At 41.6% G+C, this 57,671-nt stretch carries 52 protein-coding genes (2 of these 52 running past the window's edge); 30 read left to right on the top strand and 22 right to left on the bottom strand.

Translation table 11 applies throughout. From position 1 onward, the window contains the following. The 7 genes from AC59JO_RS26285 to AC59JO_RS26255 all read left to right on the top strand — a co-directional run. Nucleotides 1-604 carry the 3' portion of a phosphoenolpyruvate carboxylase gene (locus AC59JO_RS26285; protein WP_413668573.1) on the top strand. Its footprint begins 1,973 nt before the window's first position, so 604 of the gene's 2,577 nt are visible here — the last part of the coding sequence; the start codon falls outside the window, past its left edge; the stop codon is at nt 602-604. A 716-nt stretch (nt 605-1,320) separates the two neighbouring features. Then, nucleotides 1,321-3,465, top strand: coding sequence for a S9 family peptidase (locus AC59JO_RS26280; protein ID WP_497309195.1), 2,145 nt, complete (start codon nt 1,321-1,323; stop codon nt 3,463-3,465). Nucleotides 3,466-3,708: 243 nt separating this feature from the next. Next, nucleotides 3,709-5,511, top strand: coding sequence for a M61 family metallopeptidase (locus tag AC59JO_RS26275; RefSeq protein WP_497309193.1), 1,803 nt, complete (start codon nt 3,709-3,711; stop codon nt 5,509-5,511). Between the two features lie 119 nt (nt 5,512-5,630). Beyond that, nucleotides 5,631-7,865 carry a S41 family peptidase gene (locus tag AC59JO_RS26270; RefSeq protein WP_497309191.1) on the top strand — a complete coding sequence of 745 codons (2,235 nt, stop codon included), beginning with the start codon at nt 5,631-5,633 and terminating at the stop codon, nt 7,863-7,865. Nucleotides 7,866-8,313: 448 nt separating this feature from the next. Further along, nucleotides 8,314-8,592, top strand: a complete 279-nt coding sequence (gene rpsO / locus AC59JO_RS26265) for a 30S ribosomal protein S15 (RefSeq protein WP_090524765.1) — start codon at nt 8,314-8,316, stop codon at nt 8,590-8,592. A 127-nt stretch (nt 8,593-8,719) separates the two neighbouring features. Further along, nucleotides 8,720-10,852 carry a polyribonucleotide nucleotidyltransferase gene (pnp, locus tag AC59JO_RS26260; protein WP_497309189.1) on the top strand — a complete coding sequence of 711 codons (2,133 nt, stop codon included), beginning with the start codon at nt 8,720-8,722 and terminating at the stop codon, nt 10,850-10,852. Nucleotides 10,853-11,008: 156 nt separating this feature from the next. Then, nucleotides 11,009-11,284 carry a hypothetical protein gene (locus tag AC59JO_RS26255; protein ID WP_091210495.1) on the top strand — a complete coding sequence of 92 codons (276 nt, stop codon included), beginning with the start codon at nt 11,009-11,011 and terminating at the stop codon, nt 11,282-11,284. Between the two features lie 126 nt (nt 11,285-11,410). Here the strand turns inward: AC59JO_RS26255 and AC59JO_RS26250 are convergent, their stop codons facing one another. After that, a complete protein-coding gene (locus AC59JO_RS26250; RefSeq protein WP_091210494.1) occupies nt 11,411-12,577 on the bottom strand; it encodes a putative sensor domain DACNV-containing protein in 1,167 nt (388 codons plus the stop codon). A 237-nt stretch (nt 12,578-12,814) separates the two neighbouring features. Here AC59JO_RS26250 and AC59JO_RS26245 point away from each other — a divergent pair, with 237 nt between their 5' ends. From AC59JO_RS26245 to AC59JO_RS26200, 10 genes are all read left to right on the top strand, one after another. After that, nucleotides 12,815-12,985: a hypothetical protein gene (locus AC59JO_RS26245; RefSeq protein ID WP_158604066.1), complete on the top strand. Its 171-nt coding sequence runs from the start codon at nt 12,815-12,817 to the stop codon at nt 12,983-12,985. 58 nt (nt 12,986-13,043) lie between these two features. Continuing rightward, nucleotides 13,044-14,204: an MFS transporter gene (locus AC59JO_RS26240; protein ID WP_497309186.1), complete on the top strand. Its 1,161-nt coding sequence runs from the start codon at nt 13,044-13,046 to the stop codon at nt 14,202-14,204. Between the two features lie 94 nt (nt 14,205-14,298). Continuing rightward, nucleotides 14,299-14,814, top strand: coding sequence for a DinB family protein (locus AC59JO_RS26235; RefSeq protein ID WP_497309184.1), 516 nt, complete (start codon nt 14,299-14,301; stop codon nt 14,812-14,814). A 141-nt stretch (nt 14,815-14,955) separates the two neighbouring features. After that, nucleotides 14,956-15,570 carry a TetR/AcrR family transcriptional regulator gene (locus tag AC59JO_RS26230; RefSeq protein ID WP_121227285.1) on the top strand — a complete coding sequence of 205 codons (615 nt, stop codon included), beginning with the start codon at nt 14,956-14,958 and terminating at the stop codon, nt 15,568-15,570. A 406-nt stretch (nt 15,571-15,976) separates the two neighbouring features. After that, nucleotides 15,977-17,122: an efflux RND transporter periplasmic adaptor subunit gene (locus tag AC59JO_RS26225; protein ID WP_413668567.1), complete on the top strand. Its 1,146-nt coding sequence runs from the start codon at nt 15,977-15,979 to the stop codon at nt 17,120-17,122. Between the two features lie 24 nt (nt 17,123-17,146). Continuing rightward, a complete protein-coding gene (locus AC59JO_RS26220; protein WP_497309181.1) occupies nt 17,147-20,347 on the top strand; it encodes an efflux RND transporter permease subunit in 3,201 nt (1,066 codons plus the stop codon). Between the two features lie 67 nt (nt 20,348-20,414). Further along, on the top strand, nt 20,415-21,827 hold the full coding sequence (locus AC59JO_RS26215) for an efflux transporter outer membrane subunit (protein WP_413668565.1): 1,413 nt from the start codon (nt 20,415-20,417) through the stop codon (nt 21,825-21,827). A 201-nt stretch (nt 21,828-22,028) separates the two neighbouring features. Further along, nucleotides 22,029-23,834: a beta-N-acetylhexosaminidase gene (locus AC59JO_RS26210; RefSeq protein WP_413668564.1), complete on the top strand. Its 1,806-nt coding sequence runs from the start codon at nt 22,029-22,031 to the stop codon at nt 23,832-23,834. Between the two features lie 248 nt (nt 23,835-24,082). Next, nucleotides 24,083-25,771 carry a glycoside hydrolase family 9 protein gene (locus AC59JO_RS26205; RefSeq protein WP_497309178.1) on the top strand — a complete coding sequence of 563 codons (1,689 nt, stop codon included), beginning with the start codon at nt 24,083-24,085 and terminating at the stop codon, nt 25,769-25,771. A 97-nt stretch (nt 25,772-25,868) separates the two neighbouring features. After that, a complete protein-coding gene (locus tag AC59JO_RS26200) occupies nt 25,869-26,654 on the top strand; it encodes an alpha/beta fold hydrolase (RefSeq protein ID WP_497309176.1) in 786 nt (261 codons plus the stop codon). Here the strand turns inward: AC59JO_RS26200 and AC59JO_RS26195 are convergent. The 4 genes from AC59JO_RS26195 to AC59JO_RS26180 form a co-directional block, all read right to left on the bottom strand. Next, entirely contained in the window at nt 26,651-27,688 is a 1,038-nt protein-coding gene (locus AC59JO_RS26195) for an LLM class flavin-dependent oxidoreductase (RefSeq protein WP_497309174.1), read from the bottom strand. The genes AC59JO_RS26200 and AC59JO_RS26195 overlap by 4 nt on opposite strands. A 3-nt stretch (nt 27,689-27,691) precedes the next feature. Next, a complete protein-coding gene (locus AC59JO_RS26190; RefSeq protein WP_497309172.1) occupies nt 27,692-30,019 on the bottom strand; it encodes a family 20 glycosylhydrolase in 2,328 nt (775 codons plus the stop codon). A gap of 89 nt (nt 30,020-30,108) precedes the next feature. Beyond that, a complete protein-coding gene (locus AC59JO_RS26185) occupies nt 30,109-32,019 on the bottom strand; it encodes an AAA domain-containing protein (RefSeq protein WP_497309170.1) in 1,911 nt (636 codons plus the stop codon). Between the two features lie 103 nt (nt 32,020-32,122). Further along, entirely contained in the window at nt 32,123-32,761 is a 639-nt protein-coding gene (locus AC59JO_RS26180; RefSeq protein WP_413668558.1) for a response regulator, read from the bottom strand. Between the two features lie 425 nt (nt 32,762-33,186). Here AC59JO_RS26180 and AC59JO_RS26175 point away from each other — a divergent pair, with 425 nt between their 5' ends. Then, on the top strand, nt 33,187-33,720 hold the full coding sequence (locus AC59JO_RS26175) for a DUF4142 domain-containing protein (RefSeq protein ID WP_413668557.1): 534 nt from the start codon (nt 33,187-33,189) through the stop codon (nt 33,718-33,720). Here the strand turns inward: AC59JO_RS26175 and AC59JO_RS26170 are convergent. Beyond that, nucleotides 33,712-34,914, bottom strand: coding sequence for a DUF763 domain-containing protein (locus AC59JO_RS26170; protein WP_497309167.1), 1,203 nt, complete (start codon nt 34,912-34,914; stop codon nt 33,712-33,714). The genes AC59JO_RS26175 and AC59JO_RS26170 overlap by 9 nt on opposite strands. A 164-nt stretch (nt 34,915-35,078) precedes the next feature. After that, nucleotides 35,079-36,989: an AMP-dependent synthetase/ligase gene (locus AC59JO_RS26165; RefSeq protein ID WP_413668555.1), complete on the bottom strand. Its 1,911-nt coding sequence runs from the start codon at nt 36,987-36,989 to the stop codon at nt 35,079-35,081. Nucleotides 36,990-37,136: 147 nt separating this feature from the next. Here AC59JO_RS26165 and AC59JO_RS26160 point away from each other — a divergent pair, with 147 nt between their 5' ends. Next, nucleotides 37,137-37,733, top strand: a complete 597-nt coding sequence (locus AC59JO_RS26160; protein ID WP_413668554.1) for a short chain dehydrogenase — start codon at nt 37,137-37,139, stop codon at nt 37,731-37,733. A 222-nt stretch (nt 37,734-37,955) separates the two neighbouring features. Continuing rightward, nucleotides 37,956-38,786 (top strand): nuclear transport factor 2 family protein, encoded by an 831-nt coding sequence (locus tag AC59JO_RS26155; RefSeq protein WP_497309164.1) that lies wholly within the window; start codon nt 37,956-37,958, stop codon nt 38,784-38,786. Between the two features lie 514 nt (nt 38,787-39,300). On the opposite strand, the gene AC59JO_RS26150 is transcribed toward AC59JO_RS26155, so the two are convergent. The 3 genes from AC59JO_RS26150 to AC59JO_RS26140 all read right to left on the bottom strand — a co-directional run bounded on the left by AC59JO_RS26150 (nt 39,301) and on the right by AC59JO_RS26140 (nt 41,577). Next, nucleotides 39,301-39,627, bottom strand: a complete 327-nt coding sequence (locus AC59JO_RS26150; protein WP_413668552.1) for a HesB/IscA family protein — start codon at nt 39,625-39,627, stop codon at nt 39,301-39,303. A gap of 171 nt (nt 39,628-39,798) precedes the next feature. Then, nucleotides 39,799-40,212: a Fe-S cluster assembly scaffold IscU gene (iscU, locus tag AC59JO_RS26145; protein ID WP_076378185.1), complete on the bottom strand. Its 414-nt coding sequence runs from the start codon at nt 40,210-40,212 to the stop codon at nt 39,799-39,801. Between the two features lie 153 nt (nt 40,213-40,365). Next, nucleotides 40,366-41,577 (bottom strand): IscS subfamily cysteine desulfurase, encoded by a 1,212-nt coding sequence (locus tag AC59JO_RS26140; protein WP_413668551.1) that lies wholly within the window; start codon nt 41,575-41,577, stop codon nt 40,366-40,368. Between the two features lie 110 nt (nt 41,578-41,687). Between AC59JO_RS26140 and mce the strand changes: the two genes are divergently transcribed. The 6 genes from mce to prmA all read left to right on the top strand — a co-directional run bounded on the left by mce (nt 41,688) and on the right by prmA (nt 46,374). Beyond that, nucleotides 41,688-42,092 carry a methylmalonyl-CoA epimerase gene (gene mce, locus AC59JO_RS26135; RefSeq protein ID WP_413668550.1) on the top strand — a complete coding sequence of 135 codons (405 nt, stop codon included), beginning with the start codon at nt 41,688-41,690 and terminating at the stop codon, nt 42,090-42,092. 276 nt (nt 42,093-42,368) lie between these two features. Beyond that, the gene (locus AC59JO_RS26130; protein ID WP_090524811.1) at nt 42,369-42,617 is read left to right on the top strand and encodes a type B 50S ribosomal protein L31; all 249 of its coding nucleotides are present in this window, start codon (nt 42,369-42,371) and stop codon (nt 42,615-42,617) included. 65 nt (nt 42,618-42,682) lie between these two features. Beyond that, the gene (locus tag AC59JO_RS26125) at nt 42,683-43,867 is read left to right on the top strand and encodes a GlmU family protein (protein ID WP_497309160.1); all 1,185 of its coding nucleotides are present in this window, start codon (nt 42,683-42,685) and stop codon (nt 43,865-43,867) included. A 121-nt stretch (nt 43,868-43,988) separates the two neighbouring features. After that, a complete protein-coding gene (gene tpiA / locus AC59JO_RS26120) occupies nt 43,989-44,753 on the top strand; it encodes a triose-phosphate isomerase (protein WP_413668548.1) in 765 nt (254 codons plus the stop codon). A 258-nt stretch (nt 44,754-45,011) separates the two neighbouring features. Continuing rightward, nucleotides 45,012-45,482, top strand: coding sequence for a hypothetical protein (locus tag AC59JO_RS26115; protein WP_413668547.1), 471 nt, complete (start codon nt 45,012-45,014; stop codon nt 45,480-45,482). 55 nt (nt 45,483-45,537) lie between these two features. Next, a complete protein-coding gene (gene prmA, locus AC59JO_RS26110) occupies nt 45,538-46,374 on the top strand; it encodes a 50S ribosomal protein L11 methyltransferase (protein WP_413668546.1) in 837 nt (278 codons plus the stop codon). Between the two features lie 77 nt (nt 46,375-46,451). Here the strand turns inward: prmA and AC59JO_RS26105 are convergent, their stop codons facing one another. Together AC59JO_RS26105 and AC59JO_RS26100 are read right to left on the bottom strand one after the other, a co-directional pair. Further along, complete coding sequence (locus AC59JO_RS26105; RefSeq protein ID WP_413668545.1) at nt 46,452-47,093, bottom strand: NAD(P)-dependent oxidoreductase; 642 nt, start codon at nt 47,091-47,093, stop codon at nt 46,452-46,454. A gap of 55 nt (nt 47,094-47,148) precedes the next feature. Next, nucleotides 47,149-47,556 (bottom strand): Rrf2 family transcriptional regulator, encoded by a 408-nt coding sequence (locus AC59JO_RS26100; protein ID WP_121227240.1) that lies wholly within the window; start codon nt 47,554-47,556, stop codon nt 47,149-47,151. A gap of 310 nt (nt 47,557-47,866) precedes the next feature. On the opposite strand from AC59JO_RS26100, the gene AC59JO_RS26095 reads away from it, so the two are divergent. Beyond that, nucleotides 47,867-48,208, top strand: a complete 342-nt coding sequence (locus tag AC59JO_RS26095) for a helix-turn-helix domain-containing protein (RefSeq protein ID WP_090524822.1) — start codon at nt 47,867-47,869, stop codon at nt 48,206-48,208. Nucleotides 48,209-48,233: 25 nt separating this feature from the next. Here AC59JO_RS26095 and AC59JO_RS26090 read toward each other — a convergent pair whose 3' ends face one another. The 7 genes from AC59JO_RS26090 to AC59JO_RS26060 all read right to left on the bottom strand — a co-directional run bounded on the left by AC59JO_RS26090 (nt 48,234) and on the right by AC59JO_RS26060 (nt 54,042). Next, a complete protein-coding gene (locus AC59JO_RS26090) occupies nt 48,234-49,355 on the bottom strand; it encodes a GNAT family N-acetyltransferase (protein WP_497309156.1) in 1,122 nt (373 codons plus the stop codon). An 81-nt stretch (nt 49,356-49,436) separates the two neighbouring features. Continuing rightward, nucleotides 49,437-49,628, bottom strand: a complete 192-nt coding sequence (locus AC59JO_RS26085; RefSeq protein WP_413668543.1) for a hypothetical protein — start codon at nt 49,626-49,628, stop codon at nt 49,437-49,439. A 142-nt stretch (nt 49,629-49,770) separates the two neighbouring features. Continuing rightward, a complete protein-coding gene (scpB, locus tag AC59JO_RS26080; RefSeq protein WP_413668542.1) occupies nt 49,771-50,322 on the bottom strand; it encodes an SMC-Scp complex subunit ScpB in 552 nt (183 codons plus the stop codon). A 73-nt stretch (nt 50,323-50,395) separates the two neighbouring features. Next, a complete protein-coding gene (gene mqnC, locus AC59JO_RS26075) occupies nt 50,396-51,520 on the bottom strand; it encodes a cyclic dehypoxanthinyl futalosine synthase (RefSeq protein ID WP_497309153.1) in 1,125 nt (374 codons plus the stop codon). Between the two features lie 124 nt (nt 51,521-51,644). Next, complete coding sequence (locus tag AC59JO_RS26070) at nt 51,645-53,147, bottom strand: ATP-binding cassette domain-containing protein (RefSeq protein ID WP_497309151.1); 1,503 nt, start codon at nt 53,145-53,147, stop codon at nt 51,645-51,647. A gap of 91 nt (nt 53,148-53,238) precedes the next feature. Further along, nucleotides 53,239-53,463, bottom strand: a complete 225-nt coding sequence (locus AC59JO_RS26065; protein ID WP_497309149.1) for a hypothetical protein — start codon at nt 53,461-53,463, stop codon at nt 53,239-53,241. 450 nt (nt 53,464-53,913) lie between these two features. Beyond that, nucleotides 53,914-54,042 carry a hypothetical protein gene (locus tag AC59JO_RS26060; protein ID WP_413668538.1) on the bottom strand — a complete coding sequence of 43 codons (129 nt, stop codon included), beginning with the start codon at nt 54,040-54,042 and terminating at the stop codon, nt 53,914-53,916. Nucleotides 54,043-54,118: 76 nt separating this feature from the next. On the opposite strand from AC59JO_RS26060, the gene AC59JO_RS26055 reads away from it, so the two are divergent. After that, nucleotides 54,119-54,574, top strand: a complete 456-nt coding sequence (locus tag AC59JO_RS26055) for a PA2169 family four-helix-bundle protein (protein WP_413668537.1) — start codon at nt 54,119-54,121, stop codon at nt 54,572-54,574. Nucleotides 54,575-54,650: 76 nt separating this feature from the next. Here AC59JO_RS26055 and AC59JO_RS26050 read toward each other — a convergent pair whose 3' ends face one another. From AC59JO_RS26050 to AC59JO_RS26040, 3 genes are all read right to left on the bottom strand, one after another. After that, entirely contained in the window at nt 54,651-55,100 is a 450-nt protein-coding gene (locus AC59JO_RS26050) for a hypothetical protein (RefSeq protein WP_413668536.1), read from the bottom strand. A 109-nt stretch (nt 55,101-55,209) separates the two neighbouring features. Then, nucleotides 55,210-55,416, bottom strand: coding sequence for a hypothetical protein (locus AC59JO_RS26045; protein WP_413668535.1), 207 nt, complete (start codon nt 55,414-55,416; stop codon nt 55,210-55,212). A gap of 178 nt (nt 55,417-55,594) precedes the next feature. Then, on the bottom strand, nt 55,595-55,801 hold the full coding sequence (locus AC59JO_RS26040; RefSeq protein WP_413668534.1) for a hypothetical protein: 207 nt from the start codon (nt 55,799-55,801) through the stop codon (nt 55,595-55,597). A 333-nt stretch (nt 55,802-56,134) separates the two neighbouring features. Between AC59JO_RS26040 and AC59JO_RS26035 the strand changes: the two genes are divergently transcribed. Beyond that, nucleotides 56,135-56,704: an RNA polymerase sigma factor gene (locus tag AC59JO_RS26035; protein ID WP_413668533.1), complete on the top strand. Its 570-nt coding sequence runs from the start codon at nt 56,135-56,137 to the stop codon at nt 56,702-56,704. Between the two features lie 12 nt (nt 56,705-56,716). Then, nucleotides 56,717-57,671, top strand: partial view of a S1C family serine protease gene (locus AC59JO_RS26030; RefSeq protein ID WP_413668532.1) — the 5' portion only. 146 nt of this gene lie beyond the right edge of the window; only the first 955 of its 1,101 coding nucleotides appear in the window; the start codon lies at nt 56,717-56,719; the stop codon falls past the right edge of the window.

Raw genomic sequence — 57,671 nt, 5'->3', positions numbered from 1 at the left:
ATATCTCGAAAAATTCAGTCCGCTGAAATTACTGTCGAGGATCAATATCAGCAGTCGCCCAACCAAACGTAATGCGGGTGCTCAATTGAAGCTTGAGGATTTAAGAGCTATCAGCTTCGTAACCTCATGGAGTCAGCTGAAACAAAGTATTCCTGGTTTTTATGGCGTAGGTACAGCACTTAAGCAGGTTAAAGAAAGCGGCGGCTGGGACGAGATCAAAGAGCTTTATCAAACATCGGGTTTCTTTAAAACTATGCTTGATAATTGTATGATGTCCATGTCTAAATCTGACTTCCGCGTTACTGCTTATCTTGAAAAAGATGAAAAATTTGGCGCCTTCTGGAAAATGCTGAAGGATGAATTTGTACTTACCCGCGAAATGCTGCTTGAACTAACCGGCAGTACCGTATTGATGGAAGAATACCCGGTTGAACGCCGTTCTATAGCTATCCGCGAAAAAATCGTATTACCGCTGGTGATCATTCAGCATTATGCGTTACAATGTATTAACTATGAAAAGGATACCGAGCTTAACGATGTATATAATAAGCTGGTGATCCGTACGGTTTACGGTATTGTAAATGCCGGCCGTAATTTGGCTTAGTAGTTTATTGTTTTAATTTATATCCCTATCCATCTGTTAGCAATAGCAGGTGGATTTTTTGTTGTAGGGATGAGGTGAGTGGTTGATTGGGTTGATTAGGTGAATGGTTTGGTGTTAATCTTTTTTTTTTAAGTTATTGATTGTTATTTGTTTGTGTTGAGTATATCCGGAATTTTGTTAACCCTGTTAACCCCTCCTGCCGCTTTCCTCCCGCAGTTTTAAACGTGGAGCCATAGCCGTTAACTTAAGGAAAAAGCGCAGGCTTGTGCGATTCCCCTCTTGAGAGGGGTGGAGGGGTGTGTTTGTGCTTTGACAAACCTACCGCAGAAACACACCCCTGCTACCGCTCATTCCTACGCGCCCCTCTCAAGACTATCGTGTGGACACATCTTTAAAAAATTGTCATTTCGATAGAGCAGCGGCGGATTGAGTGATGGAGCGAAAGAGAAATCTTCTACATCCGGCTCCACAACCATATCTGTAAAAGCAGGGCGTAGAAGATTTCTCCTCGCCTCTGGCGCACAAACCCCACCCTTGGCTCGTCGAAATGACATTTTTTCTATCAATGATAATATTAAAAAGATGTGTCCACATGATAGCTCTCAAGAGGGATTTTAAAGGGGAAATAAATATGCAGCTTGATTTTTACACCCTATTGCCTTTCCCATTTCTTAAGCCTAACTTTAAAAGGTTCAGTACTTTAAACCATTTATCCGATGAAAAAAATCATTATTCCGGTAAGTTTGCTGATTATTGCATCTTCATGTAAACAAAATACTCAAGGTACTATGTATAAATGGCCCGATGTAAAACCGCCCGTTGCCGAAGTTAAACCGCATATCCGCGCCATCCATAATGATACCGTTGCCGATAATTATTACTGGATGATCGACTACTTTAAGAAAGGTCCCGACAGTACCAAAGCTGTAGACTATCTGAAAGCCGAAAACGCTTACCAGGATACCATGATGAGCGGTACTAAAAACTTTCAGAAGGTATTGTTTGATGAAATGAAGGCCAGGATCAAGGAGAAAGATGAATCGGTGCCGGTGTTTAAAAACGGGTACTATTATTACTCCCGTACGGACGAGGGAAAGGAATATTACAAATACTGCCGTAAAAAAGGTAGTCTTGATGCTAAGGAAGAAGTGCTGCTTGATGTGGATGAAATGGCCAAGGGACATAGTTACTATTCGGCAACTGGTTTTAATATCAGCCCGGATAATAAACTGCTGGCTTACGGTATTGATATGGTTTCGCGGAGGCAGTATACCATCCATATCAAAAATCTGGAAACTGGAGAGATCTATACCGATGCAATAGTTAACACCAGCGGCGGATCTGTTTGGGCTAAGGATAATAAAACATTGTTTTACACGGCCAAGAACCCCGAGACACTGCTTACAGAAAAGATTAAACGCCATACCTTAGGCTCAAAAGAAGCTGATGTGGTTGTTTACGAAGAAAAAGATAAATCAAATTACATTGATGTAGATAGGTCAAAATCAGGCGATTATATTTTTATCCAGTCTCGGGCTACTTTATCATCCGAGTTCAGGTACCTGGATGCAGGCAAGCCAAATGAAGCATTTAAGGTTTTTCAGCCACGCATTAAAGATGTATTATATAGTGTAACAGCCCTTGCCGATAAGTTTTTGATAGTAACCAATCAAAATGCCATCAATTTTAAGCTGATGGAATGTCCGCTTGATAAAACCGAGAGCAGTAATTGGAAAGAAGTACTTCCTCACCGCAAGGATGTATTGCTGGAAGGTGTTGAAGAGTTTAAAGATTACATTGTGATCACTGAACGTAAAAATGGCTTGAATCAGTTCAGGGTACGTAACCTTGCATCAAACCAGGAGCATTATGTTGACTTTAAGGAAGCTGCCTATACTATTTATGTAGGTGCTAATCCCGATTATAGCAGTAAGGTATTAAGGTATGGTTATACTTCGCTCACCACGCCATCATCAACCTTTGATTATAATATGGATACCAAAGAATCCAAACTGATGAAGCAGCAGGAGGTTTTGGGTGGCTACAAAGCTGATGATTATGTAACCGAGCGCCTTTATGCAACCGCAACAGATGGTACCAAAGTGCCGATATCATTAGTTTACAAAAAAGGCTTTGAAAAGAATGGCAAGGCTCCTTTACTGCTTTATGGTTACGGTTCATATGGCTACACCAATGATGTATATTTTTCGAGTGCCCGATTGAGTTTGCTTGACAGGGGATTTGTTTTTGCGATGGCCGGCATCAGGGGCGGGCAGGAGATGGGCCGTCAATGGTACCTGGATGGCAAACTGATGAAAAAGAAAAATACCTTTACCGATTTTATCGATTGCGGCAAATACCTTGTTGATCAAAAATATACCAGTAAAGAACACCTGTATGCCGAAGGGGGGAGCGCCGGCGGTTTGCTGATGGGTGCGGTTGCCAATATGGCCCCGGATCTGTGGCATGGTATTATAGCCGAGGTGCCGTTTGTTGATGTGGTGAATACCATGCTTGATGAAAGTATCCCGCTAACTACCAACGAATTTGATGAATGGGGGAATCCTAAAAATGAGGAGGCTTATAAATACATGAAAAGCTATTCGCCTTATGAAAACGTGGAGAAGAAAGCCTATCCAAACATGCTGGTGATAACCGGATTACATGACAGTCAGGTGCAGTATTTTGAGCCTGCCAAATGGGTGGCTAAGCTACGTGCCAATAAAACGGATAACAATGTGCTCATGCTGCATACCAATATGGGTTATGGCCACGGCGGCGCATCGGGCAGGTTTGATTATTTAAAGGAAGAAGCTTTGAATTATGCGTTTTTGTTTGCGCTGGAGAGGATAGAAAAGTAGTGAGTGGTTGATTGGGTTGGTTGGTGAGTGGTTAGTTTTGTAGAAAATATCCCCATATGTCATAGCTACATTCCTACCCATGACAAGTCGTAGAATCCCAGACTTACGAAGTTTTCAAAACTTCGTAAGTCTTCAGGTAATTATCTCCCCGAAATAGATCCCCACATCTTTCAGGCTAATTTCCGATAAGTGGCCGGATAAATAAATCCCCGTTTATTATATTGGGCAAAATCCTCTGCGGTAATGAAATTAGTATCTAAGTTAACCCTATCATTTAACTTGTTTTTTTGCGCGGGCGCTTTGGCTCAGCAGCCTGTTAATATGCACTATTCGGTGTCGATGGAAAAGGCCGCCGATCATTTGTATCATGTTGAGCTCAGCAACAAAACCCACCTCAAAACGCTCGATTTTAAAATGTGCGTTTGGACGCCCGGGTATTACCAATTGATCAACTTTGCGGGCGCGGTTCAAAATTTTACTGTTACTGATGCCAAGGGCAATACGCTGAAATTTGAGAAGCCGACTAAAGATATCTGGAAGGTTAGCAACCCTTCGGCTGGTGACGTCAGGATCTCGTATGATGTAAAAGCCGTTGTTCCCTTTGTAGGCAACGTTTATTTGGATGAAACGCGTGGTTATATCACCCCCGGTGGTTTATTCATGTACCTTGAGCAGGAGTTACGTCACCCGGTTACCATCAAAATGAAGCCTTACAGCAAATGGAAAGATTTGGTGGCTACCGGTTTGGATACGCTTAAAGGGCAATACCATGTTTACAAAGCAGCCGATTTTGATGTGCTTTATGACAGTCCGTTTTTAATGGGCGAACTGGAAGTTTTACCACCTTTCAGCGTGCAAAACAAACCACATAACTTTATCGGTTATCAGCTGCCCGCTTTCGACAGGCAGGGATTTATGGACGATCTGAAAAAGATTGTAGTAACCGGCAGTAATATCATTGGCGAAATACCTTATACGCACTATACTTTTCTGTCGATAGGTGCAGGTGGCGGCGGTATTGAGCACTTGAACTCAACTTCATTAAGTTTTAGTGGCGGCGAAGGGTTTAACACGCCCGAAGCTCGTAAAAAGCTTTACAATTTTATAGCTCACGAATATTTTCACCATTACAATGTAAAACGCATCAGGCCGGTTGAGCTTGGTCCGTTTGATTACTCGAAGGAGAACCATACCAATATGCTTTGGGTATCTGAAGGGTTTACAGTTTATTATGAATACATGATAACCAGGCACGCCGGTTTAATGAATAACGAAGATATGTTCGGCGATTTTCAGAGCAATCTGCGTAACTACGAAAACCAGCCGGGGCATTTATATCAATCGGCAACGCAGGCGAGTTACAATACCTGGGACGACGGACCTAACGGCAGGCAGGGCGATGACTTTAATAAAACCATCTCTTACTATGATAAAGGACCGATTTTGGGTTTGATGCTCGATTTTAGCATTCGCCACGCTACGCAAAATAAAAAAACGCTTGATGATGTAATGCGTTTGCTTTACTATAAATATTACAAAAAGTTAAACCGTGGTTTTACAGAGCGGGAGTTCAGGAACGAATGTGAAAAAATGGCCGGTGTGCCTTTAACAGAGGTATTTGAATATGCATCGACTGTTAAACCACCGGATTATCCAAAGTATTTTGCCTATGGCGGTTTAGCTGTAGATACGGCAACAACCACAGTTTCAAACGCCTGGGCCGGGTTAAACATGCGCCAGGTGCGTGATACCATGCGCGTCACCACAGTGGCTTACCAATCACCCGCCTGGAATGCCGGTATTCGCGGTCGCAGCGTTGTTTTAAAAATTGATGGGGAGGCGGCTAATCCGGAAGCCTTGGGTAAGGCACTCGATAACCGTAAAGAAGGCGATGTGGTGAAGTTTACCATTCTGAAAAATGGCGAAACAAAAGATATAAACGTAACGCTCGGCAAAAAGCGTGAAAAATCATTCAGGATAACTCCCTTGCCAAACCCTGATCAGCTGCAGGCTGTCATTTTTAAAAGCTGGACAGAAGGGAAGTAGCCGGTTTCCCCGGCTTTTTTTGTAAGAATAGGTACACGCTATTTTTTATGATTTACTGTATATTAAATCATAAAAAAATAGCGTTTGGGTTTCATTATAAACTTAACCTATCCAAATCAATGAAAAACTTCCTGGTGCTTTTATGCCTCTTAATGTGCTTTTTTAGCTGCAATAAATCAAATGGCCAAAATCAACAAGATTTATTAAATGGCGATTTTGAAAAAATAAATCATAAAAGTAAATATCCCGAGGGTTGGAACCATACCGACGGCCGTGATTATAAACATGCAATAGACAGCGTTGTTGTGCAGCATGGTAAATATGCGCTGTCAATTGCTTCGGCGGTGGATAGTGCCGGATATAGTATTGTTAGCTTCGCCATTCCAAAGAGATTTGAAGGAAATGAGATTGAACTAAAAGGATACTTGAAACTTGAAGGTGTTGGCTCTGGTTTTGCAGGATTGTGGCTTGGGGTGGGCGGTACTTCCGCTTTTGACAATATGCAGCGCCGAAATATCCGCGGTACAAGCGACTGGAAACAATATAGCATCAAATTACCATACAATAGCCAAAAGGCAATTAATGTAATTGGTGGTGCGCTTTTGGCAGGTAAAGGAAAAATTTGGGTTGATAATTTACAATTGTTTATTGATGGTAAGCCCATCGAAAATGTACCGTCGAAAGAGATAGTCCGGGCAAAAGCTGAGTTGGATACGGCTTTCACAAATGGTTCGGGAATTAATACCATTACACTTAATCAGCAGGCAACTACCAATTTGAGACTACTTGCTCAGGTTTGGGGCTTTTTAAAATATCATCATCCTGCTGTAGCTAAAGGAGATTATAATATGGATGCCGAGCTCTTTAGGGTGATGCCGGCTGTTATAAAAGCCCGCAATAATAACGAGTTGAGCCAAGCGCTTGAGCAGTGGGCAGATAAGTTTGGTAAAGTGAATGTTTGTGACGATTGTAAAACTGATATTGATAGAGCGGTTAAGCCCACGCCCGATTATGGAAATCTGTTTGATCATTCGGTACTTAGTAAATCATTTACTGATAAACTCCGCTTTATTTTGAATAATCATAAAATCAGCGAAAGTTATTATGTAAGCATGGCTGAGGGTGTAGGTAATCCCTTGTTTGATCATGAAAATGGATATTATAGAATGAAATATCCTGACGCAGGCTACCGCTTGCTTTGCTTGTTTAGATATTGGAATATGGTGCAGTACTTTTTTCCTTACAAACATTTGATAGGAAAAGATTGGAACCAAACCTTGCCCGAGTTTATTCCTCAGTTTATTGGCAATAAAAATTCAACAGAATATATACTCACCACGCTTAAGCTTATCAGTAGCATCCACGATACGCATGCTAATATCTGGAGTGGCAATGCCGAGTTAGAAGACTATCGAGGTAAATACCGCCCATCATTTAAGGCCCGGTTTGTGGAGAATAAACTGGTGATAACCGGCTTTGAGTCTGATTCGCTTGCTGTTAAAGAAAAGTTAAGGATAGGGGATGTGATAACTGCTATTAATGGTATTACGGTTGATGAACTGATCAGAAAATATCTGCCCATAACTGCTGCCTCCAATTACGCAACACAGTTAAGAGATATGCCGGGCAACTATTTACTACGCACCAATAACCCGCATTTTGAATTTACAATACAACGCGATGGAAATACAATAAATGCGGCAAATGAGGGCGTACTTGTTTCCAAGGCTAGGTTAATGGATTATAGCAACAAAAGTGTTAAGGACCCGGGTTATTATTTGGTTAACGAGCAGATAGGCTACCTGTATCCGGCAAAATATCACAATGCAAACCTACCTGCTATCAGGGAGATGTTTAAGAACACGAAGGGTATTATTATAGATATGCGTTGTTATCCTTCGGAGTTTATGCCCTTTACCTTTGGCGCGTACATAAAATCGGGCGCTGCGCCATTTGTTAAGTTTACAAACGGAAGTATTAATCGGCCAGGGATATTTGTAGAAACAGCGCCGCTCAACATACAGCCGGATAATCCTTATCAAGGTAAAGTTATAGTAATTGTAAATGAGCAATCACAAAGCCAGGCCGAGTATACCACGATGGCTTTTCAGAGCTCGCCCAATGTTAGGGTTATAGGGAGCACAACGGCTGGAGCAGATGGTAATATATCGCAAATTACTTTGCCGGGCGGCATAAGTTCCCTGTTTTCGGGAATAGGGATTTTATATCCGGATGGAACGCAAACGCAGCGCAAGGGCGTAAAAATTGACGTTGTAGTAAAACCTACCATTAAAGGAATTAAAGCAGGAATTGATGAGCCGCTTGAAAAGGCAAAAGCTTTGATCATGGAGTAGGTTGATGGGCTGAGTGGTTGGTTTAATTTTTAAATAAAACTGCGTTAGCGATAGGAGCGGATACCGGCCTGTGCGTAAAGCTTGCAGGCGTATGAGCGTATAGCGCGGGCCGGAGGTAACGCCATTATTAATTTCAGAGTTGGGATTTTTGATTTCGGATTTATTTATGTCTGAACCGGAATTAAACAAATTAAAGATTTTATCGAATGTGCCTGAAATTCTGTCAATTCTTTAATTCCAGAAATTCGAGTTCAGACAATAATAAGCACTTACTTAATCAGCCAGCAACCATTAACTCTATAAAAACAGCCACTCAACTAATCCAACCCAGTCAACCATTCATTAACCATCAAAAACAAATCTGCCCACCCCTTGCTTTTGCATAATTAATCACTATCTTTGCACCCACAATTAATAAAATAGTTAACGCTTTAATATTATTCAAGTAATGTATTTAGGTAAAGAAGCAAAGGCAGAGATCTTTGCAAAACATGGTAAATCAGCAGCTGACACAGGTTCAGCCGAAGGTCAGGTAGCTTTATTTACTACTCGTATTGCTCACTTAACAGGGCATTTGAAAAAAAACAAAAAGGATTTTTCAACTCAATTATCGCTACAAAAATTAGTAGGTAAACGCCGTGCATTACTTGCTTACCTGTATAATAAAGACATTGAAAGGTACCGTGCTATCATCAAAGCTTTACAGCTAAGGGATATCATTAAGTAATTCTCTCCTTTTTTATTTAAAAGCCATCCCCATTTTAGGATGGCTTTTTTACTTTTGAAACATATATTTACACACATATAATCCGATGCGCTCCCGAAGATGAAAAGTGCATCACAAACAAAAAAAGATGAGTTTAAACGTAATTAAAAAAGTTATTGATCTGGGCGACGGACGCACCATTGAGATCGAAACAGGTAAGTTGGCCAAACAAGCTGATGGCTCGGTAGTGGTAAAAATGGGTGATACCATGTTACTGGCTACTGTTGTATCATCGCCTGAAGCTAAAGAAGGTGTTGACTTTTTGCCATTATCTGTTGACTACCAGGAAAAATACGCTGCAACAGGCCGTATCCCGGGTGGTTTTTTACGCCGCGAGGCCCGTTTATCAGACTATGAGGTTTTGATCTCACGTTTGGTTGACCGTGCTTTGCGTCCATTATTCCCGGAAGATTATCACGCTGATACACAAGTGATGATTTCATTAATATCTGCCGACAAAGATATCATGCCTGATGCTCTTGCCGGCTTAGCTGCTTCTGCTGCTTTAGCTGTTTCTGATATTCCTTTCAATGGCCCAATATCTGAAGTACGTGTTGCTAAGATCGACGGCAAATTGGTTATTAACCCAACCCTGAGCGCGCTTGAAAACGCAACTTTAGAATTTATTGTTGCAGGTAGCGAGCACGATATCAACATGGTTGAAGGTGAATCGAAAGAGATTCAGGAAGATGAATTGGTTGAGGCTATCAAATTTGCTCATGCTGCTATCAAAGTACAATGTTTGGCTCAAAAAGAACTAACCATTGAAGTTGGTAAAACCGAAAAACGCGTTTACAGCCATGAGCACAGCAATGAGGATTTGAAAAAAGCCATCTACGCTGCTACTTATGACAAGGTATATGCTGTTGCTTCTTCAGCCTCTGCAAAAGATGAGCGCGCTGTGAAATTCAAACAAGTTCGTGACGAGTATATCGAAACTCTTGGCGAGATTGATGATATCACCAAAACACTTGCTAAAAAATATTACCACGATGTTGAGTATGATGCTATCCGTAACCTTGTATTAGACGAAGGCAAACGTTTAGACGGTCGTACTACTACTCAGATCCGCCCGATATGGAGCGAAGTTGGTTATTTGCCATCTGCTCACGGTTCGGCTGTATTTACCCGTGGCGAAACTCAATCATTAACTTCCGTAACCTTAGGTGCTAAGGATGACGAGCAAATGATTGACGGTGCTTTCATCAACGGTTACCAGAAATTCATGTTACACTACAACTTCCCTGGTTTTTCAACCGGCGAGGTTAGGCCTAACAGGGGTGCCGGTCGTCGTGAAATTGGTCACGGTAACCTGGCTCAGCGTTCATTGAAACAAGTATTACCTTCTGAAGATGAAAACCCATACACTATCCGTGTAGTTTCTGATATTTTGGAATCAAACGGTTCGTCATCAATGGCTACAGTATGCGCGGGTACATTGGCTTTGATGGATGCTGGTGTTAAAATTAAAGAGCCTGTATCAGGTATTGCAATGGGCTTGATCACCAATGAAATGGGTACCAAATATGCTATCCTTTCTGATATCCTTGGTGATGAAGACCACTTGGGCGATATGGACTTTAAAGTAACCGGTACCAAAAACGGTATCGTTGCTGTTCAGATGGACCTGAAGATCAATGGTCTTTCGTACGAGGTGTTAGCCAATGCGTTAAACCAGGCTAAAGACGGTCGTTTACATATCCTTGGCGAAATGGCTAAAACCATTACCGAGGCACGTGCCGACTACAAACCGCACGCTCCACGTATTGTTACCATTAAAATTGATAAAGAATTTATTGGTGCAGTTATCGGGCCAGGTGGTAAAATTATCCAGGAAATGCAGCGTGAAACAGGCGCAACCATTTCTATCGAGGAAAAAGACAACCAGGGTATCGTTCAGATCTTTGCAGATAACAAAGCTTCTATTGATGCAGCTTTAGGCCGTATCCGCGCTATCGCTTCAAAACCAGAAGTAGGCGAAATTTACGAAGGCAAAGTGAAATCGATCATGCCTTTCGGTGCGTTTGTTGAGATCATGCCTGGTAAAGATGGTTTGCTGCATATATCTGAAATTGATCACCGCCGTATTGAAACTATGGATGGTATCTTCCAGATAGGTGACGAGGTAAGGGTAAAACTGCTTGACGTTGATAAGCAAGGTAAACTGAAACTATCGCGCAAAGTTTTATTGCCGAAACCGGAGCCAAAACAGAATAACTAAGCAATTTTTTATAATAACAAAACCCTCTTTATGAGGGTTTTGTTATTTAGTTTTAATTTTTTTTAATTTTTTTAAAACAAAAAGCGGATGTTTAAACTTATTAACTGTTAAGATATAGTTAGTAAAACCATAATTCCGATCCTGTTTGATAAAAAAATGACCCCTGCTACTAATAATGATCCTTTAGATTTCCTGAATAAAAATTCGGCTGGAATGCAGGCGGGTACTCAGACTGATTTGGTTCAGCAGTTGCTGTATGAAATAATCAGGGTTAAAGAAATTATTGTTTATTACGACTCCATCCCAAATGGGGGCGGTCAGCTGGGTTCATCTATCCTTAATGAACTTGTTTCAGAAGCCTATCAGTCGCTGGTTAATTATGATACCGTGCTGATGAGAAAATATTACGATTTGTTGTTGAATTGCGATTAAGGCTGAAGCAAAATTTTTGTCTGAACTCGAATTAAACGAATTTTGTGAATTTATCGAATTTTGTCTCCGCTGTCCTTCTTCTATTCTGTTGATTCGAATAATCCATTTAATTCGAGTTCTGATGATCTACAGTAACAATATATCTATCTGATGTGCGTGAACCATGCCTACAACCGGCGACCATGCAAATACCGTAAACCGGCCATCCTGAGAGGCAACCAGTGCTAAGGCATCCTTTTGGTCGAAAACAAACTGTGCGGCTGCCAAATGCCTTGTACCGCCATTTTGAGCAGGATGGATCACCCGGGTTGAGCAGCCAACAATAGGTTCTGTTACCACAATCTCTTCGATAGGCGAACTTTTTTCTGAGCGGCCTATTTTGGCACCGAAAGCCAGCAACTCGTGTTTATCATTTATTAGGGTAGCGCCGTCTATCGAAGTTAATCCGCCTATGGTATCAACCGCACGGCGCATTTTTTCCTGCCATGAGGTGTGGTAACGGTCGATGCCTTCGTGAATCATCAGATCGGTAAGCCCTGAAAAGGGAGGATCAACAGGGTAGGAGATCGGGGTAATAATAGATTTGCGCCATTCTTCGCTTTCGGAGGGTACAACTAATAATATGCCACCACGTTTGTGGGCTTGCATAGAAGTAGCCAGTTGAACTAATACGTTTACCGGATCATTCCACAGGGATGGCAAAGTAAAATCAAGCATGGCCGAAAGTACATTAGGACAATCAGAAATGCTGGAGCCGTGCTCGTCAACTACTTTAATGTCATCGCCTTTTAATATGGCTATATTTACAAATTTGCCAAAACCCTCGATACGGCGATGTTTGATCACCAGCAATCCGGGTTCAATTACTTCCAGTACAAAACAGTAAGCCGGAATAGCCAGGGTGGTTCCCCAGATGTATAGTTCATCATCTTCTATCCAGATGCCTAAATGAATGCCCGGCTGTTGTACTGCCGAAGCAAATTTGGTCAGGATATTAGGTGCGAGTTTAATTTTGCCGCCAAACAACAACGGCTGACCGGCGGCTTCGGGCGGCAAAAAAGCCAGGGTGAATTTTGGTGAAAATCCTTCTTCCCGGCGCAAACTTGCCCAAAATGAGATATCGATAAGTGATTCGATAGTGGTGCAGCTGGGAGTAGGCGCAAGGTCTATCTCGTTGTTATCGGCAAGCGCTTTGGCATGAAAATGCCTGAAATGCCTTTCGATAATGGTTGCCACTTTACCGGCTGCTTTATATGTAGGTCCTGAACTCAAAGTTTTGGTGGTGTCTTTCATTTAAATACTTATCTCAAAAGTAAAGCTAAATAAACAGGCTTACAAACAAACGCCTCAATATTGCAATTGGCGGATAATTGGTTTAAATGGCTAAATTTTAAACATATTTAAACACTACATTGTCAGCTGTTTATCATACTTGCATGCAATTATCTGCCTAACGTCAGTTGTTAATGTACGTTAAATTTTTTTCAGATTTATTGTAGCAATTTTGCACCCGGAAACGATAATATAATCATGAAACTGCTATCGCACATCATATCACTTACGCTGCCTGATACTACACCATTGCAGGTTTCAGCGCTTTTAAACTTAGGTTTAACTTATGTACAACAGGGCTTCAACAAGGTTTTTCATAAAGAGCAAAAAAATGAAAATCCTTGTGCACAATTGCAACCTTGTATGTAAGCAGCATTAAATTAAAGTAACAGGGTCTATACATGCAATTTATCTATAAATTTGCGGCATGGATCAGCTATCGGCTGCGGGTAAATCAAAAATGCGGATTGCCAACAGTGTATTCTTCTTTGTTTCGGGCTTCGGTTATTCTTCGTGGGCCTCGCGTATTCCATCTATAAAACATCAGCTTAATTTAAATGAAGCCCAGTTAGGGGTTGTGCTGTTTGCTATGCCTGTCGGCCTGATACTTACCATGCCTTTAACTGCCAAAATGATCAAGCATTTCAGCAGTCGTGTAATGATGCTGATAGGAGCATTGGCATTTAGCCTGGTGCTTTGTTTGCCCGGCTTTGCGGCGTATATGTGGCAGTTAATTGTTGTTTTATTTTTTATAGGTTCTACACGTAATATATTGGGTTTGTCCATGAATTCACAGGCCGTTGGGATCCAGGCTTTGTATGATAAATCCATTATGGTAACGTTTCACGGCATCTGGAGCCTGGCCGGCTTCGGCGGGGCTGCAGTAGGTTATGTAATGGTGTTGTTTAACGTGGCCCCGTCATATCATTTATTGTTTGTGGGAGTAGCGATGCTGGTTCTCTCAGTAATATTTTATCCGTCGACATATGATTACCAGCCAGCCGAAACACCCAACAAATCGGTATTTTCTATGCCTGATAAACATTTGCTTAAATTTTCGTTGATCTGTTTTGCTTCAATGGCCTGCGAAAACACTTTGTACGACTGGAGCGGCGTTTATTTTGAAAAGGTTGTACATGCTACCAAATCATTCGCTGAAGCCGGTTTTGTAGTTTACATGGTTACCATGACCATCGGCCGGTTTGCAGGCGATAGGGTAGTATCTGCCATTGGCATTAAAAAGGTTTTAACTTACAGCAGCGCATTGGTTCTGTCGGGGCTGCTGGTATCTGTGTTTTTGCCATATACATTAACTGTTTATTTGGGCTACGCTATGATAGGTATGGGCGTATCGTGTATAGTGCCACTGGTATTTAGCATGGCCGGTAAATCCAAAACAATGAACAGCAGCCAGGCATTGGCGGCTATATCTACGGTGGGATATCTTGGCTTTGTTATCATACCGCCAATAGTTGGCTTTATTGCCCAGATAGCCAACCTGCAGATTGCTTTCTTCGTTGTTGCCGCTTTTGCCGCCATGATGATATGGATGGTAAGGAAAATTGAAGACGAGCCTGCGGTATCATAGTTTTGTCAAATAAGTTCATCCATATAACTTCGATTCTGTTTTAGCTTATAATTGTAATATCAAATCAGCCGGTTTGATATTACATCTGCAAAAAATGAGCACAAACATTACCGAAACCAACGTACAACCGTCAACCGAATTGTTTATCAAGATGGTAGTTTCCAATTGGGAACTACAAAACAGTCGCTTAAATGGTTTACTCGATAAACTGACTGACGAAGCCATCGCTGCTGAAACGGCCCCCGGCCGAAACAGCGGTGTTTACCTGTTGGGGCACCTTACTGCTGTTAGTGATGGAATGTTTAGCTATTTAGGCCTGGGTGAGAGGCTTTATCCTCAGCTCGATCAAATATTTGTGAAAAGTCCTGAAAATTCAGGTTTGGAGAAACTTTCATTGGCCGAACTGAAACAATATTGGGCTAAAGTAAATGAGGTTTTAACTGAAAGGATGAATGCCATGCAGCCCGAAGATTGGTTTAAGCCGCATAGCGCTATTTCTGCGGATGATTTTGTAAAAGAGCCGCACCGTAACAGATTGAATATCCTGATTAATCGTACTATACACCAGGGCTATCATATTGGGCAATTGGTTTACCTGGTAAAAAAATAAGCGTTTGCCGACTGGATTTGCCCAAAAAGGTTTAATCCATGACAATTGGATGAAACGTTTTTTACAAAGGGATGGTAAATAATCTCTAAAACCGTTATACTTTTGCTTAACACTGTTAAATGATTTAATAGTGTAATCGAAATGGCAAGTAAAGAACGAATTCAGCGCTTAAAAGAGGAAACCAGGGTCAATATTCTGGATGCCGCGCTCCACATAGTTAAGCATGAAGGCTGGCAAGCCTTAAGCATGCGTAAAATTGCTGACGTAATTGAATATACCGCCCCTATTATATATGAATACTTTGCAAATAAAGATGCCATACTAATGGAACTTACCCGCAAAGGTTATTTGATATTAGCCAAAGATATGGAGGTAGCAAAAGAAAACTATCTGCGTCCTGAAGAGCAACTGGAGGCTATGTGGCTTGCATACTGGAATTTTGCTTTTGATAATAAGGAACTTTACCAGGTTATGTTTGGCGTACAGATGAACTGCTGCTGCGAGATGGTAAAAGCAATGCCCGAAGCGCAGCGTTTCACTACCATGATCAGCGAGGCTATTATGCAGGTTATGCATATAAAGGATATCAACGACGAAATGATTTGTACCAAATACTACACTTTTTGGTCGGTTGTACATGGATTGGTATCTATAAACTTACTAAGCAGAGGTTTCTCTGACGAAGTTAACCGACAGGTTTTGAAAGATACCATAGGCGGTATTATCAGGTCGATGAAAGATGCTGTTCTTTTGTGACCTGGAAACAACACTGTTAAATTATCTTACAGTGTTAAGTAACTGTTAAGCACTTTTTAAAACAAACTCTTAATACAATGGAAAAGCTCACTCACAACCCACAAAATCTATTTAACAGTGTTAAACGATTTAACGGTGTTGTAACATCTAATTTATGCAACTGCTGTAATTAGCACACATCGTTTCGGTATATCGTCATGAAAAATCGTGAAAATAACGATATAAGGCATTGGAAATCAAATAGTATAAATATAAACAATTGATAGTCAATTAAGTATGTAGCTGGCATCTCAATTGAAAAATGATCGGCAATAATAAAACAATGAAAACAATCAAATCATCATATATCACAAGCCCAACGGCTTATTCTAACCCTATCCATTCACCACTCTTAAAATCATCACTCATGAAAACACTCCTTTTAGCAGCAGTTGCAGCTTTAACATTATATGGATGTTCATCTGCACCGCAGGCTCCAACAGCACCACCGCCGCCGGCATTACCGGTTGCTACAATTGCGTCAGGTACCGAAACTACTTTCCAGGAATATCCTGCTTCAATTGAAGGTACTGTTAACGTAGAGATCAGACCACAGGTAAGCGGCACTTTAGATAAAGTATTTGTTGACGAAGGCGCATTCGTATCTGCTGGCCAGCCAATATTTAAAATTAATGAGCAACCATACCGCGCAGCTTTAAATAATGCATTAGCAAGCTTACACGCGGCTGAAGCAGCACAGGTAAACGCACAACTGGAAGTTGAAAAATTAACTCCGCTTGTTGCCAACAAAGTAGTATCTGACTACCAGTTAAAAACAGCTAAAGCTGCTGCTGATGTAGCCAAAGCCAATATCGAATCGGCTAAAGCTAATGTAGCTACCGCGCAGATCAATTTAGGTTATACCTTAATAAAAGCGCCTGTTAGCGGCTATATCGGCCTGCTTGCTAAGAAACAAGGTAGCCTTGTTGCTCCCGCAGATGTTGCTCCATTAACTCAACTATCAGACGTACATGACGTACACGTTTACTTTTCATTGGGCGAAAAGGATTTCGTAGCTTTTAAAGAACAATATCCGGGTGCCAGCCTGAAAGATAAATTGAAAAATGTTCCTTCAGTATCATTATTGCTTGCTGATAACACCGAATACGCTAAACAAGGTAAAATTGATATCGTTGACGGCCAGTTTGATAAAAACACCGGTGCTATCACCTTAAGGGCAAATTTCTCAAATCCTGATGGTCTTTTACGTTCGGGCAATACCGGTAAGATCCGTTTGAGCCTGAGCCATAAAGATGCTTTGATCGTGCCGGAATCGGCAACTGTTGAAATGCAGGACAAAGTATTCGTATTTATCGTGGGTGATAGCAGCAAAGTTAAAAAGCAAGCTATCGACATCGTTGGTAAATCGGGCGATCACTACCTGGTTAAAGATAAAGAGGCTATTAAAGCCGGCGACCAGATCGTGTTAGAGGGCATCGATAAACTACAGGAAGGCATGGTGATCCAGCCTCAAAAGGCTTCAGATAAAGTTGCCGCTGTAGTTAAGAAATAATACATACACTTAAACTTTAAAGTCATGTTTCAGAAATTTATAGAAAGACCGGTACTCTCAACTGTTATCTCCATATTGCTGGTGATAGTGGGTGTGCTTGGTTTAACAAAATTGCCCTTAGAGCGGTTTCCTAATATTGCCCCTCCATCGGTATTAGTATCTGCTGTGTATCCGGGTGCCAATGCGGAAACTATTTTGCGTTCCGTTACCCCTTCGTTAGAAGAAGCCATTAACGGTGTGGAAAATATGACCTATATGACTTCCACCGCCAGTAATGACGGTACATTAGGTATCACCGTTTACTTTAAACAAGGCACCAACCCCGATCAGGCAGCGGTGAACGTTCAAAACCGTGTTTCTCAGGCTTCAAGCCAGTTACCTGCCGAGGTTTTGCAATATGGTATTACAACCACCAAACAGCAAAACAGTTTTATTGGTGCTATGGCGATCTACTCTGAAGATCCTAAAAAATACGATCAAACCTTTGTAGCCAACTATGCACAGATCAATATCGTTCCGGAAATTAAACGTATTCCGGGTGTAGGTTCTGCCAGCATTTTTGGCGGTATTAAGGATTACTCCATGCGTGTTTGGTTAAACCCAACCCAAATGGCAGCTTACAATGTTACACCTGCCGAAGTAACCGCCGCTATACAGGATAAAAACCTTGAAGCAGCACCAGGTAAATTTGGTGAACGCAGCAACGAAGCATTTGAATATGTAATTAAATATAAAGGTAAACTTACCAAACCAGAGGAATATCAGAATATTGCTATCCGCGCTAACGCAGATGGTTCTGTATTGCGTTTGAAAGACGTAGCGCGCGTTGAACTGGGCGCTTATTCATATAATAGTGTAAGTAACCTGAATGGCCACGACGGTATTATTATTGGTATTATCCAGTTATCAGGTTCAAATGCTAATGAAATTCAGATTGCGATTGATAACCTGATGGTGAAATTATCAAAAGATTTCCCTGTTGGTATCAAATACAACCAGTTCTATCGTACCAAAACAGACCTTGATGAATCAATTAACCAGGTTGAGCATACATTGGTAGAGGCTTTTATATTGGTGTTCCTGGTAGTATTTGTGTTCCTGCAGGATTTCAGATCAACGTTGATCCCCGCGATAGCGGTTCCGGTTGCTATCATCGGTACGTTCTTCTTCATGAACTTATTTGGTTTCTCGATTAACCTTTTAACGCTGTTTGCACTGGTGCTGGCCATAGGTATTGTTGTGGATGACGCCATCGTGGTGGTGGAGGCGGTGCATGCCAAAATGGAGCATGATCCAAGCCTTACCCCTAAAGCTGCGACTACCGAAGCGATGCACGAGATTACCGGTGCGATCATATCTATTACGCTGGTTATGGCGGCGGTATTTTTACCGGTGAGTTTCATGACTGGCTCTACAGGTATCTTTTATCGCCAGTTTGCGTTGACCATGGCTATATCTATCATTATATCAGCTGTTAACGCTTTAACTTTAAGTCCTGCTCTTGCTGCTTTATTCTTAAAGAATAAACACAGTGAAAATGGTCATGACGCCCCTAAGCAAAGTTTTGTAGATAAATTTTACGCAGGCTTTAACGGTGGCTTTAATTATATGACCAACAGGTATGTTGGGGGCTTGAAAGTTCTGATCCGTAATAAATGGATCAGTATGGCTGGCCTTGCCTTAGTAGTTGTTGCCACGGTTTATATGGTAAACAAAACCAAGACAGGCTTCATCCCAACAGAGGATCAGGGCTTTGTGGCCATCGCTGTTAATACACCATCAGGTACTTCATTAGCGGGAACTAATAAAACATTTAAACAAGCTGAAGATCAGTTGAAAACACTGCCGTCTGCACGATTTGTTACCGCGTTGTCTGGTTTTAACTTCTTAACCCAATCCAGCAGTCCATCAGCCGGTGTAATCTTCTTGCTGTTAAAACCCACTGAAGAAAGGGGTGAGGTTAAAAATATCGATGCGATACAAAATATAGTTAGAGGTAGATTAGCAGGTATACCGGGTGGTACTTTCTTCGTGTTCAGTTTTCCAACTGTTCCGGGATTTAGTAACGTGGAAGCTTTGGATGTGATGCTGCAGGATAAAACCAACGGCAGGCTTGATAAATTTAGCGGTGTTGCTAATAACTTTATCGGCAAGCTAATGGCGAAACCCGCAATTGCTTACGCCTTTACTTCTTATAAAGCCGATTACCCTCAATTACAATTAGAAGTTGATGATGAAAAAGCCAACCAGTTAGGTGTAAGTGTGAAAGATATCCTTTCAACTATGCAGGCTTACTTTGGTACTGCACAGGCATCGGACTTTAACCGCTTCGGTAAATACTATCGTGTGGTTGTTCAGGCTGATATTGCCGACAGGACTGATCCTTCAGCAATTGACCGTGTGTTTGTTAAAAACAAATCAGGCGAAAATGTGCCGATCAATACCCTGGTTAAATTAACCCGTGTGTATGGTTCAGAAACTGCTTCACGTTACAACCTGTTTAACTCTATCGAGATCAATGCCATTCCTAAACCAGGTTACAGCTCTGGTGATGCCATCAAAGCGATAGAGGAAACTGCCAAAGAGCAGTTACCACAAGGCTTTGCTTATGAGTTCACCGGTCAAACCCGTGAGGAGATCGCTTCAGGCGGTCAGTCAACAGTGATCTTCCTGTTGTGTTTGGTGTTCGTATACTTCCTGTTATCAGCACAGTATGAAAGTTATATCCTGCCATTGGCGGTAATACTTTCAATACCTACAGGTTTATTCGGTGTGTTCATTGTATTGGGCTTAACCGGTATCGAAAACAACATCTATGTACAGGTAGCGCTGATCATGCTTATCGGTTTGTTAGCGAAGAACGCCATCCTGATCGTAGAGTTCGCGGTACAACGGCGAAGGGCAGGGCACGGGCTGGTTCAGTCGGCTATTGAAGCTGCTCAACTCCGTATCCGTCCAATCATCATGACCTCAATGGCATTCGTATTCGGTTTGTTCCCGATGAGTATTGCTACCGGTCCATCTGCACAGGGTAATCACTCTATCAGTATTGGTGCAGCAGGCGGAATGGTTTCAGGCGTATTGTTAGGTTTGTTCATCATACCTGTACTATACGTGATATTCCAGGGTTTGCAGGAACGCATCAGTGGTAAACCTAAACCGCTTGCCGCCGCCGGCGACCATGGTAAGGATGTGGCCGTGCTTGAAAATGAATATTCAGCTTAATCAATCAAACATCAACTAAAACTATCACAGGGTTTCAAACCTGTGATAGTTTAAAAAAGATATAACAATGAAAAATATAATAGGCAGTTTGGCTTTAGCATTGGTGGTGCTGGCCGGCTGTAAAGTTTCAAAAGATGTTGCTACGCCAAAGGACGCGCAACCTGAAACCTTCAGGAACGCGGTTACCACTGGTGATACCAGCAGCATTGCCGACTTACAATGGAAAAACTTTTTTACCGATGCCGCTCTTCAAAAGTTGATTGACAGTGCTATTGTTAGAAATTACGATATGCAGGTGGCGGTTAAAAACATTGAAGCCTCCGAGTTGCAATTTAAACAGGTTAAATGGAACTACGCACCTACTTTAGGTTTAAACGTTACCGCAAGTACAAACCGTCCGTCGGACAATAGCATCAATGGTTTAAGCATTAAGCAATATGGCATCGGTACTAAACATATCGAAGATTATAATGCAAATTTAGCCCTTTCATGGGAGGCCGATATCTGGGGCAAAATCCGCAGTCAAAACCGCGAAGCTTTAGCACAGTACCTGCAAACTAATGAGGCTAAAAGGGCTATCCAAACCAATATCGTGTCAAGTGTATCTCAAGGTTATTATAACCTCCTGATGCTTGATGAGCAGCTGAATATTGCAAAGAAAAACGTAAAACTGAATGATAGTACTTTACGCATCATCAAATTGCAGTACGATGCCGGCCAGGTAACCCTTTTAGGTGTTCAGCAGGCCCAGGCTCAGTTGGAAGCGGCTGCGCAGCTGGTTCCTCAGTTTGAACGGGATATCAATGTTCAGGAAAACGGTTTAAGCATATTAGCAGGCAGGTTACCTAACGCAATTGAACGCAACGTTACGCTTAATGACATTAGCTTTCCTGAAACCCTTTCAACAGGTGTGCCATCGGCTATGGTTAGCCGCAGGCCTGATGTAAGGAGCTCTGAACTGGCTTTGAACATTGCTAACGCGAGGGTTGGTATTGCCAAAGCTCAGCTTTATCCTTCATTAACTATTACAGGTCAGGGTGGTTTAAACTCATTTAAATCAAGTAACTGGTTTAACATCCCTGCTTCATTGTTCGGTACAGTTGCTGGGGGGATTGCCCAACCTTTGTTACAGCACAAGCAGTTGCGTACCCAATATGAAGTTGCCAAAGTTGACCGCGAAAAAACAGTGATCCAATTCCGCCAGTCTGTATTAAATGCAGTTGGCGAAGTATCTGACGCTTTGGTTAGGCTTCAAAAATTAAAAGAACAACAGGCTATTGCTGCAAACCGTGTTAAAACATTGCAACAGGCTACCTCTAATGCCAGCATGTTGTTTAAAAATGGTCTCGCTACTTATCTTGAAGTGATTACCGCTCAAGGTAACGTACTGCAAGGTGAACTTGAATTAGCATCTATTAAAATGGCTCAACTTAGCGCCAATGCCGAGCTTTACCGCTCATTGGGCGGCGGCTGGAAATAATCTTTATCTACCCCTATGAAAACGGAAAGCGGCCCTGAATACTCGGGGCCGCTTTTGTTTTATAATGTATACTACTTGCGTGTTTTTGAGGTAAAAAGATTCTTGTTATATCATTTAAACACTTTGTTACAAACAAATTACCCTGTTTTTGAAAGAAAATTCATATCATAGCAGCCCCAAACTATTTGAGTTGTTTTTTAAATGAAGCTTAAGATCGTACTTGTATTTCTTCTGTTTTGCGGTTCCGTTCGGGCGCAAAATGTCAATATAATCCCTCAGCCTAAGTCTGTTGTTAGCGGTACAGGGCAGTTTACTTTTAACAATCATAGTACTGTTGGTGTAAATGATGCTTCGTTATTGCCGATAGCCCGATATTTTCAAAAGCAGGTAAACCAATTAGCCGGTTTTACGCTTGCTGTTGATAATAAAGATGCAGGCAGCGTTATTCATTTGCTTTTAACCAATGGCGACCCTACTGCCGGGGCCTATTCTTTAAAAATTGTTGCTAACGAAATCACTATATCCTCAAGCAATCGCGACGGGGTTTTTTATGGCGTGGTTTCTTTACTGCAGATGATCAAAGATCAGCCACGTGGCGAAAGTATCAACTTAGCATCTTTAACCATTTTCGATACCCCACGTTATCAATGGCGTGGATTGATGCTCGACGAATCGCGCCATTTTTTTGGGGCCGAAAAGGTGAAGCAAATCCTTGATTGGATGGCGTATTATAAGCTCAACAAATTTCACTGGCACTTAACCGATGCGCAAGGCTGGCGTTTAGAGATTAAAAAATACCCTAAGTTAACGCTGATTGGTGGAATTGGGAATTACAGCGATTCAGTAGCAGACCCTCAATATTATACTCAGGCCCAAATCAAAGATATCATTGCTTATGCTGCCGAAAGGTTTATAACTGTGATCCCTGAAATTGATATGCCAGGCCATGCTACTGCCGCCAACAAAGCATATCCGCAGTTTAGTGGTGGCAGTGTTGAAGGCTATCCTAATTTTACGTTTAACCCCGCAATCGATAGCACTTACCAGTTTCTTGGTAATATCATTAAGGAAACCAGTGCATTATTTCCTTCTAAAATGATCCATTTAGGTGGCGATGAGGTTGCTTTGGGTGTTAAGGCCTGGTCGCTTAATCCTTCAATTGCCAACTTTATGCAGAAGAATAATTTTGCTGATGTGGGTGAATTGGAACGTTATTTCTTTAAACGCGTAGCTGATACCGCTATCAATGCGGGTGATAAAGTATTGGCATGGGACGAAGCAACAGGTACAAACCTGCCTGCTGATAAAACCATTATTTTTTGGTGGAGACAGAATTTGCCGGGACAGCTGCATTTGGCGGTTCAAAAAGGTTACCAGGTGGTACTTTGCCCACGTTTACCAATGTACTTTGATTTTGTGCAGGATGCCGATCATATCTCCGGCCGGAGGTGGAAAGGGGTATATAATACGGTGGGTAGCGTTTATGGTTTCCCTGAAAAACAACTACAAAACAACGAGGACTTACAGTCAAAACAGATCATAGGTGTACAGGCCAACATCTGGACAGAAATGATAGGGTCTGAAAAACGTCTTGATTTTATGCTATTCCCGCGTATTGCCGGTTTAGCAGAAGCCGGTTGGACAGCACCCGAATTAAAAGACGAGGAAGCATTTAACAACCGCTTAAAAGCAAGTATCAAGATTTACGATGCGGCCAATATCTATTATTTCAATCCATTCGATAAATTTTTCCATGACGAAGCCATTGACTTTGGCCCTAAGATCAGGAGGATGCCTAAGCCTGAGAATGTAGATTATGGTGACGAAGACAGGCCGACACGCAGGCACAGACATGGCCGTTCGTCTAAAAAAGAACATTCTTCCAAACATTCGTCCAGGCATTCATCATCTTCGTCAAAACATTCATCTTCGAAGAAATCGTCATCTTCTAAAAAGTCGTCATCATCTGGCAGCAGCCATAAATCATCGCACAAAAAGAAGAAGTAGTAATACCGAATAGCATTAATTACAAAGCCCTGCATATGTCAAGTAAGCAGGGCTTTGTTTTTGTAGTGGTAAATTAGGGGCAGGTTTTTGCTGCGTAAGCGATACCGGGTGCATAAATGCTGTAAATTGCAGGCATTCCATTTTGCCAATTAATCTGCATTTACATGAACCTGTTTAACCGCCAAATTATCCTTTCAATTTTCTTTACGCTGCTTTGTTACTTATGCAAAGCCGACCCTGTTTTTTACATGAATCAGGTGGCATACGACGCGCGTGGAGCAAAGACCATCGTTGTACGTAACGATGCTAAATTTACCGCGGGTACAACATTTCAATTGCAAAATACGGCGGGCAAAATAACTTTTACCGGAAAATTGAGCAAGCATTTACAGGTAGATGAGTGGGCAAAGGGCGCATACTTTTATCAGGCCGATTTTTCAGGATTTAAAACCGAAGGTAAATACCGGCTTATGATAGGCAAAAATAAAGGGGCGGTATCCGATTGGTTCGAGATCAAAGATAATGCATTGGCGATGGCTACCATCCCTTCAATATTAAGTTACTATAACAGGCAACGGGCCAACACGCCAACCGAACTACAGGCCGACTCCGTTGTTCAGCTTTACGGTAGCGATAAAACCGTTGATCTGCGCGGCGGCTGGTGCGATGCATCGGGTGATGTGAGCAAGTACTTTTCGCATTTAGCTTATGCCAATTTCGTGTCGCCCCAGCAAATTCCCCTGGTAACGTGGTCGATGATCAACACGGTGCAAACAGCTCCGGGTTTATTAAATAAACTAAACGTTTATGATGGCATGGTAAACGAAGCGCTTTGGGGGGCCGACTATATGATGCGTGCCTTATCGAAAGACGATTATTTTTATATGATCGTGTTCAGTTACTTTAATAAAGACCCTAAAGCAAGGCGAGTTGTAGGGTTAAAGGCAAACAGCGTTACTACCGATGAATACCAGGCCGCGTTTCGTGAGGGCGGTGGAATGGCTATAGCATCATTGGCAAGGATCTCTCAATTGAAAAAAGACGGTGATTTTAAATCGGCCGAATATCTTGCTGCCGCTAAGCGGGCCTTTGCTCATCTGCTGATAAACAATACTAAATATGATGACGATGGTAAGGAAAACATCATTGACGATTATTGTGCCCTGATGGCGGCTACCGAATTGTGGATAGCGACGGATAGCACCCTCTACCGGGACGAAGCCCGCAAGCGTGCCGAAAACCTGAATAAGCGAATGAGCCCCGCAGGTTATTTTATTGCCGATGATGGTGACAGGCCCTTTTGGCATGCAGCAGATGCGGGAATGCCTGTTGTTGCATTATGCAGATATCTCGACAAAGAAAAGGATGCAGATGAACGTACCGCAGCCTTATCTACCATAAAAAAGGCTTTAGATTATAATCTTAAAGTTACTGCTAATGTCGACAATCCGTTTGGGTACGCCCGGCAGTCGTTTAAATTCAGGGGTACAGTAAAAGATGGTTTTTTTATTCCGCATGAAAATGAAACCGGCTGGTGGTGGCAGGGCGAAAACGCCCGCCTCGGCTCGCTGGCTACTGCGGCACTAATAGGAGGAAGGTTAATTTATCCTGAGAAAGGTGGCTGGGGCGTAAAAAAAGAACTGGCCGAATATGCCTCGCACCAAATAGCCTGGATATTGGGTTGCAACCCTTACCAAATGTGTTTTATGTACCAGTTTGGTAAAAGCAATGTGCCTTACATGAGTTCGAACTTTGGGCATGGCTCCGGCAAAGGTGGAATCTCCAATGGTATCACTGGTAAAAAGGAAAATCCTGACGGAAGTGGTATCGATTTTAAAATGAAGGATAATGGCAACGAATGGCGCTGGACAGAGCAATGGTTGCCTCATGCCGCATGGTATCTGCAGGCTGTGACGGCAATGGCTATACAGCAATAATTTGAGCTGTCATTTTTTATACCTCAAATTGTCATATTTACTACCCGGTTCCCTATCTTCAAACAACTAAGTTTGTATTGAATTAAAACCTATGCATATGACAAAAACAAATATTGCCGGTAACTATGCCGTTGTTAATGGCCTGAAAATGTATTACGAAATTCATGGTGAGGGTTTCCCGTTGGTGCTGGTTCACGGCGGAGGTTCAGATATCTATGTTACTTTTGGTCGTGTGTTGTCAACTTTTGCAAAAAAACACAAGGTAATAGGGGTAGATCTACAGGCGCACGGGCGTACGCCAGATAGGGGCGTGCCCACTTCATTTGAACAGGATGCTGATGACATTGCGGCTTTACTTAAACATTTGGATATAAAACAGGCTGATATCATGGGCTTTAGCAACGGTGGTAACACCGCAATGCAGTTGGCGATCAGGCATCCAGAATTAGTACATAAAATCATCATAGCTTCCTCGTTTTATAAACGCAGCGGTTTCGACTCCTGGTTTTGGGATTTTATGAAAAACGCTACCCTGGATAGTATGCCCAAGCCTTTGCAGGAGGCGTTTCTCGCTATAAACAATGATCATGCTGCTTTAGAAATAATGCATAAGCGGGACCTTAGTCGTATGCAAGCTTTTCAAGACTGGGGCGATGACGCTATTCGTTCTATTACAATGCCGGCGTTGGTGATTGCCGGGGATAAAGACGTAATCAGGCCAGAACACACCCTGGAATTATACCGTATGTTACCTGATGCTGAGCTTTGCATCCTGCCTGGTGGCCATGGCGACTATATAGGTGAGATAGCCGAAGTACGTGAAGACGGAAATTATCCTGCTGTAACCATTATAGAAGAGTTTTTAACCAAGGCAAAAGCTTAAGCTTTTACCTTGGTTTCTTTACGTACTATAGGGGCTACCTTTGTGCCGTAAATTTCAATGGCTTTTAAAATATCCTTGTGTTTGGTAAAGCCGGTAACCAGTTGGGCTACAAAGCGGGTATTGCCAAAAAGCTCGTATTGCTGCATGATTTTGTCGATAGCCTGCTGCGGATCGCCAACAACCAGTGGCCCAAAATCGCGAAGGTATTCAAATTGCTCCCTTGTCATGGGCGACCAGCCCCTGTCTTTGCCAACACGGGTCATGAGGGCCTCATAGCTTGGGTAAAATTCATCCGCTGCCTGTTGCGAGTTTTCGGCCACGTAAAATTGTGAACTGATAGCCAGTTGCAGTTTGCTTACATCATGTCCGGCTTTAGCTGCCGATTCGCGGTAAAGTTCCACAAAAGACACAAAATGTTTTGGCGCGCTACCCAATATGGCAATGATCATGGGCAGGTTTAATGCTCCCGCTCGTTTAGCAGAGGCTGGGGTGCCGCCAACGCCTATCCAAACTGGTATCTCTGATTGCAATGGACGAGGGTATACACCCTGGTTTCTGACCGACGCCCGGAAGTTGCCTTTCCATGAAATAATTTCCTGTTTATTGATCTGCAAAAACATTTCGAGTTTTTCAGTAAACAATGCATCATAATCATTCAGGTCGAAACCAAACAAAGGAAACGATTCAATGAATGAACCCCTGCCCGCTATCATTTCAACCCGGCCACCCGAAACAAGATCGGCAGTAGCAAAATTTTGAAATGTGCGCACCGGATCGGCCGAGCTCAATACGGTAACAGAACTTGATAAACGAATATTTTTAGTGATAGCTGCTGCCGCAGAGATTAATATTTCAGGTGCTGAGATCACAAAGTCGGGCCGGTGATGCTCGCCGAAGGCAAAAACATCCAGGCCAACCTCATCAGCCAGTTTTACTTCTTCCAATAATTCCTGAACCCGCTTGTGGGCATTTAAAGCATTGCCGCTCTTGCCATCGGGATGTACCTCGCCAAAGGTGCTTATACCTAATTCCATGTATCAAAAATAAAGATTGGCTGCGTTAAGCTCCTTCTTTTCAAAACTTCCGGGAGCTGTAACATATACTTTAAGCGGAGCTACACGGGGCCTGTACCTGCCTGTTGGCGGTGGTGGCGCATTGTATATGTACTTTACCTTTATCTGATGAAAACCTTTTGCCAGTGGCAGCGCATATTCAGCTTCTGTTAGTTGCACGCCATCAATGAACAATTGGCTGGCCGCATAATTTGCAAGCGTAAAGTTATAAGTACCATCGGCCAAAATATTCACGTAACCGTCATAAACCACACCAAAATTAGGGTTGTCTTTTTTCAAAGGTTCGGCATCCAGTTTATTGCTGATAGCCGAATCTTGTGGTGCAGCATAGCTAAGCTGATCGGGAGAGGTAAATGTGTTTTTTGCCCATTTGTATTTAATCCCCTGTTTGTTGGCCGTGTAGTTTACTGGAGGTAATGGCGCTTTATTGTACATTAGAGTGCGGGTAGCAATACTCCTGCGACCGGATGGTGTGATCACCCTTGTCCGCAATTCCCTCTTCTCATTTTGCGGTATGGAGAAAGTGATTGGCCCGTCATACTGAAGGTCAGTATCCAATGGGTCGCGGCCGTTGAGTGTATAATAGATTTTAGCACCCGGTACAACCGATTTTAAGGTATATACGAAATGAGGACCTACAACCATGGTATCGATAGTGGTTAACGCGGTTGGTACCCGGTAGTTGTAGCTAATGGCATCTAATCTTGCAAAATGTTTAGCCAACCGTACTTCTGAAAAATTGGTGTAGTCTTTATTGACAGGTTGGGTCCATGCCACTTCCGATAAGGCGAAAACTCTCGGCATGATTTGGTATTGAAGCTTGGCCACGGTAGGTACGTACTCTGTCCAAAGGTTACCCTGGGTGCCTATTATATATTTCTGTTCGTCGGGAGTTAATTGCTTTGAAACCGGATCATAATTATAAGTTTCTTCCAAAGTGGCGTAACGGCCAAAAGATACCGGCTCCTGTGGTGAGCTGCTTTGGTAATGATCAAAGTAGTTACCTGTAGTTTGCGGTGTCATAATCACATTATGCTTTTGATGGGTAGCATTAATACCACCCTCCTCACCCTGCCAGCTCATTACTGTGGCGTTAGGGGCAAGGCCACCCTCCAGTATCTCATCCCAACCTATAATACTGCGGCCTTTGGAGTTGATGAATTTCTCAATACGCTGAATAAAATAGCTTTGCAATTCCTTTTCATCTTTCAGGCCTTTTTCCTTCATCAAAGCCTGGCAAAAGGCCGATTGTTTCCAGGGTTCCTTACCTGCTTCATCACCGCCAATGTGAATGTACTTGCTTGGGAACAGCGCCATCACTTCAGTAAGCACATCCTGTAAAAAGGTAAAAGTCTGCTCGGTAGGGCAGTACAGGTTATTGATATCGCGCGGGGCTTTTTGGCCGGCAACGGTATCGCATCTAAATTCGGGATAGGCACGCAATGCAGCTTCGGAATGGGCAGGCATTTCAATTTCTGGGACCACGTTAATATATCGGTCGGCCGCAAATTTAACCACATCTTTAATTTGTTCCTGGGTGTAAAAACCGCCGTAACTAAGCGAATCGGGCCAGTCGCGGTTACTGCCAAACATGGTTTGCTGGCGAAATGCACCCACTTCGGTAAGTTTGGGGTATTTTTTAATCTCGATACGCCATCCCTGGCCATCAACCAAATGCCAGTGAAAGGTATTCAATTTATAAGATGCAATAAGCTCGATTACCTTTTTAACCTGCGGAATGGTAAAGAAATGACGGGATACATCCAGCATCATCCCACGGTACCCAAAACGGGGCGAATCCTCAATTACCGCGCAAGGCAATTTATAGGAGGCTGCGTTTTCAACCGGGAAAAGCTGCAACAAAGTTTGAATGCCATAAAACAGGCCTGCATCCTTGCCAACGATAATAATATTGAGTGGTGTGATGCTAAGTTTATACCCTTCATTTGGCAATTTATTAGCTCCTTTTGAGGTCAGGATCAGGCCTTTGCTTTTGGTTGCTTTAATTTTTGAGTTGTATTTGGCTATTTTGATATTCAGGTGCCGGTTCTCCTGCAGGTAATCTTTCAGCCATAAAACAGCTTTGTCTTTTGGGTTGTCGGCTTTGATTGATGTGAGCGGGGTAAAAATAAATGTACCATCGCTTTTGGTGATTGAAGCAGGAGCGGGAATGATGCCCAAATGCGGATCGTCGGTATTGGTTTGGGCCGATACTTTACCGGTTTGGGTCAAAGAAATAAAGAAGCTTATAAAAGCAGCAAGTTTGAACAGGTTATACAGTTTAAAATTCATAGCAGCGCCGGTTATGAGGCTAAAGGATAAATTTAACCAATATCCCAAGCTGTAGCAGTATTAAAGCTTATGTAACAAACAATTGACGTTTAATCGTAGCCTGCGTAATCCCAGGCGCTTTGATAGCCATTTAGCTGTTCCGCATAGCTGATCATATCTCCATAAAAAGGAGCATACGCAAGTGTTGAGCTATCACCGATCATTACCAGTTTTTTGCGCGCACGGGTCATGGCCACATTCATGCGGCGAATATCGCTCAGGAAGCCTATCTCTCCGTTGGCATTGCTGCGGGTGAGACTGATGTAAACTACATCTCGTTCCTGCCCCTGGAAACTATCAATGGTGTTGATGGCAATTTTGTCAGCATAAATCATCAGTTCTGTCGAATCCTGTAATAATTGGTTTAAAATCCTGATCTGTTCTTTGTATGGGGAAATAACTGCAATAGTTGGGAAGTTTTCTGCCGGATAATACCCGGTGAGTTCGCCAACCAGCTTATGAAGATGTTTGAATAGGAACGCAGCCTCTTCGGGATTTGCCGTGCTGGTTCCTTCCTGTTTTTCATCAAAACCACAACCTGCGGTATCAACAAAACTAAGCGGAACATCCCCCGGAAACAGTAACAGGTTTGCTACCGATTCATGAGCTTTTAACCTATTGTTATAAAACTCTTTTGATGAAAAGCCCATAATGGCTTCATTCATCCGGTATTGTTCTTCAAGTAATACAACGGCCTCGGGATAAAGCGCAGTGCATTTTTCGAGCAGGGTGGTACTCAATCCTTCATTAGCGGCCTGCTGTGATTTAATAGTAGGAGGGAGCTGTAAATGATCGCCGGCGAAGATCACTTTTTGAGCCTTTGATATAGGGATCCAGCAAGCCGGTTCAAGGGCCTGCCCGGCTTCATCAATAACTATGGTATGAAACCTTAAATCCCGTATAGTGTAATGATTGGCGCCAACAAGTGTTGCGGTAATGATCTGCGCTTTGCTGATCAGGTCTTCGGCAATAAATTGTTCGGTTTTATCCACTTCCCTGATGAGTTGATGGGCTGCATCAAAAAGCGCCTTGCGCTGGTCGCGCTCGGCCTTGCCAAAATTGCGCTTGTATTTGTGCGCCATGTTTTTGTATTCGGAAGCCTGCTTTTTAAGCTTTTTGACCTCCTTCATATCATCATGTGCACTTATCCGGCTATCTAAAGTTAAAGCCATTAATTTTTCAGACACCCTTGCCGGATTGCCGATGCGCAGTACGTTTAAACCTTCATTGCTCAGCTTTTCACTAAGCAGGTCAACAGCAGTATTGCTTGGCGCCACTACCAGGATCTGTTGCTTATTTTGCTTTATAAGTGCTTTAATGGCCTGCACAAGTGTAGTTGTTTTGCCCGTACCCGGAGGCCCGTGAACTATAGCGAGCTCCTGCGCTTCTACTATTTTTTGGACAGCTTGCCGTTGTGAATCATTTAAGTCTTGAAGCGGATAATGAATTGTTTCGGGAATGAATGTTGGAGTGCTTTGCCCGGTTAATACACGGGTAAGGTGGCCATCTTTATTATCGTTGATAAGTTTAGCAGCCTGTTTGAGTGCCTTCTGCATTTCATCGTAGCTATTATCATCAAACAGCAGATCGATGCCGAGTTTTCCATTCCGGCTCCAGTCGGGTAATTCTTCGGTGTTCAGGGTTAATTTTAGCCGGTTACCACCCTGATAGGATACTGTGCCATTTACCCGGCTGGTTTTAGGATCATGATTTGAAAACAATGCTGCCGAAGCTCCAAACCTGAACTGGTGGCTGAGGTCCTGGTGCGAAGGACGTTCAACCTCAACGGTTAGATAATCGCCCCTGCCTATTTCGGTACCTTTAATGGCTATAGGGTACCAGGTAAGTCCTGCTGCACGGCGATCGGTCGCTGAGGATGTTTCGGTGAGTTTTAGGTATGCCTGGCGGTCTTCGTCCTGCTCAGTTTGTAACAGGTTGAGCAGTTTTTTAAAATAGTCCATTTGGCAAAGGTAAAGTTTAGCCCCGGCTTTTTTAAAACCAGATAAAACACAAAAAGGAAACCTGGGGCTCCCTTTTTGTATTCCTGATTAATAAATTTAGTGGCTACCAGTTAGATGCCGGTTTAAGTTCAAGACCAGCAGCGTTTTTTGAAACCTCCTCATTGATTTTACCTAAAAAGTGCCTGGTTAAGGGTTTTGAAATAAAGCTTTTAACAAAAGGGTATGCTTTCATCCGTTTCTGGTCGGAAGGATCAACGGAATTTGAGATAATATAAATAGAAACCAGCTTTGCAAGCGAGCGATGGATGTTATTGAACAGATCTAAGAACTCCCAGCCATCCATTATCGGCATATCCAGATCAAGGAAAATAATATTAGGTATTTCCGCATGTTTATTGCGGTTGCTGTATAACTTGTTATATACCGGTTCAGGGTTCATATAAAAGCTTGCATTTAACCAATTATCTTTTAAAATGATTTTAACCGTTTCGTGAAAAATGATATCATCATCAATAATAGCTACCGAATGCTGTTGATCATCTTTTATAAGATTAAGAATGTCTTTTTTTATCTCTATTAACAATGGAGACAGTAGCTCAGCACCGCATTCAATACAATTTAATGTACGTGACAACGCTACTTCGAGGGGGACTTGTATTGATAAACAGGTAGTATCGTTATATATCGAGGCAGCGCAATCTTTATTGAAGCAATAACATGTGATTTTTTCCGCGTTTATCATAGTTCAAAGGTTTCGTTTAGTTTGTTCATTTTACGTTGCCGCAACATTGATGCCCTTTTGTTTGTTTGTAAGAAAATATTTACAATATATTGTATTTGTCTAAAAAATCAATTTGTTTTATTTGAGTTAACTTTTTGTTTATCAGTTTTTTAAGACTGATGATTAGAGTGATGTTAAATATTAAATTTTAGCAAAGGATATTGTTGATGAGGCAACTTTAAATTTAAAGAAGAGGCATAAAAAATACAAGTGTGGTTTTTACACTTCAAGTGTACATTTAAAATAACAATTAGCTCTTTAGGGAACTGAAGAGTAAAAGTGTTATTAATCAGTTGTTTTCCGGATAGTAAGCCTTGATCGTTTTAAAAGAGATATGAAAACTATTGTTGCCTTTTTTTGTTAAATTAGATCATTAAACTATCAGCATGAGCCGATTAACAAGCGCTTTATTTTTCATGTTTTTTTTATTGGTATTGCAGGCCTGCCAAAGCAACCGGCAAGCTAATAACTACAATAAAACGCAAATAGATGATAACGGCCTGTTGTTTCTTAAAAGTGGCGAAGAGTCAACCCTTGCCTCGGTAAAGGCTTCAGGTTTGGCAATTGCGAATTCGAAAAATCAGCGGGTTATCCAGTTTGCCAAACTCATGATTGATGATCATACCATGCTGGCCGATGATTTCAAGAAACTCAAAACCGATAACCAGATTACGGACTCGGCCATAATAAGCCCCATCCATCAGCAAATGATCAATGATTTGGATGTAAAGAAAGCAGGAGCGTTTGATAAGGCGTATATACAAATGGTTATCAATGACCATACCGATCAGATAGCTTTGTATAAAATAGTAGGGCAAGATAAGAAAAACACCTCCCTGGCCGATTTTGCGAATAAAATGTTGCCCGGTTTGCAGGCGCATTTAGATACTGCAAAGTTCATTAGTACTACTTTAAAATAATTTAAGCTGCTGTTCAGCGGGAGCCTTTGCTCTGCCAAAAACTGTACGACCTCCATATTTCCACGAGTCGTTACGCTCCTTTTCAATAACTTTATCGAAGTTGGCATTGGGCGTAAAATCTTTTTCGGCGTTTTCGGCTATTTGGGAGAGGCGTTTGATGGCCTCATTTTTATCGCTATTACCCATTTTTGCCTTATAAATAGCCGTTTGAAGGGTGCTTAGGGTTTCATCATAAACTTTGGTTGGAACGGGAAACGGAGCGCCATCCTTGCCGCCATGAGCAAAGGAAAACCTGGCAGGGTCCTTAAACCGTGAAGGGGTGCCGTGGATTACTTCACTTACCAATGCCAGCGATTGTAAAGTGCGCGGCCCTAAGCCTTGCAATAACAGCAAGTCTTCAAAATCTTTGGGCTGTTTTTCATGGGCCAGCCAAAGTACCGCGCCAAGGCGTTTAAGGTCTACATCTTTGGCATAAACCTCATGGTGGTTGGGCATTACCAGTTTGCTGATCTCCCTGATCATGATACCGGGATTTTCGGCAGCAATCTGCATAACGCCATTGCGTGAGTTGCCTGCTTCTTTATCCGTCATGTTAAGGATATAGCCATTGTTTTTTCCGTAGATAAACGTATGCGGATCATCAACAAATGAACTTAGCTGCTCCGAATGCCAGTGGTAGCGGCGGGCGGTGCTGCTGGCATCGCTCATGCCTTGCTGTACTACAGCCCATTTGCCGGTATCGCTTAAAATAAAATTATGAGTATAAAGCTGGAAGCCATCCTGAATGGCGGTATTATCAACCTTAGCGCTTAGTTTACTGCATTTTACCAGGTAATTACCATTGAGCCCGGTGGCTTCGCCTACTTTTAAAAGCTCGGCTGGGGTTTGTTTGGAGTGTTTGCCTTTTCCCCCGCAAATGTAAATGCCCAACTCACGGCTGTGCGGGTTAATAGATTTTTTCAAAGCGCCCATTACGGAGGTTGTTATGCCTGAGGAATGCCAGTCCATCCCCATAACAGCGCCCAGGCTCTGAAACCAAAAAGGATCGCTTAACCGGCGAAGAACTTCATCCTTGCCATAGTCCATCACAATGGTTTCTACCACTGCAAGACCAAGCTTAGCCATTCGTTCGGCAAGCCACAGTGGTACGTAGCCATAATGTAAAGGTAAGTCAGCACTGCCTGATCGCTTCATGCTAACAAAGTTAGTAAATCTTAACCGTTGATTTTAAGTGATTGCGCTGATTTCGTTGATTTTTTCTGAGGCTTGGATTAATTAAATTCCGCTAATCCGATAAATCTCCCCAAATCCCGGTTCCGACATCAGCGAAATCAACGTAATCAAAAGCCCATCAACGGTTAGTCTTCCTCCGTCTCTCCAACATACAGCTCATCAATATCGGCAGCATATTTCTTTTCGATAACCTTGCGTTTGGCTTTCATGGTAGGGGTGATCTCGCCATCATCCATGCTGAAAGGGTTACGTTTTACTTTAAATGATTTGATACGTTCAAATTTGGCCAGTTCGTTGCTGTATTTACGGATGTCGGCACCAATCCAGTCGACAATTTCTTTATCATCAATGAACACTTCGGGGCGCTCAAAGAACTCATTCTGAAGGTTAAAAGTTTCCTGCAGGGTTTCACGTGCGGGCACTATGATAGCCGCAATGTATTCACGTTTATCGCCTACTAAAAATACCTGTTCAATTTTAGGGCTTTTGAGGTAGGTATTCTCCACTGGGGTTGGATAGATGTTTTTACCATATGCGTTCACCAGCATGTTTTTCAGGCGATCAGTGATCTGAAGGTTGCCACGGAAGAAACGACCGATATCACCGGTATGGAACCACCCGTGCGAATCGATAACTGTGGCGGTTTCTTCCGGCTTGTTCCAGTAGCCTTTCATTACGCAATGCCCGCGAACAATGATCTCACCTTCCTCGGTCAGGGTATCCTCCTTAAAGTTATCATGCGTTTGTATGCTGTAGATGTGTTTGGTATCCACATTTTGGATGGCCACTTCAATACCGGGAATGATGCGGCCAACGGTACCATAAATTACCCTGTGACGCTCTGTAACGGCCATCACCGGTGATGTTTCGGTTAAGCCAAAGCCCTCTAAAATCACAATGCCAAGATCGCCAAAAAACTCACCGATATTTTTAGGCAGTGCACCGCCGCCCGATACCATGAATTTAAGTTGTCCGCCGGTTTTTTCCTTGATTTTGCTGAATACCAGTTTCTCGGCAATGCCATGCTGTGCTTTTAACATCACATTGGGCGATTTGCCTGCTTCCTGTGCAAGGCGCACTTTTTTGCCAATTTCAAATGCCCAAAGGAAAATCTTGGTTTTGATGCCACCTGCTGATGTGCCACTTTTGATAGCCCTGTCGTGGATGCGTTCCAGCAAACGTGGTACGCAACAAAGTATAGTAGGTTTAACTTCGGCCATGTTTTTTGCCAATAGTTCAAGGCTTTGGGCGAAGGCTATTTGTGATCCCCGGTAAATGGCTATATGGTAAATGGTACGCTCAAACACGTGCGATAGTGGCAGGAACGATAAAAACCTGTCGGTTTTTTCAACAAACGGGATCTGGATTAAACTATTGATCGCGTTTTGAGTAAGGTTATGATGTGTTAAAACCACGCCTTTAGGTACACCTGTGGTGCCTGAAGTATAGATGAGGCATGAAGTATCAGTTGTCAAGATGGCTTCACGTGCCGCATTAATGGCGTGCTGATATTGCTCCAACAATTTGCGCCCCTCGGCAATTACTTCTTCAAAGCCAATTACACCTGCATTTAAGCTTACTTTATCGCTGAATTTTTCGAAGTCATCAAATGCAGGTATCAGGCGGATCAGCTCAGGGCAGTTGTTTGCCACCTTTAAAACTTTCCTAAACAGGAATGGATTGCCGCAAATGATGGTACGTGCACCTGAATCGTTCAGGATATATTCTATCTCGTTTTCTGTAAGGGTTGGATATATCGAAGTATTAACCGCACCGATCTGTTGCAGGGCCTGATCATAATAAACGTAATTTGGGCCGTTTTCGATAATGAGCGAAAGCCTGTCGCCTTTCCTGATGCCGATATGCAGAAACCAGGCCGAAATAGCATCTATTTTTTCCAGTGCCTCGCCGTAGCTGATCTCAACCCAGGTATCTTTAACCTTATGAAGCAGGAAAGTATGATCTAAAGGGTGAATGTTGGCAACGGTATTGCGAATGAAACCCGGAACAGTTGAAAGCGCAGTGTTTTTAGTCATTTATATAATCGGATATTGGAAACAAATCTAAATCTATTTTTATAAAAACAAGCATTGACACAGGTATTTGACAAACTGGGTGTGTTTTACTTTGTGATGATGTTGATTTATGCTGACACTTGTTAACTTGTACAAAAAACATATACTATGAAGATAATTATCATTGGTGCTTCGGGTACTATTGGCAAAAAGGTTACTGAAGTGTTGCAGGGCAGGCACGAGATTATAACAGCAGGTTCTAAAAGCGGGGCTTTTCAGTTAGACATCACTTCGCCCGAATCAATTGAATCGTTTTATGAAAAGATTGGGCCGTTTGATGCGTTGATAAGTACCACCGGTTCAGGGCATTTTGGTCCGCTCTCAAGTACAACGCCGGCTGATTTCAAAAAGGGAATTGAAAGCAAGCTGCTTGGACAGGTAAATTTGGTACTGATAGGCCAGCGTCATATTAATGCCAAAGGTTCATTCACGCTTACATCAGGTATTCTATCCGAAGATCCTGTTATAAATGGTGTAAATCTGGGAACTATTAACGGAGGGCTAAATTCCTTTGTTATCAGTGCCGCCATCGAATTGCAAAACGGCGTGCGGATTAATGCGGTAAGCCCCGGAGTTGTTGAAGATTCGCCGGGTTTCTTTGAGTATTTTCCTGGCCATGAGCCTGTTGCTATGGACAAAGTAGCCAATGCTTATGTTAAAAGCGTGCTTGGGGCCATTACGGGGCAGGTGATTAAGGTATTTTGACAGGCATTGCCAAGCCCGAAAAAGACTTACGAAGTTTTTAAAACTTCGTAAGTCTGAAATCTCTAAACTTTCCCTATCTTCACGGCATAATTACAACCTCCACATATAAAACAAGGGTCGCTTAAAGGCCCGGCCCGTTAATACGGGTTCGGTAACACGCTGCAGTTTGCGGTAGTGTTTTGTATTGTCTGAAAATTTCTAATTAATTTTATTTAACAAGTAATGAAAATTACTCAAGTATTTACCTTGGGCGTATGCTGTATTTTTATGTGCATTGCCTGTCACGCAAAATCGCATACCTATATGGATACCATAACCAATAAACAAAAAGTGCTTTCATTTTATAAGCAGATAGTGGGGCAACGTAAAACTGAGCTGATCCCCGAATTTATAATTGAAGGTTATAAGCAACATAATCCAACCGTTAAGCAGGGGAGGGCAGGGATAACGGAAATGATTAATTTTCTGAAAACCTTGCCGCCACCGCCTGAAGGTGCAAAGTCACCAATAGTAAGGGCGATACAGGATGGTGACTTAGTAGTACTTCACCTTGATGTTTCATTTATGGGCAAGCGTATGGCTGTGATTGACCTGTTTAAGTTAAAGGATGGGATGTTAACGGAACACTGGGATGCTATACAGCCCCTGCCCGATGAAAGCGGGAAAGCCATAACTGCTACCAATGGCACAACCGAAATTGAACATCATGCTTCTGCAGAAGATAGCAGGCTTATTGTCGATCAATTTTATAAAGTAATCTTAAATAAACAATCTGCCAGTCAGTTTATTAATGCTGCTTATGTTGAGCATGATGCTTCTGTGGTTGCATCGGGCAAGGGATTGGCAGGTTATCTTTCGGAGCCTGAACGAGCTGTGAAAATTCACAGGATTATTGCCGAAGGTGATTTTGTTGTAGTACAGTCGCAGTTTAATAGGAACGGCAAAACGTTTGTGTTTTATGAGATATTCAGGGTGGCCGGGCGTAAAATTGCAGAACACTGGAGTGTGGAACAAGCTGTACCCGATGATGTTAAGCCTGAGGATATGTTTTAAATAGTTTAGCTAAAAGATAAAGCCATACTTAACCGCGGGCCGGAAGCCATAGGTGTTCGGAAGATAAAAAAAGCAGGGGATTGTGCGATTCTCTCCTTTGGGAGGGTGTAGGGCAATGTCATTAAGTTAAGAGTTTTAGAGGCTGCACCAGAGGTGCAAAAGGTTTGTAGAAATAGAAATAAATTGGATTTTTAGTGTGCCAGAGGTACACAACTCCGATGTTCCGTACCTCTGGCACGGTTATTCTCGGTATATTATGTGCTACAAACCTGTTCCCCCTCTGGGGGATTTTCTTAACTTAATGACATTGGGGTGTAGGGAGGGGTTTCGACGGCAGGCTTATCTGCTTTAACGACGCATAAACCCCTCCCCGTCACTGCACAAGCCTGCCGCACCCCTCCCCAAGGAGGGAATTAAAAAATCTTCCGAACGCCCACGGGCTGGAAGCCCACGGCAGAGTGTAAACAAAAAGAGGCGCTCATCGCGCCTCTTTTTATATTTTAAGGTTGAATATTTATACCGAAAAACTTTCGCCGCAACCGCAGGTGCGGCTGGCGTTAGGGTTGTGGAAATTGAAGCCCTTGCCGTTAAGGCCGTCAGAGAAATCAAGCTCAGTACCGGCAAGGTACAGGAATGATTTCATGTCGAGCGCCATACGAACGCCGCGGTCTTCAAAAAACTGATCACCTTTTTTTTCTTCGTTATCAAAATCAAGATTGTATGATAAGCCAGAGCAACCTCCGCCCTGTACAGATACACGCAGAAAATAAGAGGCATCAAGCCCTGCATCCTGCATCAGGTGTTCTATTTTGCTTTTTGCTTTATCAGTTACAGTTACCATTTTTATAGATTTGAGATATGAGATTTGAGATATGAGACCAAGCTCCATCGCAAATCATCAAATCAAATTAATTAGATTTGAGATGTGAGACGTTAGATATGAGAGATTGAAAAATACTTTTTGTAAAGTCACACAAGATCTCAAATCTCACATCTAACATCTCACATCTTCTTAGTGATGTACTTTTTCGCTTTCAATTGGCGCTAAGCCGTTTTTAACGCGGAAATCATTGATCGCTGCTTTGATAGCATCCTCTGCCAAAACTGAGCAGTGAATTTTTACCGGTGGAAGGGCAAGCTCTTCAACGATGTCCATGTTGTCAATTTTCATAGCATCATCAATGCTTTTGCCTTTAAGCCACTCAGTAGCCAATGATGAAGAAGCGATTGCCGAACCGCAACCGAAAGTTTTAAATTTTGCATCGGTGATAACATTGTTATCATCAACCTGAATTTGCAGGCGCATTACGTCGCCGCACTCAGGTGCACCAACTAAACCGGTACCTACTTTGTGGCTGCTTTTATCCAAAGTGCCCACATTGCGGGGGTTAGTGTAGTGATCGATTACTTTATCTGAATATGCCATTGTCTTTTTAATTTGAAAATTTTATGATTTGAAAATTTGAAAATGATACATGGATCGCTCTCAAAAATCTTATCTAAATATATTTTTAATCCTTAATTTACTGAAATTACGGGCAATTTTCAAATCTTCAAATTGCCACATCTTCAAATTCAATTAGTGTTCTGCCCACTCAATTGAGTTAAGGTCGATACCTTCTTTAAACATTTCCCATAGTGGTGAAAGATCACGCAGGTGGGTAACCGCTTTCTTGGTTACTTCAACAGCGTAGTCAACTTCCTCTTCGGTGGTAAAGCGGCCTAAGCCAAAACGGATAGAAGAGTGTGCCAGGTCATCAGACAAGCCTAAGCTTTTCAATACGTATGAAGGCTCCAACGAAGCAGAAGTACAAGCCGAACCTGATGATACAGCCAGATCTTTCATTGCCATCATCAAACCTTCACCTTCAACATATTTAAATGAAATGTTAGCAACATGTGGTAAGCGGTGTTCCACGTTACCGTTTACATAGCTTTCTTCCAGTACTGTTAAAGCTGATTGCAGTTTATCGCGTAAAGCTGAAAGGCGTTTTGCTTCGCTTTCCATTTCCTGGGCGCAAAGTTCGCAGGCTTTACCTAAACCAACAATACCCGGTACATTAAGGGTGCCAGAACGCATACCGCGCTCGTGACCGCCACCGTCCATCTGAGCGGTAACTTTAACCCTTGGTCCTTTACGGCGTACGTATAATGCGCCAACACCTTTGGGGCCGTATATTTTGTGAGCTGATAAGGCTAATAAGTCGATACCGTCGGCATTTACATCAACCGGGATCTTACCAACTGCCTGTGTAGCATCTGTCATGAACAAAGCGCCATGTTTGTGCGCAATGGCAGCTATTTCTTTAACCGGCTGTATAACGCCGATTTCGTTATTGCCATACATGATAGATACCAGGATGGTTTCAGGGGTCATTGCTGCTTCAAGTTCAGCCAAGTCAATCAAACCATCTTCTTTAACAGCGAGGTAAGTTACCTTACCGCCCATTTTTTCAACGTGTTTGCAGGCATCAAGCACAGCTTTATGCTCTGTAACGGCGGTTATGATGTGGTTACCTTTGTCTTTGTACATTTCAAATACCCCTTTAATAGCAAGGTTATCTGATTCTGTAGCACCAGAGGTAAAGATGATCTCTTTTTCAGATGCGCCTATCAATTTGGCAACCTGTTCGCGTGCGTAATCAACCGCCTCCTCTGCAACCCAGCCAAATGCATGGTTACGGCTTGCCGCATTACCAAATTTTTCGTTAAAATATGGTAACATAGCCTCCAGTACCCTTGGGTCCATCGGTGTTGTTGCATTGTTATCTAAATAAATTGGGATATTCATAGTCCTTTTGAAATATATTAACAAAACAAAGATACGCAAGTTTTTATCTAAATTCAGCTAAAATACTTCGCAATTTATCAAAGCTGACCAATAATTTACAATATTTGGACATGAACAAAGTGGAGCACATTGGCATAGCGGTTAACAGTGTTAAATTGGCAGGCGAGATTTACTCCAAACTACTGAATACACCGGTATATAAAACCGAAACTGTAGAGAGCGAACACGTGCTTACTGCTTTTCTGCAAAGCGGGCCAAATAAAATTGAATTGCTCGAAGCCCTGAATGATGATAGCGCTATAGCTAAGTTTATAACAAAAAAAGGCGAGGGGATTCATCATATAGCTTTTGAGGTAGATGATATTAATGCCGAAATGGAACGGTTAAAGGCTGAAGGTTTTGTTTTGCTTAACGATAAGCCCAAATTGGGCGCTGATAATAAACTGGTATGCTTTGTGCATCCTAAAAGTGCTAATGGCGTTTTAATTGAGTTGTGCCAGGAGATGAGTGTCTGAACTCGAATTTATTGAATTTTGAAAATTTTTCGAATTTGATTAGTATTCTGCACATTCCCTGAATTCAATAAATCCGGATTCAGACAAAAAGATAGAGGGTGTTTAATTGTCTAATATCCAGTTTTATAAATGCGATTCTATACCCGGCTATGAACCATGAACTGTCATCCATGAACAATAATAAACTATTTTTAATTTGCTTTTCCAGTTTTCACTTTTATTATTACATTTGCACCTCTTTTAAGTAAAGTACAGAAGGTAAGTTTATATAATATAATGAAAAAAGATCTGCATCCATCAAACTATAGGTTAGTTGTATTTAAAGATATGTCAAACGACTACTCTTTTATCACTAAATCTTGCATCGATACCCGCGAAACCGTTAAATGGGAAGATGGTAACGAATATCCATTGGTTAAATTAGAGATTTCGCACACTTCGCACCCGTTCTACACCGGTAAAATGAAACTGGTTGATACTGCAGGTCGTATCGATAAATTCCGCTCACGTTACAACAAAAAGTAATTTTTGTGTGATTAAATATTTACAAGTCCCGGCTTTGCAGTCGGGACTTTTTTTATTTTTGCGCCATGGCAATTATCCTTTTTGACGATAACGCACACCTTTCACTGCTGCCCCTTACCTTTACCAGGCCTGTAGCCGATCTTCGCATCGGTATATTCACCATTGCCGAAAAATGGGCCAGCCATTTAAACAGCGCTTATTCGTTTCATACGCTTGATTACTTAAAAATAAAGTTTCCGGCCAATATTGAAGCTGATAACGTTTTTATTAATGGTGCCGTATGTCCTGATGAAAACCTGGTTGAAGCAATTGATAAGTTGCAAATTGGGCAGGCGCTAAAATACAACGAGCAGCTAATAGCTGTTAGGCTCAATGCCACAGATGCAGAAAGCTTTAATGCCGGTGCCGATTTTACCGATGCGGTAAATTACGCTAACCTTTTTGTATCGATCAAATATCCTGAAGATATTTTCAGGAAAAATGATATAGAGCTGCGTAAAGATTTTCAACTGCTTACCAAAGGGCGCACCAGTGCAGCCATCAGCTCAACTAACGTTGTTATTGGCAGCGATTTTTTTGCTGAAGAAGGTGCGGTTGCCGAATGCTCTACATTTAATACCACCAACGGGCCTATTTATCTTTCGGCCAATACCGAAGTTTGGGAAGGGACCCATATTCGCGGGCCGTTTGCCATTTGCGAACACTCGCAGGTAAAAATGGGTGCTAAAATTTATGGAGCAACTACTATTGGCCCATATTGCCGTGTTGGCGGCGAGATAAATAACTCGGTGATCTGGGGATATTCGTCTAAAGGGCATGAGGGCTACCTTGGTAACTCGGTTTTAGGCGAATGGTGTAATATTGGTGCTGATACAAACAATTCCAACCTGAAAAATAACTATGCCGAGGTAAAACTTTGGGATTATAGCACGCAGCGCTTACGTAAAACGGGCTTGCAATTTTGCGGTTTAATCATGGCCGATCATGCTAAAAGCGGCATCAATACCATGTTTAATACCGGGACTGTAGTAGGCGTGGGTGCCAATGTGTTTGGTGCAGGCTTCCCAAGTCATTTCGTGCCCGATTTTTCATGGGGCGGGGCGCAGGGCTTTGATGTTTATTTGATGAACAAAATGTTTGAAACCGCGCAAAAAGTGTTTGACCGCCGCGAACACCGTGATTTTGACGAAACAGAACAGAATATATTAACAGCCATATTTGAACAGACGAAGGAGTATCGTCAGTTTTAATTCGGTGATTGGTTTATTGGGTTGATTAAGTGAGTAGTTGGAAACTCATTACATCATTTGGTCCCCGTTAATAGCCATTCACTTAATCAACTAATCAACCACTCACTAAAAAAATAAAATCATGAGAAAGAAAATCGTTGCCGGAAACTGGAAAATGAACCTTGATTACAATGAAGGTTTAGCTTTATTTTCAGAGATCATCAACATGGTAAAAGATGAGGCTACCGGCACGCAGGAAGCAGTGATCTGCAGTCCGTTCATCCACATTCATAGCCTGGTACAATTGTCGAAAGGTTATAGCAAAATAGCTGTTGGTGCACAAAATGCCCACCAGGAAGAAAAAGGTGCTTACACAGGTGAGATCTCGGCTAAGATGATCAAATCTACAGGTGCTGCTTATGTGATCCTTGGCCACTCAGAGCGCCGCCAGTACTTTGGCGAAACCAATGCCTTGCTTGCAAAAAAAACTGATACTGCTTTAAAAAATGATCTTCGCCCTATCTTTTGCATTGGTGAAACTTTGCAGGAGCGTGAAGCCAATACACATTTTGACGTGATCAAAACTCAACTGGTTGAAGGTATCTTCCATCTTGATGCTGAACAATTTGCAAAATTGGTTATCGCTTATGAACCAGTTTGGGCTATCGGTACAGGTGTAACTGCTACATCTGCGCAGGCACAGGAAATCCACGAATTTATCCGTAAAGAGATAGCTGCTAAATACAGCCAGGAAGTTGCTGATGCTACAACCATTTTATACGGCGGAAGCTGCAACCCAACCAATGCTGCTGAACTGTTTGCGCAGGCGGATATCGATGGTGGCCTTATCGGTGGTGCTTCCCTGAAGTCCCGCGATTTTACAGATATCGTTAAAACATTTAATTAATATTAGATATGAGATTTTAGATATGAGATCTGAGACAATGCTCAAACTTAATTTCAAACAGAAATAGGGTTTGTGCTGTTTATAAAAAAATAAACTCTCAAATCTCATATCTCACGTCTCAAATTAATAAGATATGAGACGTGAGATTTGAGTATTGAGACAATCCCGGGCTTAATTCCAAACATAATGAGCGTATGTGATGTTTACTGAAAAAATAAAATCTCATATCTCAAATCTCACGTCTCAAATCTAAAAAGCATGAAGCTTTTAAAAGTTCTTTTACCGGTTTTGGTCGACTTTGGTGTGTTTTGGACGGTGGTGTATTTTAATATGCCCAATCATCCTATGCGCATTGGTGAAATTGGTAATGGTAACCTGTATAGCCTCATGGCCTACTTTAGCCTTTTTTGGGGACTATTGCTTGCCGATGGAGTCCTCACCCAATACCTGATCATTATACCACTATGGAATTGGGTTAAACATAAAGGTGCTTCGGCCCGCTTTATTGCCGGAGCCTGCATTGCCCTGGTTTGCATACTATTTGCCGGAGCCCTCAGTTATATCATATGGCTGCCCGAAGAAGGATACAAACCCTTACTAAGCTTTTGGTGGTACATGACCGAAATACAGGCTGTTTACTGGCTGGTTAACTTCGTTGTACTGTATTTACTCGACAGAAAAAGAGTAGGCAATGACAGTGAACCGATTGAACCCGAAGTTGCAGGTTAAAATCACTCTATTTATCGGCGGCAATCCCGTTGAATTTAATGGCAAAAAAATTAAAATGAATTACTACGAACTATTTTTTACTACCATAACAACCGAAGATTACCAGCAAGACCTGCTAATCAACGCTTTGGGTGAAATTGGTTTTGATACTTTTGAAGAGCTTGAGCTTGGCTTTAAAGCTTACATTCCCGAAGATGTTTTTGATCAGCAGGCGCTTGATGAGCAACTATTGCCTTATAAAGATCTGTTTACATTTAGTTATGAGGTAAACCTTATTCCACAAAAAAACTGGAACGAGGTATGGGAAAGTAATTTTGAGCCGATAAAAATAGGGGATAAGATCTACGTAAGGGCTACCTTTCATGAACCTAAGCCCGAATTTGATTATGAGATTGTTATCGATCCTAAGATGGCGTTTGGTACCGGTCACCATCAAACCACGGCCATGATGCTGGCGCTGATGCTGGAGAATGAATTTGCCGGTAAAAAAGTACTTGATATGGGCTGCGGCACCGGAATTCTCGCTATTATAGCCGCTAAATTGGGTGCCGGTGATATCACGGCTATTGATTACGACCAGGTTTGTTATGAAAGTACTATCGAGAATTCGGCTTTGAATAATGTGGGCAACATCAAGCCGCTTTGTGGTTCAAAAGAAGTTATCCCGGATGAGCAATACGATATTATCCTGGCAAACATCAATCGTAATATTCTTCTTGATCAGATGCAACGCTACGCCGAGGTGTTAAAAACAGATGGTGAAATCTATTTCAGCGGTTTCTATGAATCACCTGATCTGGATATCATTACCGATGAGGCGCGGAAGTATGGTTTAAAATATATCACCCACAAAAAAGATAAAGAATGGGTGGCTGCTAAGTTTATTAAGTAAAGCCCCACCCAAACCCTCCCCTAAAGGGAGAGGGCTTATTAGAAGTCTCCCCCTTTAGGGGGAGATTTAGAGGGGGCTTAATACCCCACAGTAAACCGTCTCTTCACAAACTGATTGTTTTCCAGTTCATCCAAAATAGCAACTGCTAAATCTTCAACTGAAATTTCGTGTTCGTGCTTGCCGTTAAATACCGGCTCGTCTGTACCTGTGCGGTATACGCCTGTGCGGGTGCCAGGATGCAGGTGAATAGCTGGGCTTAGAAACGTCCAGTCTAAATCTTCTTCTTTTTTAATGACGTTCAGGTAGTCACGGGCTGCGGTAGCGCCGGCTTTCCATTCGGCCGGGAATTGTGGGCTATCAACCAGTTGTACGCCCGGAGCTATGTAAAGACTACCGGCACCGCCAACAACTAACAGGCGTTTTACCCCGGCTTGTTTGGTTGCCTGTTGTATAGTTTCGGAGCCTTTGATAAAGTCATTGTATAAGTTGGGGTTTGTCCAGCCGGCATTGAATGAATTTACTACAGCGTCATGGCCTTTCAAAGCTTCTGTTAATTCATCAACATTATATACGTCGGCGGTTTTAAGCGTTAGTTTAGCGTTTTCAACATCAGTTTTCGGGTTACGGGCAATGGCGGTTACATCGTATCCGCGTAGTAAAGCCTCGGCTAATACTGCTTTTCCTACAAAGCCTGTGGCTCCTATTAGTGCTAATTTCATGGTGTTTTGGTTTTTATATTGTAATTAAATTTGTTACAGTTTGTTTTAAATTTTTTTAATCGAATTGATTTACAAAATCAAAAATGGTTATAGTGCTTAATTTTTTAATAATGGCCGCTTCAACGTCATCGGCTAAATGATCAAGATGTGCTCCAATTTGCTTGCCGACAGGGCAGGCGGGATTTGGCTTGTTTTTGGCCTGACCCAAAGCTGGTGGTAGTTTTACAGCCTTATAAACATCAGCAAGGGTGATTTTTTGCGGAGGAAGGGCCAGGCTGTAGCCGCCGGTTTTACCTTCTTTACTTTCAATAAGCCCGCAGGCGCGCAATTTGCGCATCTCTTTACGTACCAGAACCGGGTTTACATTCATGCTGCCGGCCACGTATTCGGACGATAATAATTCGCCCGGCTGCTTGCAAAGCAGGGTTAATACATGGGTTGCTATTTGAAATTGTCCGTTCATTTATCTGTAATAAAAAATATTACAGTACAAAAATGAAACATAAATTTTAAAAAGAAGAATTTTTTACGCTTTTTTGCGCACTAAATTACAATGGGATGAAAATCCCGAACCTGAATTATTCGGAAAAATACCATGTTACGGGTATGTTTTAAAAGGATTAATTTGCTTTAATTTAAAGGATTTACCAATCGCAACAATTAACTACACTTTAAAATAAAATTTTACGCAAATTAGTTGATAATTAGCGTGATAATAAATATTATTGTAAAGTAATTAACTTTTGCGAAACCTACACTATTAATTTAACCAAATGAAAACTCTCGGAAAAAAAATCAGATTATTACGTCATCAAAAGGGGTGGAGTCAGGAGGACGTTGCAAAGAGATTGGATATTTCAATTCCTGCTTTCTCAAAGATTGAGACGGGGATTACGGATATAAACCTGTCAAGACTTGAGCAGATCGCCAATCTGTTTGAAATGTCTGTAGTTCAGTTGCTTACCTTTAATGATACCGAGCAGGATCAGAAATTTGTTAATGAGCTGGAAACTGTTAACAAGCGCCTAATGGACCGCGAAACTGAAGTAATTGATTTGCAGAAAAAAGTAATTGAACTATTTGAAGAACTTCGACATTCAAAAGTAACCGCATAATTTTTGAGGCCCGGTTTGTGCCGGGCTAATCAAAAATATAACGCATTGTTAAATGCTTTTTGCCGAATGTAGCACCAACTGCTTCATGAATGGCTATCATCTTGTCGTTAAAATCGCCTACCCACGATAATTCAAGTTCGTCATAGCGCTTTAATGGCAATACATATTCTTTTAATTTTATAAACATTGCCGATTCGAGGCCATGTTTTTGATATTTCTGTTTGGTGCCCATTACAATAGCCCGCATACGGGATACGCCTTTCCACCGGTAATATAAAAATTTGAGCTTGCCTATCAGGTTAAGTTTACCGTTAAGCGGTTTAAGCATCTGGTTGGCATCGGGTAAAATAATCATGAAGGATGCCGGCTCATCATCAACATAGGCAAACCAAATTAGCTTGGGATCCATCAGGGGCTTCATTTTTTCAAAGCTTTCCATAATGGTACTATGAGTAATGGGCACAAAATTTTCGAAATCTTTCCAGCCATCGTTATAAACCTCAATAAAATCGGCCGCAAATTTTTCGATTTTTTTGATCTCAAAATGCCTGAAATCGTATCCTGGTTTTTTGGCCACCCAATTGGCTATCTTGGTAAACCGCTCGGGGAAGGGTTTATGGGCATCAACATGGTTGGTGATTTGTGCGTATTGGGTTTTGAAGCCATACTCATCAAAAAAAGCCTGGTAATATGGATGATTATAGTTCATACCGTAGGAGGGAGGAGTAAAACCCTCAACCAGCAAGCCCCAAAAGTTGTCATTTTCACCAAAATTGATGGGGCCATCCATGGCTTGCATACCGTTTTCTTTGAGCCATTTTTTTACGGTATCAAATAACAGGAAAGCAGCTTCTTTGCTATTGATACACTCAAAAAAACCCATGCCGCCTGTCGGTTGCTCATAGTTATATGCCTTTTTTTCATTGATGAAAGCCGCAACACGGCCAATCAGCTGGCCGTTATCATCGGTCAGGATCCAGCGTGTGCATTTACCATGCTGATGAAAATTGTTTTTCGCCGGATTAAACACGGCTTCAATATCATTATCAAGCGGACAAACCCAGTTAGGGTCATTCTTATAAATGATGCGGGCCACATCCAGAAATGCTTTTTTTGATGCTTTGTCCTGTATTTCAGTTACTTTCATGCGTTTTGTTGCCGGTAGATAATAAAAAAAGCATCCAGAGGCATAGTCTGAATGCTTTACAAAATAGTATATTTTTATATGTTAATAATCGTCTTCGTCGTCGTCATCAAATGACTCATAGCCCCCTCTGCCCAGATCGTCATCTAAAGGGCCGTCAAAGTCATCATCATCGTCATCGTACTTCTTCTTTGCTTTTGGCTCCAGATCATCGTCCTCCGCATCGTTATCAGAGTCTTGAATCTTTTTAGTGTTCGGTTTCTTTGGCGCTCCCATTGTAATGGATTTTATAAATTAAACTTCGTCAATAATAATAATTAAAATCAGATAAAGAAAAGCGTTTTTTCAAATCTGTTATCCCTATCGATTCAATAGTAAAAATAACTAAAATTGATTTTTTTTAAAACAGAAATTAAAATTATTCTGATTGCTCGCCTATAGTGGCATTATTGTTTGTAAAATCCTTAAGTTGAGGTAATTCCTCAATACTGTTGATTCCAAAATAGTCCATAAACAAGTTGCTTGTACCGTAAAGTATAGGTTTTCCGAGCCCTTCTGATTTACCTACTATAGCTATCAGCTCTTTTTCGAGTAATTTTTGGATCGAATAATCGCAGTTTACACCCCTGATCTGTTCAATATCGGGCTTGGTCACCGGCTGTTTATAGGCGATAATAGCAAGAGTTTCCAAAGCTGCCTGGCTCAGTTTTTTCTTTGAACGTTGCAGTTGCAGCAGGTTAATAACGGCATGGTATTCCTTTTTGGTGAGAAACTGGTAGCCATTTCCAATTTTTACCAGCTCGATGGCTAAGCTATGATGCTGATATTTTTCATGGATCCTGCTTACGGCATCGATTACTTCCTCGTTGGTAAAATCGCGTTCAAAAGCAGCCTGGAGGCAGTACATGATCTCTTCCAGCCGGATTGCCTGCTCAGACGCGAAAATTAGGGCCTCTATGTATTGTTCCATTTTAGTTAGTGGCAGTTGCAGTTTTTAGTTGCAGCTATTTTGTTTTACTGCAACTGCGACTGCTACTAAGGACTTAATAATTTATAATTTGTTCTTCAATTTCAACGGGGATATCGCGCCACTCGTACCGCTGGGTACGGAGCTGAGGCTCAAAGCCAGCTTCTTTTATGGACTCCTGGATACCTTTGGCTGTAAACCTGTGTGGTGCGCCGGCAGCCGATACTACGTTTTCTTCAATCATGATTGATCCAAAATCGTTGGCTCCTGCATGTAAACAAAGTTGAGCAACCTGTTTGCCAACGGTAAGCCATGAAGCCTGGATGTTTTTAATGTTGGGAAGCATAATGCGGCTCAGGGCAATCATGCGGATATATTCGTCGCCGGTTACATTGTTGGTGATACCGCGTACTTTGCGTAATAGGGTTCCATCGTCCTGGAATGGCCATGGAATAAATGCTATAAAGCCGTAGTACCCCTCCGGTTTTTCGGCTTGTACCTCGCGGATCCAAACTAAATGTTCAAAACGTTCTTCGATGGTTTCAATATGGCCAAACATCATGGTTGCTGATGTAGGCAGGTTAAGCTGATGAGCTGCACGCATTACATCAAGCCATTCTTTACCGCCGCATTTGCCTTTTGATATCAGACGGCGAACACGGTCGTTCAGGATCTCGGCACCGGCTCCTGGTAATGAATCTAAACCCGCTTCCTTCATCGCCCTTAAAACCTCAATATGTGGCATGCCTTCTAATTTGGCAACGTGCGCAATTTCCGGCGGACCTAATGAATGTAGTTTCAGCTTAGGATAAAGCTTTTTCAGTTCGCGAAAGAGATCGGTATAAAATTTTAGTCCCAGATCGGGGTGGTGCCCTCCCTGTAACAGCAACTGATCGCCGCCGTAACGGAAAGTTTCCTCAATTTTCTTTTTATAAGTTTCAATATCGGTTATATAACTTTCTTCGTGGCCGGGGCGACGGAAAAAGTTACAGAACTTACAATTGGCTATACAAACGTTGGTGGTATTAACATTACGGTCAATTTGCCAGGTAACCTTACCATGCGGAACCTGTATTTTACGAAGTTCGTTGGCGGTGTACATCAACTCGGCAGTTGAGGCGTTGTTATACAGGTAAACGCCTTCTTCAAGCGTTAAAAAATCAAACCGCAACGCGCGCTGCAACAGATCGGCTGTATTCATATCAGGCAAATATACGCAAGTTGATAATTTGATTTTGTGCGCTGTTAAATAATTGACAAATAAATGTAATGGTTAAAACAATCGGTTATTGAAAGTATTTCCCTTTAACATTTAACCTTTAATCTCAAGAAACCACCTTCCCTTTATCCAACCTTAAAACTTTATCAACACTGTTAGGTATTTCATGCTGATAGTGGGTAACGTAGATAAGGGTAACACTACCGAGGCTGCAAATGGTATCAACAAGGTTTTTAAAATGGAGTTGCTGATGATCATCCATGCCCTGGCAGGGTTCATCGAAAATCAGCAATGCCGGATTTTTGATCAATGCACGGGCCAGCAGGCAAAGGCGTTGTGCACTTGCCGGGATGTTTTTGAGCAGCACACGGGCGTACTTTTCAATCTCTAAAGCTTTCATCCATCTTAAAGCTATTTCGGCGCGTTCTTTATTACTCTGTCTGAAAAGGCCAAGGGTATCGTAATAGCCGGACTCGATTACCTGTAAACAGCTGTTATCGGTAGGAAAGTACTGGTGCAATTCGGGTGATACGAAGCCGATTTTCTTTTTGATGTCCCAGATGCTTTCGCCGGTGCCGCGTTTTTTATCAAATAAAACAATGTTGTTGGCGTATGCCTGCGGATTATCACCACTAATTAAACTTAGCAATGTTGATTTGCCAGCCCCGTTTGGCCCTAATAAAGCCCAGTGTTCTCCGGGATTGATCTGCCAGTTTACATCATCCAGTATTACCTTGTCGCCATATTGAATATGTACCTTATTCATTTTTACAATATGATTGTAAGCAACAGGGTTTTTATCAATATTGAGCAGGGCGCATAACTGGTCTGTGTCAATGGTATCGGTTTTATCCTGTTCAAAAAGTTCGGCTTTAAAATCCTGTTTGATACTTTCATGAACAATAGCCCCCTTACTTAATACCGCAACATGAGTGATGGCAGAAGGGATTTCATGAATTGAGGTAGCCATGATAATATCAATACCCGAAGCTGTAATTTGCTCAATAATGCCATTAAATTCTTCACGGGTTTTTACATCCAGCCCGGTTAGGGGGCTGTCAAGCATCAATAGTAGCGGGTTTTTAAGCAATGCGGCAGCCAGCATCAGGCGTTTGGTTTCGCCGTTTGATAGTTTGATGATCTGTTTGTTAAGTAATGTTTCCAGCCTTAATAAGGAAGCTACTTTATCAATTGTCCAGGATGCATTGCCATATGAAAATCGGGGCACTGTATTTAGATAGTCTGTAACTGTAAGTGCGTCTTCGGAATCAGATGAATTATAGCGCTGCTGATAGTAAAAATCTGTAGTATTTGAAAGATTGCGGAAATGGTGCTTAGGTTCAACCAGCGCAATCAGTTTATGTGGCGTGGCAATATCATTTGCGTTGAAAAATTTGGAGTAGTCATTCCAAAAATGATAATCTATTGCGCCTCCCGTAATGTTAAAACGTCCTGCTATGGTTTGTAACAGCGCACTCTTTCCTGATCCGCTTTCGCCGATAAGGGCCCAGCTTTCGCCTTTGTTTATATTAAAGTTTAAGCCGGTAAATAATGTTGTATTTAAAAAACGTACAGTTGCTTTATTTATTGATAGAAGTGCATTTGTCATAGCTTAGCAAGTAGAGTAGCGCGTAAAAGTACTCATCTGGGTTAAAGCCATGAAATTTTTTGTGGATTTACTATTCTTACTTTCTTTTCTGTTAAGCGATACGTTTTAATGTTTCAGTTGTGGTTGGTATTTCGTTTGCCTTTTTGTTGAGCCTGTTCCAGGTGGCAAAATCAACGATGAGGTATTTTACCGAATTTTTGCAGGCCTTGTTTGGGCAGGTGAGCACCCAGTATTTTTTATGTTGTTCAACATGGGGCCTTCTGCCGCATTTAATGCAGTTTTCACATTGAATGTTGGGTTGTACCTGTATTGTCATAGTTGGTGGGAATAAAGTGTTAACAAATAAATTATACTATAAAACATCACCCAACTACAGAGTCAGGTGTAAACTTAAAACCTTCAATAAATTTTTGATAATCTTATGGTGGTTTATAATGTTACTATATTAACACATGCTGTTAACATTTGTTTTTCAGGCTACTGTTATTTGCAAAATATTTTATTGATCGAAGTGCAGTTGTAACATTAAGTTATTTTTAACAATACCGCTGTAAATTGTATACATCCGTATACAGTTATTAGCTCGGAATTACTCATCTGCTATCATACATTCAATCCGTTTAGTTTTAACATCAAAGAGGCCTGATTATTGTATTCCTGTTATCATAATAATGACCTGGAATAAACCAATCATTAAACTTTATCTGTTTAAATATTTATCATGAAAAACTTACATTTTTTACTTTTGGGATTTGTGTTGTTAACATTAAGCAGCTGTTCCGTTATCACCGGAATATTTAAAGCAGGGGCTATCACCGGTATCATAGCTGTTGTCGTGGTAATCGCTGTTATCATCTGGATTATTTCGCTTTTTCGTGGCAAAGGTTAATTTCATTTTGAGATATTTTTTATATAATTAATTAAACAATTTAATTTTTGATGGGTTGATTATAGTATAAAAACATCTAATCATGGAAAACACACAAGCAACCGTACAAATTTTGAATGATCTGATTCAGATCAACAATGACAGGATTGAAGGCTATCAACGTGCTTCAAAAGATTTGAAAGATGATGACGTTGAATTAAAGTCGATTTTCACAAGGCTTATAGGTCAAAGCCAGGGTTACAAACTTGCTTTGGGTACTGAGGTTAGTGCTTTTGGAAAAGATATTGAAACCGGCACAACTACCAGTGGTAAAATACACAGGGTTTGGCTCGACGTAAAAGCTGCTTTTACCGGACATGATACCCATAACGTATTAGAAGAATGCGAATTTGGTGAAGATGCTATTTTAAAGGCCTATCGCACAGCACTTGAAGATGAAAATTTGCCGGCTTATCTGCGCGAAACTATCAGCCAACAGGAAAGTGAATTGCTTGACGCGCACGATGAGATCAAAGCGCTGCGCGATAGCGTTCACTAAAAGGGTTGTTTTTTATTATTAAGTTAGCAGAAGGGGCGGTATTATAACTGCTCCTTTTCATTTGTAGTAATAAGGATTAGTTTAAGGGTTGCGGAAGGATAGTAATATCCTTAACCTGCCAGCTGTTTTTCTCGGCCCAGTCGCCATCTGTATAGAGCATTTTAACTTCCCATGCCGATTGTTCCATTTTACCATTATCGTTTTCAATTTTTACAGTTGATTGTACCTGGTAGATATTGGCTGTTGTATCAATGACCGACTTAAAGCCTGCGTCAGGGAAAACCGCTTTCTGAGGTTGCTTTAGTTTTTCTTTCACAAAAAGCTTTGCCATAATAAAACTTTCTTTTGCCGTTGGTTTACGATTAAGATGTACGGTGCTGTTCTTGCTTATCCCGAATAATATAATAGTAAATGTTATAGCAAAAATTATAGTAAAAAGGGTAGCGGTACGTATGTGAGGGCGGCGGTGCCAGCCAATGTTTTTGCGCTCATCGGCATTAAGCGTTTTCCATTCTGAATATCTCATGTTTTATTGCTTAACACATTAAGCAATATCAGTTGAAATTGTTTGGCTGGTGTTGAGCAAAAAAAAACGCCCCGGAAAACCAGGGCGCTTTTTAACATAAAAAGTTAAATTACTTTTTAGTAGTGTCTTTTTTAGTAGTGTCAGCAGCAGCTTTAGTAGTGTCTTTTTTAGTAGTATCAGCTTTAGTAGTGTCAGCAGCCATTTTAGAAGTGTCAGCTTTAGTTGAATCAGCAGAAGAAGCTGAAGAAGAACCTTTACAAGCAGCGAAAGAAGCAGCGATAGCTAAAGCTAAAAAGCCTAATTTGAAATTTTTCATGTTTAATTTTTTAAATAAGTGATTTAATAGTTTACACCTTAATACCAGAAATAAAAAAAGGTAACCCATAATTTTGAAAAAAAATTACGAGTCACCTTTTTTATTGATGGATAACTAAAAAATCAATAGAAAAAGATTAAAAATGATATTTAACGGCTTTCTATTTTATCAGAAATAATTATTTCTTGGTGGTGTCTTTTTTAGTAGTATCAGCAGCAGTTTTAGTAGTATCTGCAGAAACTTTAGTTGAATCGGTAACAACTTTAGTTGAATCAACTACAGTTTTAGTAGTATCGCCTTCAGTTTTTTTAGCGTCACCGCCACAAGCTGAAAAAGAAGCTGCAAGAACTAAAGCTAAGAAACCTAATTTGAATGAATTTTTCATTTTTTGAAGTTTTAAATGTTAATTTTTTTTGTGATCGTTTGATGATTAATACAAGTTATTGAAAAAGGTAACCCATCAAAATTTAACTAATTGTAAATTCTTGGGATTATTAGTTTAATGCAGGCGTTTTTGCAAGCGGTTTTTTTATTGCAGATTTGCCTGCATAGTTTTTAACATTGGGTTACCTTGTTTACCATACGGTATTAAATATAAACTTTAAGCGGAATGCAATTGTTACAGGGAATGAAATGTAATGCTAATGTTATTAATTTATTTTAGTTTGATTTTTTTTGATAATTAGTGGGTTACAATTTGGCCTAAATAGTATTAAGAGTGAATAAAGACTTAAAAGCTTCGGCTCCAACAGATAGTGAAATAGTTCTTGGGATACTTAATAATTCGGAAATAGTGCTGAAGAAGCTCTACTTAACTTATTTTCCGATGATATTACAGCTGATCATTAACAACAATGGCGATGAGGATGATGCCAAAGATATTTATCAGGAAGCCATTATAGTTCTTTACAATAAGGTTAAAGCAGGTGATTTTGAGCTTAACAGTAAGCTTAAAACCTATATATACTCGGTTTGCCGGCGGCTTTGGCTAAAAAGGTTAAGCCAGATGAACAGGTACGGTGGCGATATCAGGGATTTTGAAGAGCACCTGCCAGTTGAAGAAGAAATAGACAACCATAGTGAGCGGGATATTCAGTTTGGTAAAATGGAGAGTGCGCTCCAGTTATTAGGCGAACCCTGTAAAACCATTATGGAGGACTTTTATATAAAAAACAGATCGATGCAGGAGATCTGCGAGCGGTTTGGCTATACCAATGCGGATAATGCCAAAACCCAAAAGTACAAATGCCTGCAAAGGCTGAAGAAATTGTTTTTTCAGCAAAAATAAGGAGATCAAGAGATGAGTGATAACCAACTTACGGAGTTTATTGAACGGTACCTTGACGGCAGTATGACTGCAGAAGAGCGTGTTCAATTTGAGCTGCTCCGCAAAAACGATGCGGCTGTTGAAAGTAAAGTTACTGAACATATTAAGTTTATTGGCTTACTTAAGCAATATGGCGAACGCCTTGAGCTTGAAAATCGCTTGAACGCTATTCATGCCGAAATTGATGTTCATGCACTGAAAGAAGAAGTGATGATCCACCCGGTATGGATTGTACGTATGTGGCGTAACCATCATTCAAAGATATCTGTAGCAGCCTCGGTGCTGATATTTGCAGTGTTAAGCGTATTGATTGTTACAGGTAAGCTTAATAACGATAAGTCAAAGTATGAGGAACTGATAGGCAAAATCAATTCTATTGATAATAAAGTTAAGCGTATTAATGTTAACGTGGGCAGTCGTACGCCTGTAAGGCCTAAAGCAACTACCCCGCCCGCCAATTTCAGGGGCACTGGTTTTGCACTAACATCAAATGGTTACCTGGCTACAGACTACCATGTGATAAAAAATGCTGATTCAGTTTATGTACAGAATGCAGCCGGGGAATCCTTCCATGCAAAGGTTATTTATACGGAGCCTAAGTATGATCTGGCCATATTACAGATCAATGATCCTTTATTTAAAAATCTTGGTCCTATACCATACAATCTTAAAAGGGCAGAAGGTGATCTGGGAGAAAGCGTATACACACTTGGTTACCCTGCCGATAATATGGTTTATGGAGGAGGTTATCTGGCTTCAGCAGCAAATTATTCGGGCGACACCACCGAATATCAAATCTCTGTGCCTGTAAACCCAGGCAATTCAGGTGGCCCGTTGCTTGATGAGAAAGGAAATGTGATAGGTGTTATTACCGCCCGTCAAACGCAGGTTGCAGGCGCATATTTTGCTAAAAAGTCAACTTACCTGC

This window comes from Mucilaginibacter sp. A5337 (genome assembly GCF_059690695.1).
This window is presented reverse-complemented; position numbering and strand designations above follow the sequence as displayed.

Coding starts and splice junctions, on each gene's coding strand:
- AC59JO_RS26115 (WP_413668547.1), top strand. CDS start 45,012: ATGAAGCTTTTAAAAGTTCTTTTACCGGTTTTGGTCGACTTTGGTGTG.
- AC59JO_RS26280 (WP_497309195.1), top strand. CDS start 1,321: ATGAAAAAAATCATTATTCCGGTAAGTTTGCTGATTATTGCATCTTCA.
- AC59JO_RS26055 (WP_413668537.1), top strand. CDS start 54,119: ATGGAAAACACACAAGCAACCGTACAAATTTTGAATGATCTGATTCAG.
- AC59JO_RS26070 (WP_497309151.1), bottom strand. CDS start 53,147: ATGACAAATGCACTTCTATCAATAAATAAAGCAACTGTACGTTTTTTA.
- AC59JO_RS26165 (WP_413668555.1), bottom strand. CDS start 36,989: ATGACTAAAAACACTGCGCTTTCAACTGTTCCGGGTTTCATTCGCAAT.
- AC59JO_RS26275 (WP_497309193.1), top strand. CDS start 3,709: ATGAAATTAGTATCTAAGTTAACCCTATCATTTAACTTGTTTTTTTGC.
- AC59JO_RS26225 (WP_413668567.1), top strand. CDS start 15,977: ATGAAAACACTCCTTTTAGCAGCAGTTGCAGCTTTAACATTATATGGA.
- AC59JO_RS26250 (WP_091210494.1), bottom strand. CDS start 12,577: ATGAAAGACACCACCAAAACTTTGAGTTCAGGACCTACATATAAAGCA.
- AC59JO_RS26050 (WP_413668536.1), bottom strand. CDS start 55,100: ATGAGATATTCAGAATGGAAAACGCTTAATGCCGATGAGCGCAAAAAC.
- rpsO (WP_090524765.1), top strand. CDS start 8,314: ATGTATTTAGGTAAAGAAGCAAAGGCAGAGATCTTTGCAAAACATGGT.
- prmA (WP_413668546.1), top strand. CDS start 45,538: ATGAATTACTACGAACTATTTTTTACTACCATAACAACCGAAGATTAC.
- AC59JO_RS26170 (WP_497309167.1), bottom strand. CDS start 34,914: ATGAAGCGATCAGGCAGTGCTGACTTACCTTTACATTATGGCTACGTA.
- AC59JO_RS26200 (WP_497309176.1), top strand. CDS start 25,869: ATGACAAAAACAAATATTGCCGGTAACTATGCCGTTGTTAATGGCCTG.
- AC59JO_RS26190 (WP_497309172.1), bottom strand. CDS start 30,019: ATGAATTTTAAACTGTATAACCTGTTCAAACTTGCTGCTTTTATAAGC.
- AC59JO_RS26150 (WP_413668552.1), bottom strand. CDS start 39,627: ATGGTAACTGTAACTGATAAAGCAAAAAGCAAAATAGAACACCTGATG.
- mce (WP_413668550.1), top strand. CDS start 41,688: ATGAACAAAGTGGAGCACATTGGCATAGCGGTTAACAGTGTTAAATTG.
- AC59JO_RS26205 (WP_497309178.1), top strand. CDS start 24,083: ATGAATCAGGTGGCATACGACGCGCGTGGAGCAAAGACCATCGTTGTA.
- AC59JO_RS26160 (WP_413668554.1), top strand. CDS start 37,137: ATGAAGATAATTATCATTGGTGCTTCGGGTACTATTGGCAAAAAGGTT.
- AC59JO_RS26245 (WP_158604066.1), top strand. CDS start 12,815: ATGAAACTGCTATCGCACATCATATCACTTACGCTGCCTGATACTACA.
- AC59JO_RS26195 (WP_497309174.1), bottom strand. CDS start 27,688: ATGGAATTAGGTATAAGCACCTTTGGCGAGGTACATCCCGATGGCAAG.
- AC59JO_RS26090 (WP_497309156.1), bottom strand. CDS start 49,355: ATGAAAGTAACTGAAATACAGGACAAAGCATCAAAAAAAGCATTTCTG.
- AC59JO_RS26095 (WP_090524822.1), top strand. CDS start 47,867: ATGAAAACTCTCGGAAAAAAAATCAGATTATTACGTCATCAAAAGGGG.
- AC59JO_RS26235 (WP_497309184.1), top strand. CDS start 14,299: ATGAGCACAAACATTACCGAAACCAACGTACAACCGTCAACCGAATTG.
- AC59JO_RS26085 (WP_413668543.1), bottom strand. CDS start 49,628: ATGGGAGCGCCAAAGAAACCGAACACTAAAAAGATTCAAGACTCTGAT.
- tpiA (WP_413668548.1), top strand. CDS start 43,989: ATGAGAAAGAAAATCGTTGCCGGAAACTGGAAAATGAACCTTGATTAC.
- AC59JO_RS26045 (WP_413668535.1), bottom strand. CDS start 55,416: ATGAAAAATTTCAAATTAGGCTTTTTAGCTTTAGCTATCGCTGCTTCT.
- AC59JO_RS26215 (WP_413668565.1), top strand. CDS start 20,415: ATGAAAAATATAATAGGCAGTTTGGCTTTAGCATTGGTGGTGCTGGCC.
- AC59JO_RS26065 (WP_497309149.1), bottom strand. CDS start 53,463: ATGACAATACAGGTACAACCCAACATTCAATGTGAAAACTGCATTAAA.
- AC59JO_RS26175 (WP_413668557.1), top strand. CDS start 33,187: ATGAGCCGATTAACAAGCGCTTTATTTTTCATGTTTTTTTTATTGGTA.
- AC59JO_RS26255 (WP_091210495.1), top strand. CDS start 11,009: ATGACCCCTGCTACTAATAATGATCCTTTAGATTTCCTGAATAAAAAT.
- AC59JO_RS26105 (WP_413668545.1), bottom strand. CDS start 47,093: ATGAAATTAGCACTAATAGGAGCCACAGGCTTTGTAGGAAAAGCAGTA.
- mqnC (WP_497309153.1), bottom strand. CDS start 51,520: ATGAATACAGCCGATCTGTTGCAGCGCGCGTTGCGGTTTGATTTTTTA.
- AC59JO_RS26130 (WP_090524811.1), top strand. CDS start 42,369: ATGAAAAAAGATCTGCATCCATCAAACTATAGGTTAGTTGTATTTAAA.
- AC59JO_RS26180 (WP_413668558.1), bottom strand. CDS start 32,761: ATGATAAACGCGGAAAAAATCACATGTTATTGCTTCAATAAAGATTGC.
- AC59JO_RS26220 (WP_497309181.1), top strand. CDS start 17,147: ATGTTTCAGAAATTTATAGAAAGACCGGTACTCTCAACTGTTATCTCC.
- AC59JO_RS26185 (WP_497309170.1), bottom strand. CDS start 32,019: ATGGACTATTTTAAAAAACTGCTCAACCTGTTACAAACTGAGCAGGAC.
- AC59JO_RS26230 (WP_121227285.1), top strand. CDS start 14,956: ATGGCAAGTAAAGAACGAATTCAGCGCTTAAAAGAGGAAACCAGGGTC.
- AC59JO_RS26155 (WP_497309164.1), top strand. CDS start 37,956: ATGAAAATTACTCAAGTATTTACCTTGGGCGTATGCTGTATTTTTATG.
- pnp (WP_497309189.1), top strand. CDS start 8,720: ATGAGTTTAAACGTAATTAAAAAAGTTATTGATCTGGGCGACGGACGC.
- AC59JO_RS26210 (WP_413668564.1), top strand. CDS start 22,029: ATGAAGCTTAAGATCGTACTTGTATTTCTTCTGTTTTGCGGTTCCGTT.
- AC59JO_RS26125 (WP_497309160.1), top strand. CDS start 42,683: ATGGCAATTATCCTTTTTGACGATAACGCACACCTTTCACTGCTGCCC.
- iscU (WP_076378185.1), bottom strand. CDS start 40,212: ATGGCATATTCAGATAAAGTAATCGATCACTACACTAACCCCCGCAAT.
- scpB (WP_413668542.1), bottom strand. CDS start 50,322: ATGGAACAATACATAGAGGCCCTAATTTTCGCGTCTGAGCAGGCAATC.
- AC59JO_RS26140 (WP_413668551.1), bottom strand. CDS start 41,577: ATGAATATCCCAATTTATTTAGATAACAATGCAACAACACCGATGGAC.
- AC59JO_RS26270 (WP_497309191.1), top strand. CDS start 5,631: ATGAAAAACTTCCTGGTGCTTTTATGCCTCTTAATGTGCTTTTTTAGC.
- AC59JO_RS26100 (WP_121227240.1), bottom strand. CDS start 47,556: ATGAACGGACAATTTCAAATAGCAACCCATGTATTAACCCTGCTTTGC.
- AC59JO_RS26240 (WP_497309186.1), top strand. CDS start 13,044: ATGGATCAGCTATCGGCTGCGGGTAAATCAAAAATGCGGATTGCCAAC.
- AC59JO_RS26060 (WP_413668538.1), bottom strand. CDS start 54,042: ATGAAATTAACCTTTGCCACGAAAAAGCGAAATAATCCAGATGATAAC.
- AC59JO_RS26040 (WP_413668534.1), bottom strand. CDS start 55,801: ATGAAAAATTCATTCAAATTAGGTTTCTTAGCTTTAGTTCTTGCAGCT.